Genomic DNA, 55,750 nt, shown 5'->3' with positions numbered 1-55,750 from the left:
ATTGATCACGAGTGTTGTTGACACCGGCCGGGCTTGATCATGGCGAAACCTCCGGTGTGGTGGAGCTGTCCAGGAACACACCACACGGAGGTCTTCGTGTCCCACCGTGATGCCCGGCTGACCGTTCACAGCAGGCGACTACTGGTCAAGAGTGCCTGCTGGGCCTCCATCGCGGCCGCCCATCTCGGCAGCGACATGGGCGACCGGATGCCCTCGGTCTCGTGCATCAGGTCGCCGGCACCTCACCTCGTCCGTCAGTCGACGGCCGTGTGTCGCAGCCAGCGCTCCAGGGCTTCCCGGGTGTCCTGCGGCGTCTCGGGCGACGCGGCCATGCGGGTGCCGAGTTCCCGCATCGCCGGGAGGCGGTGCGGGTCTTTCAGAAGGACGCAGTCCGTCCACTCCCGTCCTTCCACTCCTCGTACGACGACGGTGCCGTCGAGGGAGAGCATCGCGAAGTCGATGTGGCCCGCTCCGCGCCCCGTCGCCCGCGCCTCGGCACCGGCGCCCGCGATGTCGGTGTGCCCGGTCAGAGCCACCCTTGCCCACCTCAAGGGTTCGCCGGGCACCGCTTCCGTGTCACCGACGGCGATCAGGAACTCCGGGCTGTCCATCGGGAAAAGTCCTTGGTCGGCACTGAGCAAGTACCATCCGTGATCCACCTTTTCCAGCAGGTCAGGCTCGTCGGATTCCACGCTCACAGCCCATTCCTGGCCGTCGGTTTCCACGGAATCCGCGAGGAAGGCGAGGCAGGGAGGCATCAGCGGGGCGGAGGCGTCCACCATTCCCAGATAGCGCAGGCCGGCCTCGGCCAGTGAATTCGCCAGTTCTTCGTCCCGCACGCCATTCCCTAGAGTGTGTTTCTCGATGTGTGCTTCTTGCAGAGTGAGCGAGGCCGGGGTCTTGTCTATCCGGATCGCGGCTGGGCCTTCGCCCAAGGGTACGGCAAGACCTGGTCGTAGTTGTGTGAGCCGTCCTTGCGTCTGCCGAAATAGGCGATGTTGCCGTCTCGGTCCACCACGACTCGCGCCTGGCTGAACGGATCTCCGTTGTCATAAATGGGCTGGCCCTTCCACCGCTGCCCGGCACGTGAATTCCCGCCGCGATAGAAGTCGGCCACACGCTTGCCCGCCGGTCCGGTGTAACGCTGTTCCTTATTGGGGTTTTTGACGATATCGTCCACCAGTTTATGGATGTCATCCGGGGTCGCGAGCCATTTCTTGCGATCATCGTTGCCCGCGATGCGACGTGCGATGTCCTCCGGCGAGTAGTTCTCGTCCGGCACCCAATTGCTAGGCGGGACATCGGCGTCGCCGCACTCCGGTGCGAGACCGAGCGGGTCCGACCAGGTGCACGGATTGTGCGGGTACGTGAAGGCGTTGTCCGCGGGACGCAGTCCCAGGGGGTCCGGGGAGTGGTAGCGGCCCGTGCTCGGGTCGTAGTACCGGAAGTAGTTGTAGTGCAGGCCCGTTTCCGGATCGAAGTACTGGCCCGGGAAGCGCAGCGGCGTGTACGCGGCACTGTCGGCGGCCCACGTCGTGGTGCCCCAGAGGGTGGAGCGCGTGCGCCACGCGATGTCCCCGCTCTCATCGACCAGTTCCGTCGGGGTGCCGACGAGGTCGGTGACGATGGCGTAGAAACGTTCGTCCACCCGTTCCTGCGACAGCCCCGCGATGCGTTCTGTCTGGGCCAGCGGACGCACCCCGTCGTGATCCCACGTCTGCGTGACGGGAGAAGGGAAGTTCCCACCCGTCGTGGTCTGTTCGCACAGCGTCGTGCCGTCCCAGGTGAAGTCGACACGCTCCGCGACCTGCTCCCCGTCACCGGCGAGCCGTTCCTTGGCGATACGCCGCCCGAGTGGGTCATAGGTATACCGCCATCGAGTCCCGTCCGGAGTGATGACCGACGTGAGCCGGTCCTCCGCGTCCCAGACGTACCGCCACGTGTCCGGTTTGCGCGACAGGCGGGTCTTCTGACGCAGCACGACGCGGCCCGCGGCGTCGTACTCGTACCGGATGCCTCCAGCCCTCAGGAGCGTGGTTCCGGCGTACTCGCGCTGCCCCTGTGCCTCTTGGAGCGGCTGCGTGGCGGGCCAGGAGGCGTGCGTCTGGTTGCCTCCCGCGTCGTACGCGTACGTCTCGCGCCACCCCTGGGCGCTGACACCCGTCACCCGGCCGACCGCATCGAGCTCGAAGTCGCGGGGTCCGCTCACCGGCTCCTCGATACCTGTCAGGTGGCCGTCCCTGCGGTATCGATAGGTACGCGACTGGATCCCGCGTCCGTCCGTGCCCTCGACAGACCGGGCGCGCAGGCGGCCCGTCTCGTCGAAGGTGTGGGTGAACGTGAGACTGTCGCCGATGCGCCTGGTGACCTCGCGGCCCGTCTCATCGTGCTCGAAGCGCAGACGGCGCCCGCCCGTTGTCAGCTCGGTGCGGTTGCCGACCGCGTCGTACGTCCATGTGCTCACCGCTCCGGACGGCGTCCTGCGGTGTGTGCGGCGGCCGAGTTCGTCGTAGGCGTAGCTCAGTTCCCTGCCGGCGACCGTCTCCGCGCCCAGCAGTCCCTTCTCGTCCCAGCTCCATTCGACGACCGCGCCCGGCGACGCCGCGCGCAGTATGCGGCCCCCGACGTCGTATGTGAAGTCGGTGATCCTCCCGGCGGCGTCCTTCCGCGTCACCTGTCCGGACGCGTCGCGCCGGTAGCGGATCACTTCGCCCAGCGGGGTCGTCCGGTGGATCAGTTGGCCTGCCGCATCATGTGTGTAGCGTTGCCGACGTCCGTCGAAGTCCGACTCGGCGACGAGGCGGCCTGCGGCGTCGTACTCGTAGTCCCACGTCAGTCCCTGTGGGTTGGTGACTGTGGTGAGCCGCAGTTCGCTGTCGTAGGTGAAGGAGTGGCGCGCCCCGTCGACACTCGTGCGCGCCGCAAGGAGGTCGAAGCAGATGTGCTCGAAGCGGGCGACACCGCCGTTCGCGTCTGTGTGGCGCGTGCAGTTGCCCTCACCGTCGTAGAGCCACGTCTCCTGTGCGCCGTCGGCGGTGATGCGCCGGGCAGGTCTGCCCTCGACGGTCCACTCCAAGCGGGTTCGCGCGCCGAGCGGGTCGATCAGGGTGATGAGGCGTCCGAACGGGTCCCTCTCATAGGTGTTGACCGCCCCCAGCTCGTTCGTCACCGCGAGCGGCAGCCCCGCGCCGTCACAGCGGACCCAGACCGTGTGCCCAAGCGTGTCCGTGACCGTCGCGAGGCCGCCCACCGAGTCATAGGCGAAGCGTGTGGTGCGGCCCGCGGGATCGGTGACGGCCACCGGGTTGCCGATGCTGTCGTACTCCCGAGTCCAGCGGGAGCCGTCCGGTTCAATCGTGAGTACCGGGTGGCCCGACTCATCGAACTCGACGGAAGTGTCCATGCCGTCCGGCCGCATCACACGGTTCAGGTGCCCGTTCCGGTCGTACGCGTAGCGGGTTGTCCGGCCCAACTCGTCGGTGGTGGCTACCAGTCGAAGGTCCCCATCCCACTCCTGCTCCGTCACATGCCCCAACGGATCCGTCTCCCGGATCAGGCGGAACGCGTCGTTGTGTTCGTAGACGCGGACGTGGCCCAGTGAGTCCGTCACGCGTGTGGTGCGTGTGGCGGTCTCGTAGGTGAGGGTGGAGGCGAGGGCGTTGCCCGTGCCGCCGGTGGCAGTCACTCGGCCGTGGGTGTCGTACTCGTACCAGTACGTCGTGTCGTTGCGGTCGGTCCAGGAGGTGATGCGGCCCTCGGAGTCGTAGGTGTAACGCATCGGCAGGCCCGAGGAGTTGGTCTCCTCGGTCAGGTGGCCGGACTCGTCGTACCCGAAGGTGAGGAGGGTCGTGCCGGGGGCGGACGGATCCGCGGGGTCGAGGAGGCGCAGGGACGTGATGCGGGAGTCGTTCTCGTCGCGGTCGAGGGCGATGCGGTAGCCGCCGGAGTGGGACACCGCCGCGGGGATGTCGCCCTCGTCGTACTCGATGGTGATCCGGTTGCCGTTGCGGTCCTGTACGTACTGGAGCGGGACGTCGACCGCTTCGCCCGCGGCGGCGGGGACCGGGCTGTGGAAGACCTGGGCGAGGCCGCTCTCGGGATCGGTGACGCATATCGCGCCGTCGAATCCGTCGACCCAGGACAAGGTCAGGCGTGATCCCGGCGTCTCGGGGCGGACCGTCTCGCCGGTGTCGGCGTCCGGCACGGGGAAACAGAGCCGGGCGCCGTCGGCGGCGGCGTAGATGAAACCGTCTTCGTCGGCCTGGACCCGCTGGTCCAGGGTGGAGGCCCAGGACGGGCCGAACCAGCCGCCGAAGCGGTAGGAGGAGACGTGGGTGCGCTCCAAGAGGAGGGGGAGGACACCGGGCAGCCGGACGTCGGTGCGAGTCAGCGCCATGTCGCCGGTCGCCACGTCGATCGGGTCGCGGACGAACCTCTTGAGCGCGTTACGCACCGAGGCGGGCAGCTTGTCGAAGCCGGGTCGCAGGGAAAGCCGTTCGAAGGAGGCGCAGTTGAGCTTCATGGCGCCGCGCAGCTTCGCCAGGTCCTTGGGTCTGAGTTTGCCGAGGCCCTTGCCGAGCAGCGTGCCGAGGCTGCCCAGGCCGACGCCGAGTGCCGCGCCCAGCGCGAGGGTCTCCGCCAGTTTCCCGGGGTCCTTGAAGGTGGAGGGATCCTGCAGCAGCGTGTCGAGCGCGGCGAACTTCGCGCCCTCGCCCGCCATCTTGCCGATCCGCGCGATCGTCTTGATCTCCTTGAGGGCCTTCAGTGCCCGGCGCAGGCCACGGATGACCTCGAGGACCGCGCGGATGGTGCGGGCCATCGCGGTGCCGGCGTGTTCGATGCGGCCGATGAGGGCCATGACCCTCGCGAAGCGCGCGCCCGCCGCGAGGCTCCCGACGACCGCGGAGGCGCCACCGGTGAGGACGGAAAGGGCCAGGCCGGCCATCTCCACTTCGATGATCTCGACGATGATGACGTTGAGTTCGGTGAGCAGTTCGTTCGCTTCGTCGGCGTATTTGTCCAGGGCGTCGGCGCCGTCGCGCAGCGAGTCCGCCATGCTCGTCGCCTGAGAACGGGTCTTCTTGGCCCGCTTGTTGAAGGCGGTGGCGGTCTTGCCCTCCCAGGTCACGTCCCGCAGCGCGGCTTCCGCGTCCTTGACGGAGGCGTCCACAGCCTTGGCCAGGGAGCGCCACTTCTTGGCGATCTCCCGGACCCCGTCCGGGTCCACGGCCGGGTCGGAGATCCCGAGGAACTCCATCATGCTGGCCATGTTGTCGCCGGCCATGTGGTTGAACTTGTTGATGTAGTGGAGAGGGTTGAGGTCGACCACGGGCTCAGCCCTGCTTCTTGCCGCGTGCGGCGGCTTCGAGCAGCACGTCGAGAACGTCGAACGCCTCGGAGAGGTCAGTCATCAGCTTCGCCTCGCCGTGCCATTCGTCGACGAGGTCCTCCGCGACCTCGGCGAGCGTCTCCATGCCCTCGCGCACGTCGTCGGTCGCACTCATGAGCGCGCCGAGCGCGCCCAGCGCCGACAGGTCGTGCGAGGCCGCCTTGAAATCATGCAGCGGCTTTGCGAGGTGGTGCGGCGCCTTGCGCAGTAGAGGCGCCGCCTTCGCTATCGACTCCGAGTCCTTGCCCAGGTCTCCCACAGCCGCGTGCCCCCCGATACTGCGCGTTGCAATGTGCATAAGCCAACGGCAGACAGTAGCCGTCGCAGGTAAGCGGAATCTATTCACTCAGCCATGGGGAGGCAAAGCCCAGCGCGCGGCCGTATCAGCACCGACCTCCAGGAAGTCGGTGCTGATGCCGACTGGTTCCTCTCAACGCCGTGCCATCCCAGACCGTGGACAGGGCCGATCCGTTCCGGTCCCAGCTTGCGGGACTGGCGCAGGTCACAGACGCGGGCCTCCATCGCGGCCGCGTTGCGGTGCGGTGTCGGCAACTCCTGCTGGAGCGGTCGTCCAGACCCGGCTCGCCCTAGGCTCGCCAACGCCGGACCCATTTATGAGCGGTCGCCCGCGAGATGCCCATCTCGGCAGCGCCCCGGGCGACCGGACGGCCGGAGCAGACACGCTTGACCAGCAGCCGCGGACCGGATCGGCCGGCATCAACGGCTTGCTCCGGTCCCACATGGCATCAGTGATCACTAATCGGACGGACGCACCCGCAGCCGCGGCACCAACCTCTCCGAACAACAGACCTAGCAGGCGCCGGGGTCAGTCGGCCGACCAGTGGGCGGGGCGGTCGAGGGTGTCGGACAGCTTGGTGCGGTCGTCGCCCCGGGCCGCGTTCACCTGTGACTGGGTGAGGAAGAGCGCGTCGGTGAGGTCGGCGCCGCGCAGGTCCGCGTCGCGGAAGTCCACGCCGATCAGGTCGGCTCCCCGCAGGTCCGCGTCGCGCAGGTCGGCGCCGATGAGGTAGGCGCCGCGCAGGTCCGCGCCCCTGAGGTCGGCGCCGGTGAGGCGGGCGCCGATGAGGTCGGCGCCTCTGCGGTTCTTCTTCGCGCCCTTGCCGTTGCGGGTGCGGGTGCGGTTGTGGTTGTCCTTGGTCTTGGCTTGGCTCAGGTGCTCGGCCCGGACGAATTCACTGGCGCGCAGGAGGAGTTGATTGACCTCGTCGCGGTGGGCCGCCACGTCCGTCACGACGACGGCCTCCGGGGTGCCCCGGGTCAGCCGCTCCGTCGCGGCGAGGGCACGCTTCAGATCGGCGTGGATCGGGCGGGTCTGCGGGCGGGCTAGCGCGTCGGTCACGTACCAGAGCAGTTCGTGGAGCTGCCGCATGATCGGGAGCGCCGCGAACATCTGGCGTGCCGTGGCCGGGTCCTGGCGCCAGTCGCGGCCCTCGAAGGTGACCTGCGAGACGTGCTGGCCCGCCCCGAAGCAGTCGTACACCGTGCAGCCCCGGTAGCCCTGGTCCCGCAGGTCGCGGTGGATGCCGCAGCGGAAGTCCGCCTGGAGGTTGGTGCAAGGCTTGCCCGCGTCCTTGTCCACGGGGAAGTCCGAGGACTTGGCGAAGGTGAGGGCCACGCAGCACAGGCCGAAGCAGTTGGCGCAGTCGGCGCGGAGTGCGGTGCGGTCGTCGTCGAGAAGGGGCAGGTCGACGCGTTCGCGCTCCGGTGTCATCGTGCGGGCTCCTTCGCGATGTCTGCGCCTGGGGTTCGGTGGTGAGTGCGGGGCCGCGGGGGCGTGGCGTCTGCGCCTTGGGTTCGGTTCTTGGGTGCGGGGCCGCGGGGGTATGTGCGTACTCGCCATCCACTGTTCGCCACGCCTCGCGGACAAGTTTGCTACAGCGCGCTCGGTGCTCCGTGCACACATACCCCCACGTCCCCTCCCGTCTCGTACGCGGGTGCGGGGGCGTGGGGGCTCGCGTGGCTCACGCCGTGGGTGCCGGCGGTCAGGCTGCGGAGCGGCGGCCGCCCTGGGAGCCGCCGCCGGCTCGGTTGCGGCGGCGGCCGTTGCCGTTGCCGGTGGCGCCGGCATTGGCTCCGGTGGAACCGGTCCTCGTCTGGCCCTGGCGGGGGACCGTGCGCTGGCCCCCCTGGCTTCCCGCGGTGGCCGCTCCGGCGCCGCGAGGGCGGCGGCGGCGCTGCGCGCCGCTCCGTGCGGCGGGCTGCTGCTGCGGCTGCGGCACCTCGATGACCACGGGGATGCCCGAGGGCTCCCGCGCCCCGGTGATCCGGGTCAGCTCCTCGTCCGAGGAGGAGACGCGTGCCGTGTTCGGGCGGATCTCCGCGTCGGACATCAGCCGCGTCATGTCGCGCTTCTCGTCGGGGAGTACGAGGGTGACCACGCTGCCGGACTCGCCGGCGCGGGCGGTGCGGCCGCCGCGGTGCAGGTAGTCCTTGTGGTCGCTCGGCGGGTCGACGTTGACGACCAGGTCGAGGTCGTCGACGTGGATGCCGCGCGCCGCCACGTTCGTCGCGATCAACGCGGTGACCTGGCCGGTCTTGAACTGGTCCAGCGTGCGGTTGCGCTGCGGCTGCGAGCGGCCGCCGTGCAGGCCGGAGGCCCGTACACCGTTGGCGAGCAGCCGCTTGGTGAAGCGGTCCACCGCCCGCTTGGTGTCCAGGAACATGATGACGCGGCCCTCGCGGGCGGCGATCCGCATGGCGACGGCCTTCTTGTCCGTCTCGTCGGCGACGTAGAGGACGTGGTGCTCCATCGTCGTGACCGCGCCCGCGGAGGGGTCGACGGAGTGTACGACGGGGTCGGTCAGGAACATCCGGACCAGGCGGTCGATGTTCTTGTCGAGCGTCGCCGAGAACAGCATGGTCTGGCCGCCCTGCTCGACCTGCTTGAGCAGCGCCGTGACCTGCGGCATGAAGCCCATGTCGGCCATCTGGTCGGCCTCGTCGAGGACGGTGACGCGCACCCGGGAGAGGTCGCAGTCGCCGCGCTCGATGAGGTCCTTGAGGCGGCCGGGGGTGGCGACCAGGACCTCGGCGCCGCGGCGCAGCGTCCCGGACTGCCGGGTGATCGACATGCCGCCGACGACCGTGGCCATGCGGAGGTTCACCGAGGTCGCGTACGGGGTGAGCGCGTCCGTCACCTGCTGGGCGAGCTCGCGCGTGGGGACCAGGACCATGGCGAGCGGCGACTTCGGCTCGGCGCGGTGTCCTGCCGTACGGGCAAGCAGGGCGAGGCCGAAGGCGAGGGTCTTGCCGGAGCCGGTGCGTCCACGGCCGAGGATGTCGCGCCCGGCGAGGGAGTTGGGGAGGGTGGCCGCCTGGATCGGGAAGGGCTCGGTCACGCCCTGGGCGGCCAGCGTCTTCAGGAGGGCCTCGGGCATGTCCAGGTCACCGAAGGCCTCGACCGACGGCAGGGCGGGCGTGCTGCTCTCGGGCAGTGCGAACTCGCCGCCCTGGACCGGCTTCGGCTTGCGGCCGCCGGACTTCTTCGCGGAATGCGAAGAATGCGCGGAACCCTTCGCCTGACCGTTGGGCCGGCCCTTTCCACCTGCGGTGGCGGGGCGCTTGCGGGCGGGGCGCGCCGGACGTTCGGGGCGGTTCATTCAGTGATGCCTTCCTGGTCGCTGGACTTCCGGACCTCTGAGCCGGAACGGCTCTGGGCCCGGTCGGGCCCGATGACAGCGCAAGCCGAGGCCCGCACCTTCCGGTGCGGGCCTCGGCTGTGAGGTACGCGCGCTGCGGCGATCAGGCAGGAACGATGTTCTCGGCCTGCAGGCCCTTCTGGCCCTGGGTGACCTCGAAGGAGACCTTCTGGCCCTCCAGGAGCTCACGGAAGCCGGAGGACGCGATGTTCGAGTAGTGGGCGAAGACGTCGGGGCCGCCGCCGTCCTGCTCGATGAAGCCGAAGCCCTTTTCCGAGTTGAACCACTTAACGGTGCCGGTTGCCATGTCAATCTCCTCAACAGGGGCAGTGAATGGAGAAACACCGAATTGCGAATCTCCAGCGCTGCAATGACCCCCATATACCGGAGAGAACCGGAAAAACAATTTTGCGCCCTCGGAGCATTCCCGTCAGACGCACATAAAGTTCATGGGTACCAAAACTGCAACGCATAACCTTAACACGCCCGCGGACCGCCTTGTTCCCGGGCCCTGCCCCGGCCCCGTTCCCAGGCTCGCCAGCGCCCGCCCAGCCCGGCGGCGCCGGGCGAGCACCGCACTCAGGCCCACCCTCCGCTCTACATTACTGACTTTTCGTCAGCTTCTCGTGCGCGGCCCTTCCTCCCGTACGGGCGCCTCGCTACCTTCTACCAAACAATCGCTTGGTTGGTCCGATGAAAGGCGAACCGATGCGCATCTCTCGTCCCTGCCCTCGCTCCCGTACGCGCCCCCGTACCCGTACCGCCACCGGACTCGTGGTCTCCGCTCTCGTCCTGGGCACCCTGCCCCTCTGGGCCGGGCCCGCAGGGGCCGCCGTGCCCGGTGAGGGCGTCGCGCCCGCCGGAGCCGCCGCGCGGGTCGCGTCGCGCGTCGCCGGGACCGTTCACCAGATTCCGCTCCAGGGCGCGGTCAACGCGCGTGACGTGGGCGGGTACCGGACGTACGACGGGGAGCGGGTCGCCTACGGGCGGGTCTTCCGTGCCGATGCCCTCAACAAGCTCACCGACGCCGACCTCGGCACGGTCGCCGGGCTCGGGGTGAAGACGGTCGTCGACTTCCGGGTGCCCGCCGAGGTGCAGTACGACGGGGCGGACCGGCTGCCCGCCGGGGTCGCCGCGGTCTCCCGGCCGGTCACGGACAACGGCCTGTTCGCCCAGCTCCTCACCGCCATCGGCTCCAAGGACCCGGTCAAGCAGGAGGAGATGCTGGGCAACGGCAAGGCGGCCGCGTTCATGCGGGAGGTCTACCGCACCTTCGTCACCGACTCCGCCAACCGCGCCCAGTTCGCGGCCACCCTGCGCTCCGTCGCGAACAGCCGCACGCCGCTGCTCTACCACTGCACCGCGGGCAAGGACCGCACCGGCTGGACGACGTATCTGCTGCTGCGGCTCGTCGGCGTGCCGGAGCGGACGGCCGTCGACGACTACCTGGCGTCCAACACCTACCGGGCCGCGTACGACGCGCAGCTGCGGGCGGCGCTCAAGCAGGGTGGGCTGATGGAGAACCCGGACCTGATCATCCCGCTGCAGGAGGTCCGCACCGACTACCTCGGCACGGCGCTCGACGAGGCGACGCGGCGGTACGGCGGCTTCACGGGCTATCTGTCCAAGGGGCTCGGCCTCGACGCGGGCACCATCGTGAAGCTGCGCCAGCGCATGGTCGATTAGGGCCCCTATTCCACTCGGGGCACGATCCCGCCCGCCCGCGCCGCCGCGAGCCACGCCGGGAACTCCCCCACGAGCCGGTCGTAGAGCTGGTCGTCCGGCAGCGCCAGCGGGTCGTGCCCGGCGTGGAAGAAGCCCGCGTTGTCGACCGGGCGCTTGGCGGGGACGGCGAGTTCGTCGAGCTTGCGGAGGTAGTCGAACTGCTTGCTCCTCGGGTCGCCGAACCCGATGAACTGCCAGAACAGCGGCAGCTTGGCCGCCTTGCACAGATAGCGCTCGGCGGCGAGCTTGTTGATGGGGCCGCCGTCGGTCTGGAAGACGACGAGGGCGGGCGCGCGGGAGCCGCTGTCCACGTAGTGGTCGATGACCGCGTCCATCGCCAGGTGGTAGCTGGTCTTGCCCATGTGTCCGAGCCCGGCCACGATCGCGTCGATCCGGCCGCGGTGGTTGTCCAGCGCGATGTCCGTCACCGCGTCGATGTCCGTGGAGAAGAAGACGGTGGGCACGACCCCGTCGTCGTCCAGGTGCGCGGAGAGCCCGAGCACCCGGTCGGCGAGGGCCTGGACGCTGCCGTCCTTGTAGTACTCCCGCATGGAACCGGAGTAGTCGACGACGAGGTAGACCGCCGCCCGCGCCCCTTCGAGACCGTGTTTGCGCAGGGAGACCCCGGCGCTCTTGTAGAGGTCGACCAGCGCGGGCGCCGAGTCCTCCACCTTGCGCAGACTGATCGCAGGTCCCATCGCTTCGTCCCGCCCCTTCCGGCTTGCCCATATGGCTGCTAGACACATGCCGATTCGGCATGCATGGAGGGTGACATGGATTCCGGGGACACGCGAAGGATCTCCTACGGTCTGGACGGCCGAACCGTCCTCATCACGGGTGCGGGACGCGGCCAAGGCGCGGCGGAGGCGCGGCTGTTCGCGGCCGCGGGGGCCCGGGTCGTGGTCACGGACGTACGCGAGGAGGAGGGCCGGGAGGTCGCCGGATCCCTGGGCGGCCAGGGGGTGTTCGTACGCCATGACGTCACCGACGCGCGGAGCTGGGCCTCGGCCGTGGCGGGCGCGCTCGACGCCTTCGGCCGGCTGGACGCCCTGGTCAACAATGCCGCGCTGTGGCGCACGGCGTCCGTGGAGGACGAGACGTACGAGAACTTCGAGGCGCTGGTCCGGGTCAATCTGCTCGGACCGTTCCTGGGCATCCAGGCGGTGCTGCCCGCGTTCAAGGAGGCGGGCGGCGGCTCGATCGTGAACGTGTCGTCGACGGCGGGCCTCGTCGGCATCCCGGGCCACGCGGCGTACGGCTCGACGAAGTTCGGGCTGCGCGGCCTGACCCGCTCCGCCGCGCTCGACCTGGCGCGGTACCGGGTGCGGGTCAACTCCGTGCATCCGGGGGCGATCGACACCCCGATGATCTCCGCGGCCTCCGCCGGGCGGGACTGGTCGCACCTGCCGCTCGGCAGGATGGGCCGCCCGGAGGAGGTCGGCGAGCTGGTGCTGTTCCTCGCGTCGGACGCCTCGTCGTACGTGACGGGCGCGGAGTTCACCGTGGACGGCGGGTCGACGACGGGGTGACCGGCCCGCGGGGGCCCACCGGTCAGGGACGAGCCACTGACGCCCCGCCCTCGCCCCCACCCCCCTGCTCCTGGAAGGCCGGCAGCGCGAAGATCCGCGTCTTCGCGTCGTCGTCCATCAACTCGACCAGCGGCATGACCAGTTCCCACAGGTCCTGCTTGTCGACCTCCCGGGCGAGCGCGTCCAGGTCGGCCTCCGGCAGCGCCCCCGCCGCGCCGGCGACGACCGTGCGGGACTGTGGCGGCAACACCTCGACCAGCGGCAGGAACTCCGCCCACAGCCCGGTGACCACCACCGCGCGCACGATCCCGGCGAGCACGTCCGCGTCCCGCAGCGAGGGCAGTTCGGCCACCGCGCGGCGCTCCTCCTCGTCGAGCAGCGCGACCAGGGGCAGCAGGGACTCCCACAGGTCCTGCTCCGCGACCGTGGCGACCAGGGAGTCGAGCCGGTGCTGCGGCTGTCCGGCGGCGAGCGAGGCGATGCGGCCGCGCTGCTCCCCCGTCACCATGCCGGCGACGGCCAGCGCCTCGGGCCACAGGCCGTCCGCGGCCGCCGAGCCGATGACCGCCGCGAGCCGGTCGGGGCCCATCAGGTCGATGAGGTGGCCGAGCCGTTCGGGCCGGTCGATGGCGAAGCCCGTCTTCAGGACGGCGGCGTCGTCGACCGAGGGCAGGATGCGGCGCAGCGCGGCGTCGGGCAGATGGCCGACGAAGCGGCCCATCGTGAGGTGGTCGCCGCGTTCGGCGAGGGTCACGGCGATGCGGACGACCAGGTCCTCGTCGAGGCGGCCGACGATGCCCTCGATGCGGCGCGGGTCGAGGTGGCCGCAGGACTCGGCGGTGAAGGAGACCGGCAGTTTCTCGATGATGTCGGCGGCGCGGGCGGGTTCGAGCCGTCCCGCGACGGCGGCGGCCAGGCGCGGGCCGAGCGCCTTCTGCGAGATGGCGGCCGCGACGCCGGCCGGCACGAGCTTGGTGGCGGCCGCGATCCGGTCGAGCATGTCGGGCGCCCGGTCGAAGAGCGCGGCGACGCTCTGGGTGCGGAAGCGGCGTACGTCCTCGACGGGCAGGCCCTGAAGGAAGGCGAGCGTGTCCGGTTCGACGTCGAGCAGGTGGGCGATCTTCAGGCTCTCGGCCCTGCCGCGCAGCTTGTCCATGCTGACTCCTCGCTCCACTCGGCTATCGGAAGAGAATCCGGCGGACGGGGCCGCGGGCCAGGGCGGGCACGAGTTTGAGTGCCTCCTCGGCGGCCCCGTTCAGTCCCGCGGCGCGGCTCTCGCGCTGCCGCTCCAGCGCGTCGGCCAGCGTCGCGAGCTGATCGGGCGTCAACTGCCCGAAGGATTCCGGTGGTTGGTCGCGCAGCTCCGCGGCGAGTCGCTCGCGTCGCTGCCGTGTCTCGGTGTCCACGTCGCCTCCCTGGGCCGGCCGCACGACCGGGTCCGGGACCAGAGACTGGCGCCGAATTGACTTTTAGTCAATAGAGTGGGGCCCGCAGGCCGTCGCCGGGTGGGAGCCACCGGGCGTCCCGCAGGTCGTGTCCACGTAATCTTGGCCGGATGAAACGCGCCGGTCTCCTCCTGCTCGCCGTAGTCCCGCTCGCCGCCACGGCCGCCTGCCTCGCGGGCGGCGCCCCGGACCGGAGCGACGCGCGGAACGGCGGGCGGGATCCCGGACTCGCCGCGCCCGCGAAGAAGGACCTCGCGCAGCAGCTGGTGTCGAGCGCGGAGAACTCGACGCTGGACTGGCGCGGCCAGTACGGCTACATCGAGGACATCGACGACGGCCGCGGCTACACGGCGGGGCTCATCGGCTTCTGCAGCGGCACGCACGACCTGCTGACCCTCGTCGAGCGGTACACCGAGGCCCATCCGCACAACGCCCTCGCGCGCTATCTGCCCGCCCTGCGTGAGGTGGACGGCAGCGACTCGCACAAGGGCCTGGGCGCCGGCTTCACCGCGGCCTGGAAGGCGGAGGCGGTGAAGCCCGCGTTCCGCAGGGCCCAGGAGCGGGCACGCGACCGCGGCTACTTCGACCCGGCGGTGCGCAGGGCCGAGCGCGACGGGCTCGGCTCGCTCGGCCAGTTCATCTACTACGACGCGATGGTCATGCACGGCCCCGGCCCCGGACCCCGCTCCTTCCAGGGCCTGCGCGAGGCGGCCGTGAAGCGGGCGGATCCGCCGTCCCGGGGCGGCGGCGAGAAGGCGTACCTCGACGCCTTCCTGGACGTCCGCCGCGCCGCGATGAAACGGGAGGCGGCGCACCGCGACACCTCCCGCGTGGACACGGCGCAGCGCAGGTTCCTCGACGACGGCAATCTGGCCCTGGACACGCCGCTGACCTGGAAGGTGTACGGGGAGACGTACAAAGTGCCGTGACCCCGCACACCCGCCGGCCGGCCGTCAGCCCTTGACCGCGCCCGCCGCGAGGCCCGAGCCGAGCTTCCGGTGCACGATCACGAAGAAGATCATCACCGGCACGGTGACCAGCGTGGAGCTGGCCATGACCGGGCCCCAGGCCGTCGAGTTCTCGCCGAAGAACTGGTAGATGCCCACGGCGGCCGTGTACTTGTCGCTGCCCTTCATGAAGGTGTACGCGAAGACGAACTCGTTCCACGCCGTGATGAAGGCGAAGATCGAGGTCGCCACGAGCCCCGGCGCGACCAGCGGGAGCAGCACCGACCAGAACATCCGCGGCCAGGACGCCCCGTCGATGTAGGCGGCCTCCTCGACCTCCTTGGGCACGGTCGCGACGAAGCCGCGCAGCGTCCAGATCGCGAAGGGCAGCGAGAGCGCGATGTAGACGATGCTCAGGCCAAGCAGCGAGTTGAGCAGGTCGTAGTCCCGCATCTGGATGAAGAGCGGGATGACCAGGGCTTCGAGCGGCACCATCTGCACGATCAGGATCATGATCAGCACGGAGGTGCGGAAGCGGAACTTGAACCGCGCCACCGCGATGGCCGCGAAGAGCGAGAGCAGCGCCGCCGCGACGATCGTGGCGAGGCCGACGAGCGCGGAGTTCAGCAGGTACGTGCCGAAGTTGCCCTTGTCGAAGACGAATTCGAAGTGTTCCAGGCTGAGACCGCTCGGCAGCAGGTCCGAGCCGCGAAGGGCGGCCTTCGGGTCGAGCGCCGTGGAGATCATCCAGTAGACGGGGAAGAGCGTGAAGAGCAGGAGTCCGGCGACCGCGGCCGGCAGTCCGATGCGCGAGGCGAGCGTGGTGCGGCGGGTCACAGGTCCTCCTCCCCCTGCCGGAACAGCGTGCGGATGTAGACGACGGTGATGATCAGGAGCAGCACGGTCAGCAGGACCGCGGCCGCGGCGCCCGTGCCGTAGTCGTTCTTGGCGAAGGCCTGGATGTAGGAGAAGACGCCGAGGTTGTAGACGTCCTCGTTGGAGCCGTCGCCGCCGGGTTGCAGATACACCTGGGTGAAGACCTTGAAGTCCCAGATGGTGGAGAGGATGGTCACCACGAGGAAGACCGGCTTGATCGTCGGCACGGTGATGTTCCAGAACCGCTGCCAGGCGCCCGCACCGTCCAACTCCCCCGCCTCGTACAGCTCCTTGGGGATCGTCATGAGTCCCGCGAGGACGGTGATGGCGACGAAGGGGAAGCCGTGGTGGACGACGTTGAGCGTGGCGATGGCGTAGAACGGGCCGCGCTCGGTGAACCAGTTGGTGGTCTCGGGGTCGATCAGGCCGATCGATCCCGCGATCTGGCTGGCCATGCCGTCCTGCGGCTGGAAGAGCCAGATCCAGACGTAGGTGCCGGTGACCGCCGGCATGGCCCACGCGGCGAGGATCGCGATGGAGCAGATCATCCGCCAGGTCGGGCCGAGGCGGTTGAGCAGCAGGGCCACCAGGGTGCCGAGGGCGACGGTGAGTCCGACGCAGGCAACGGCGAAGAAGACGGTGTTGGGCAGGACCGTCTTCCAGAGCAGACCGCTGGAGAGCAGGTCGCTGTAGTGGTCGAAGCCGGTGTACGTGCCGACACCGCCGCCGAACTTGACCTTGTAGTCCTGCAGGGAGAGCTTGCCGACCTGGATCAGCGGCCAGAGCAGCAGGCCCACGAGGACCACGAGGGCGGGGGCGAGGAGCAGCCAGGGGCGGGTGAGGGTGACGAGCTTCTTGCGGCGACGGGCCGCCTCGGCCGCGACGTCGGGCTGCCGGGGGCCGCGGGGAGCCGGGATCTTCGGCTCCCCGCTGACGAGCGTGTCTTTCACGGTAAGTCCTTCGAGTTGCGGAACTCGCCCTGTACTACTCGTCCTTGGCGAAGATGGCGTCCATGTCCTTGGCCGCCTTGTCCGCCGCTTCCTTCACGGACGACTTGCCGGTGAGGATCGACTGGATCATGCCGGGGATGACCTTCGAGGCCTGGATCTCGCCGTACGACTTGGTCTTGGGGACCGTCGCGCCGGCCTCCAGCATCTGTTTGGCGAACGGCTCGACCAGCGGGTCCTTCTTCGCCTCGATCTTCTTCAGCTCGGAGTTCTGACCGGGGAAGTAGTTGGTCTGCTCGGCCCACTTGGCGGCGAACTCGCCGGTGGTCAGCATCTTCACGAACTCCCAGGCGAGGTCCTTCTTGTCCGTGTCGAAGGTGGACAGGTAGGAGCCGCCGAGGAAGGACTTGCTCATGCCGCCGTTCTCACCCGGAATGGGGACGGCGCCGAGCTTGCCCTTGAGGTCGGGGTTGTTGTCGACGATGGCCTTCGGGGTCCAGTTGCCGCCGATGGCCATGGCGATCTCGCCCTTGTTCCAGGCGTCGCCGACCTCCTTCTCCGTCCAGGTGTTGACCTTGGCCGGGGAGACCTTGTCCTTGGTGGCGAGGCCCGTGTAGTACTCGATGCCCTTGATGGCCTCGGGCGAGTTGACGCCGGACTTCCACTTGCCGCCGGACTCGGTGGCGAGCTCACCGCCCGCGCCCCAGATGAAGGGGGTCGCGAACATCTCCGCGCCGCCCGCCACCGGGAAGGAGACCATCTTCGGCTCCTTCGCCTTGAGCGCCTTGGCGGTCGCCTGGAGCTCCTTCCAGGTGGTCGGGGGCTTGAGGTCGTGCTTCTCGAAGATGTCCTTGCGGTAGACGATCGAGCGGACGCCCGCGTACCAGGGCATGCCGTACTGCTTGCCGTCGAGCGTGCCGGCGTCCTTGAGTCCCTCGACCAGGTCGTTGCCGAGGCCGGACTCCTTGACCTTGTCGGTGACGTCGACGAGCGCGTCGGTCTCGGCGAACTGGGGCACCCAGGTGGTGCCGACCTCGGCCACGTCGGGCACCTGGTCCGCGCCGCCCTCGATGGCGGTGGTGAACTTCTTCTGGGCGGTGGCCCACTGCTGGTACTCGACGTGGATCTTCGCGCCGGTCTTCTTCTCGAAGGCCTTCCCGGCCTCCTTGAAGAACGGGCGCGCGTCGGGGTTGGTCCCCTCCATGATCCATACGGTGAGGGTCTTGCCCTTGCCGTCGGTGGCCTGACCGCCGTCGTCGCCGTCATCCCCACCGCACGCCGTGGCGGTCAGTCCGAGACTCATGGCGATACAACCAGCGGCGATGACACGTCGATTCATGCCGGCCCCCTCCAGGTTCCGATTGGTGGGAGCGATTGTGGTCACACCTGGCCGAGGCGGTCTAGACCCATTGGTATAAGCGGCCGAACCGTAATGAGGGTTGCGGGTGACGCAACATACGCTCATAGCATTGCGCCCCATGCAACGCAGTGGCCCCATCATGCATCGGGTCCGGACGCGACGACGCCCGCCCAGGTCCGGTCGGGGACGAGGCGGGCGTCGCTCAGTTCCGTACGCCGTTGTACGGGACGTATGAGGGGTCGTACGGCCAAAACCGTACGGGTCGGACCTTGCGGGTCAGACCTTACGGGTCAGACCGTCAGGGAGCGGTCCGTGGGGCGGATCGGGGCCGGAAGGTCACTCGCACCGGTGAGGAAGTTGTCCACGCCGCGCGCCGCCGAACGGCCCTCGGCGATCGCCCAGACGATGAGCGACTGGCCGCGCCCGGCGTCGCCGGCGACGAAGACTCCGGGGACGTTCGTCTGGAATTCGCCGTCGCGCGCGACGTTGCCGCGCTCGTCGAGCTCCAGGGCGAACTGGTCCACCAGGCCGTTCTCCCGGTCGGTGCCGGTGAAGCCCATCGCGAGGGTGACGAGCTGGGCGGGGATCTTCCGCTCGGTGCCCGGCTTCGGGGTCAGCTTGCCCTCGATGAACTCGACCTCGACGAGGTGCAGGAACTGGACGTTGCCGTCCTCGTCGCCCTCGAAGTGGGTGGTGTTGACGGCGTAGACCCGCTCGCCGCCCTCCTCGTGCGCGGAGGTGACCTTGTACAGCATCGGGAAGGTCGGCCACGGCTGGTGCGGCGCGCGCTCCTCGCCCGGCTTCGGCATGATCTCCAGCTGGGTCACGGAGGCCGCGCCCTGGCGGTGGGCGGTGCCCACGCAGTCCGCGCCGGTGTCGCCGCCGCCGATCACGACGACGTGCTTGCCCTCGGCGGAGACGGGCGTGGTGACGTAGTCGCCCTCCTGGACCTTGTTGGCCAGCGGGAGGTACTCCATCGCCTGGTAGATGCCCTTGAGCTCACGGCCGGGGACGGGCAGGTCGCGGGCGGTGGTGGCGCCGGCCGCGATGACCACCGCGTCGTACCGCCTGCGCAGCTTCGCCGCGTCGATGTCGCGGCCGATCTCCACGCCGGTGCGGAACTTGGTGCCCTCCGCGCGCATCTGCTCGATGCGGCGGTTGATGTGCCGCTTCTCCATCTTGAACTCGGGGATGCCGTAGCGCAGCAGGCCGCCGATGCGGTCGGCGCGCTCGTACACGGCGACCGTGTGGCCGGCCCGGGTCAGCTGCTGGGCGGCGGCGAGTCCGGCCGGGCCGGAGCCGATGACCGCGACGGTCTTGCCGGAGAGGCGTTCCGGGGCCTGGGGTGCGACGTCGCCGCGGTCCCACGCCTGGTCGATGATCGAGACCTCGACGTTCTTGATGGTGACGGGCGGCTGGTTGATGCCGAGCACGCACGCCGACTCGCACGGGGCCGGGCAGAGCCGGCCGGTGAACTCCGGGAAGTTGTTGGTGGCGTGCAGGCGCTCCTGCGCCGCCGACCAGTCCTCGCGGTAGGCGTAGTCGTTCCACTCCGGGATCAGGTTCCCGAGCGGACAGCCGTTGTGGCAGAACGGGATGCCGCAGTCCATGCAGCGCGAGGCCTGCTTGGAGATGATCGGGAGGAGCGAGCCGGGAACGTAGACCTCGTTCCAGTCCTGGACGCGCTCGCCGACCGGGCGGGTCTGCGCGACCTCGCGGCCGTGGTTGAGAAAGCCCTTGGGATCAGCCATTGGTCGCCGCCTCCATCATCTTCTCGGTGATCTCGGTCTCGGAGAGACCGGCTCGCTCGGCGGCGTCCTTGGCGGCGAGCACTGCCTTGTACGTACTGGGGATGATCCTGCTGAAGCGCTCCACGGCGGTGTCCCACTCGGCGAGCAGCTTCCCGGCGACGGTCGAGCCCGTCTCCTCCTGGTGGCGGCGCACGACGTCGTGCAGCCACTGCTTGTCGGTGTCGTCCAGCGGTTCGACGGCGGCGAGGTTGCCGGCGTTGACGTTGTCGCGGTCGAGGTCGATCACGTACGCGATGCCGCCGGACATGCCGGCCGCGAAGTTGCGGCCCGTCTCGCCGAGGACCACCGCGTGACCGCCGGTCATGTACTCGCAGCCGTGGTCGCCCACGCCCTCGGAGACCACCGTGGCACCGGAGTTGCGGACGCAGAAGCGCTCGCCGGTGCGGCCGCGCAGGAACAGCTCGCCGCCGGTCGCGCCGTACGCGATGGTGTTGCCGGCGATCGTGGAGTACTCGGCGAGGTGGTCGGCGCCGCGGTCCGGGCGGACGATGATGCGGCCGCCGGAGAGGCCCTTGCCGACGTAGTCGTTGGCGTCGCCCTCCAGGCGCAGCGTCACGCCGCGCGGCACGAAGGCGCCGAAGGACTGGCCGGCCGAGCCGGTGAAGGTGATGTCGATGGTGTCGTCGGGCAGACCGGCGCCGCCGAACTTCTTCGTCACCTCGTGGCCGAGCATGGTGCCGACCGTGCGGTTGATGTTGCGGATGGCGACCTGGGCGCGGACCGGGTGCGCGTCGGTCGCGCCGGCCGCGGCGAGCGCGTCGCCGGCGAGCCTGATCAGCTCGTTGTCGAGCGCCTTCTCCAGGCCGTGGTCCTGGACCGTGACCTGGTGCCGGACGGCGCCCGCGGGGAGGGCCGGTACGTGGAACAGCGGCTCCAGGTCCAGGCCCTGCGCCTTCCAGTGGCTGACGGCCTTCTCGGTGTCGAGGAGCTCGGCGTGGCCGACGGCCTCCTCGATGGAGCGGAAGCCGAGCTCGGCGAGGAGCTCGCGGACCTCTTCGGCGATGAACTCGAAGAAGTTGACGATGTACTCGGCCTTGCCGGAGAAGCGCTCGCGCAGCGCCGGGTTCTGCGTGGCGATGCCGACCGGGCAGGTGTCCAGGTGGCAGACGCGCATCATGACGCAGCCGGAGACGACGAGCGGCGCGGTCGCGAAACCGAACTCCTCGGCGCCGAGCAGCGCGGCGATGATGACGTCGCGGCCGGTCTTCAGCTGGCCGTCGGTCTGGACGACGATGCGGTCGCGCAGGCCGTTGAGCAGCAGCGTCTGCTGGGTCTCGGCGAGGCCGAGCTCCCAGGGGCCGCCCGCGTGCTTGAGCGAGGTCAGCGGCGAAGCACCCGTACCGCCGTCGTGGCCGGAGATGAGCACCACGTCCGCGTGCGCCTTGGACACACCCGCGGCGACCGTGCCGACACCGACCTCGGAGACCAGCTTCACGTGGATCCGCGCCTGCGGGTTCGCGTTCTTCAGGTCGTGGATCAGCTGGGCGAGGTCTTCGATGGAGTAGATGTCGTGGTGCGGCGGCGGCGAGATCAGGCCGACGCCGGGCGTCGAGTGACGCGTCTTGGCGACCCACGGGTAGACCTTGTGGCCGGGCAGCTGGCCGCCCTCGCCGGGCTTGGCGCCCTGCGCCATCTTGATCTGGATGTCGTCGGCGTTGACGAGGTACTCGCTGGTCACGCCGAAGCGGCCGGAGGCGACCTGCTTGATGGACGAGCGGCGCGCCGGGTCGTACAGGCGGTCCGGGTCCTCGCCGCCCTCACCGGTGTTGGACTTGCCGCCCAGCTGGTTCATGGCGATGGCGAGGGTCTCGTGCGCCTCGCGGGAGATCGAGCCGTACGACATGGCGCCGGTGGAGAACCGCTTGACGATCTCGGAGGCGGGCTCGACCTCGTCGATGGAGATCGAGGGGCGGTCGCTCTTGAAGCCGAAGAGTCCGCGGAGCGTCATCAGGCGCTCGGACTGCTCGTTCACGCGGCCGGTGTACTGCTTGAAGATGTCGTAGCGGCGGCTGCGCGTGGAGTGCTGGAGGCGGAAGACCGTGTCGGGGTCGAACAGGTGCGGCTCGCCCTCGCGGCGCCACTGGTACTCGCCGCCGATGTCCAGGGCGCGGTGCGCGGAAGGGATGCCGGAGGCCGGGTAGGCCTTGGCGTGCCGGGCGGCGACCTCCTGCGCGATGACGTCGAGTCCGGCGCCGCCGATCTTCGTCGTCGTACCGCTGAAGTACCGGTCCACGAAGGCCGCTTCGAGGCCGACGGCCTCGAAGACCTGGGCGCCGCGGTAGGAGGCGACGGTGGAGATGCCCATCTTGGACATGACCTTCAGGACGCCCTTGCCCAACGCGTGGATCAGGTTGCGGATGGCCTGCTCGGCCCCGCCGTCGACGGCCTCCAGGAAGGTGCCCGCGCGGACGAGGTCCTCGACGGACTCCATCGCGAGGTAGGGGTTGACGGCCGCGGCGCCGTAGCCGATGAGGAGGGCCACGTGGTGGACCTCGCGCACGTCGCCCGCCTCGACGAGCAGGCCCACCTGGGTGCGCTGCTTGGTGCGGATGAGGTGGTGGTGGACGGCCGCGGTGAGCAGCAGCGAGGGGATCGGCGCGTGCTCGGCGTCGGAGTGCCGGTCGGAGAGCACGATCAGACGGGCGCCGGCCTCGATGGCGGCGTCGGCCTCGGCGCAGATCTCGTCGATGCGGGCGGCGAGCGCGGCGCCGCCGTCGCCGACCCGGTAGAGGCCGGAGAGCGTCGCGGCCTTCATGCCGGGCATGTCGCCGTCGGCGTTGATGTGGATGAGCTTGGCCAGCTCGTCGTTGTCGATCACCGGGAAGGGCAGGGTGACGCTGCGACAGGACGCGGCGGTCGGCTCCAGGAGGTTGCCCTGCGGGCCGAGCGAGCTGTGCAGCGAGGTGACGAGCTCTTCCCGGATGGCGTCCAGCGGCGGGTTGGTGACCTGCGCGAACAGCTGCGTGAAGTAGTCGAAGATCAGCCGGGGGCGCTCGGAGAGGGCGGCGATCGGGGTGTCCGTGCCCATGGAGCCGAGCGGCTCGCCGCCGGTCTTGGCCATCGGCGCGAGGATGATGCGCAGCTCTTCCTCGGTGTAGCCGAAGGTCTGCTGGCGGCGCGTGACGGAGGCGTGCGTGTGCACGATGTGCTCGCGCTCGGGCAGGTCGGACAGCTCGATCTCGCCGGCTTCCAGCCACTCCTGGTACGGCTTCTCGGCGGCGAGGCCCGCCTTGATCTCTTCGTCCTCGACGATGCGGTGCTCGGCGGTGTCCACGAGGAACATCCGGCCGGGCTGCAGGCGGCCCTTGCGGACGACCTTGGCGGGGTCGATGTCGAGGACGCCGACCTCGGAGCCGAGGACGACGAGGCCGTCGTCGGTGACCCAGTAGCGGCCGGGGCGCAGACCGTTGCGGTCGAGGACCGCGCCGACCTGGGTGCCGTCGGTGAAGGTGACGCAGGCCGGGCCGTCCCAGGGCTCCATCATCGTGGAGTGGTACTGGTAGAAGGCGCGCCGGGCCGGATCCATGGAGGCGTGGTTCTCCCAGGCCTCCGGGATCATCATCAGGACGGAGTGCGGCAGCGAACGCCCGCCGAGGTGCAGGAGCTCCAGGACCTCGTCGAAGGAGGCGGAGTCGGAGGCGTCCGGGGTGCAGATCGGGAAGACCCGGTCGAGCTTCTCCGGGCCGAACAGGTCGGAGGCGAGCTGCGACTCGCGGGCGCGCATCCAGTTGCGGTTGCCCTTGACCGTGTTGATCTCGCCGTTGTGCGCGACGAAGCGGTACGGGTGCGCGAGCGGCCAGCTCGGGAACGTGTTCGTCGAGAAACGGGAGTGGACGAGCGCGACGGCCGTGGCGAAGCGGCGGTCGGACAGGTCGGGGAAGAAGGGCTCCAGCTGGCCGGTGGTCAGCATGCCCTTGTAGACGATGGTGCGCGAGGAGAGCGAGGGGAAGTATGTCCCGGCCTCGCGCTCGGCGCGCTTGCGCAGCAGGAAGGCCTTGCGGTCGAGCGCCAGGCCCTCGGTGTCGCCGTCGGCGACGAAGATCTGCCGGAAGACGGGCATGGTCGAGCGGGCGGTCGCGCCGAGCAGCTCGGGGGCGACGGGCACGTCGCGCCAGCCGAGGACCGTCAGGCCCTCCTCGGAGGCGATCGTCTCGATCTGTGAGACGGCGCCGTCCGTGGTGCCGGCGGTGTCGACCGGCAGGAAGGCGATGCCGACGGCGTAGGCACCGGCGGCGGGGAGTTCGAACCCGGCCACCTCGCGCAGGAAGGCGTCGGGGACCTGGAGCAGGATGCCCGCACCGTCGCCCGAGTCCGGCTCGGAGCCGGTGGCGCCGCGGTGCTCGAGGTTGCGCAGTACGGTCAGCGCCTGTTCGACCAGTTCATGGCTGGCCACACCGGTGAGGGTGGCCACGAACCCGACACCGCAGGCGTCGTGTTCGTTGCGGGGGTCGTACATCCCCTGGGGGGCGGGGCGACCGTCCATGGGCGACCAGGCGTGGGTACGCATCGGCACTCCCGTCGTCGTCGAGGCAAGAACAAAAAGCAAGGGACGACGTTGGCCCTGGCGAAATTTCGTGCAGGTTACATGATGGAACGCTTCTCGAAAAGCGGATAGTTCATTCCACCATGTGGACACCGCTCGCTGAGGTGGGGAGCGGTTCGGAGAGGGCCCTTGCGGACAGATCCGTGGCCGTGGGCCCAGAGCGGCGAAGCGACACGGGCCTCATTGCCCGCAGCGCTTACGGCTCATGCCCCGTGATCACGGGTTCGAAACCGCCAGGTAACGGCTACTTATGCAAGGTCTCGCATATGCCTGCAGCGGCTCATCCTACGGCCGTACCGAACAGAGTGCCCAGGGCGTACGTCACACCGGCCGCCGCACCACCGAGCGCGAGCTGCCGCAGACCGCTGAACCACCAGGAGCGCGCGGTCACCTTCGCCACCACCGCGCCGCAGGCGAAGAGGCCGATCAGCGCGAGCAGCAGGGCGGGCCACAGCACGGTGGCGCCCAGCAGGTACGGCAGGAGGGGCAGCAGGGCGCCGAGCGCGAAGGAGCCGAAGGACGAGACGGCGGCGACGGTCGGCGAGGGCAGGTCGCCCGGGTCGATGCCGAGCTCCTCGCGGGCGTGGATCTCCAGGGCCTGCTCGGGGTCCTTGGAGAGCTGCCGGGCGACCTCGCGGGCCAGCTCGGGCTCGACGCCGCGCGACGCGTACAGCTCGGCGAGCTCGCGCTCCTCGTCCGCGGGGTGCTTGCGCAACTCGCGGCGCTCGACGTCCAGTTCCGCCTCGACGAGCTCGCGCTGGGAGGCCACGGAGGTGTACTCGCCGGCCGCCATGGAGAAGGCGCCGGCGGCGAGGCCCGCCAGGCCGGTGATGACGATGGTCTCGCGCGAGACGGCGCCGCCCGCCACACCGGTCATCAGGGCCAGGTTGGAGACCAGGCCGTCCATCGCCCCGAAGACCGCGGGGCGCAGCCAGCCGCCGTTCACGTCGCGGTGCGTGTGGTTGTCGCGGTGCGCCTCGTGCAGCGTCGCTTCGGTCTCGATGATCGCCATGGTGAGCCCCCTCGTGCGTGGTTGGACGATCTCGAAAGTACGCGCGAAAAAAATCTCCCGCCAGCAAGGAAGGCCGTACTTACCTGCGCAAACGCGCCGCACGGAGGGGGTCGTGGAGGTATCGGCCGACGGCTCGGAGGGCCCTCCGGGGCGAGCGAAGGGGTGATCTGAGCCCCGCCATGCTCTTCTGAGCGCCCCGCGTGGCAGGGATGCACCAAGCAACCGCATCCAGCGGTCCGCACACGTCCGCGCCCCACCGCGCACAAGGGAGGCACGGCATGGCGTCCATCGCATGCGTTCCCTCGGTCCCCGCCCCCGGCGACGCCGCCGGCCTCCGCGAGCGGGCGCGCGGCGCGCTCCTCGGCCTCGCGGTCGGCGACGCGCTCGGCGCCCCCGCCGAGAACATGAAACCGTCCGAGATCCGCCGCCGTTGGGGCCGCATCACGGGGTACGTGGCCGAGCACCCGGCCGGCACCGACGACACCGAGTACGCGATCTTCTCCGGACTGCTGCTCGCCCGGCACGGCTCCGCGCTGACGGTCGCGCACGTCGAGACGGCCTGGCACGAGTGGATCGCGGACCTCGACGAGGGCCCCTTCCGTGGCGCGGGCTTCAGCGAACGCGGCACCCTGGAGAACCTGCGCCGGGGTCTCGCCGCCCCCATCTCCGCCCAGCACCGGCACGCCTGGAGCGACGGCCTGGCGATGCGGGCCGCGCCGTTCGGCGTCTTCGCGGCGGGCCGCCCGGACGAGGCGGCCCGCCTCGTCGCCGTCGACGGCTCCGTCAGCCACGACGGCGAGGGCATCTACGGCGGCCAGGCGGTGGCGGCGGGTGTCGCCGCGGCGATGGCGGGGGCGCGGGTGGACGCCGTGGTGGCGGCGGCCCTCTCCGTCATCCCGGACGACTGCTGGACGGCCCGCTCCCTGCGGCGCGCGGTGGCGGTCGCGCACGACGGCGAACGGGCGGTCCGCTCCGCGGTGGTCATCGGCGGCTACCCGTGGACGGACCTCGCGCCGGAGGCGGTGGGCCTGGCGTTCGGCGCGTACGCGGTGGCGCGCGGGGACTTTCGCTGCGCGGTGCTCACGGCGGTGAACATGGGGCGGGACGCGGATACGACGGCGGCGGTGGCCGGGGCGCTCTCCGGCGCCACGTGTGGTGCCTCGGCGATTCCGCCGCCGTGGTCCTCGGTGATCGGGGTGGCACGGGGCAGTTGTCTGCCGTCGATGCGGGGGCACCACGTCCTTGACGTGGCCGACCTCCTGACCCCTGCGGGGTCTGCCACATGACCCCCGACGACGCGTCCCCCGGCCCTGCGGCTCCGCCCGGCGCCCCGGGCCCCGCCACCACGTCCAGCACCCCCAGTCCCGCCGCTTCGCGGCGGATCACTCCCACCCACCCACCCATTCACCCCGCACCGCCCAGCACCCCAAACCCCGCCGCTCCGCGGCGGACCATTCCCACCCACCCACCCGTTCACCCCGCACCGCCCAGCACCCCAGGCACCCCCGCCGCCGGCGTCCCCGTCGCCGGCGTCCCCGCTGTGGGCAGACCCCCAGCCCCGGCCACCCCCGGCGCCCCCGCTGTGGGCAGGCACCCGGCCCCGGTCGTCCCCGGCGTTCCCGCTGTGGGCAGGCGTTCCGCACGGCGGAACGGGTGGGCACAGCCCACGGTGCCGGGGGGTGAGAACGGTGGCACCAGTCAGAGCACACAGCCCACGGCGCCGGGCAACGCCAACCGTGGCGCCAGCCAGAGCGCACAGCCCCCGGTGCCGGGGGTCGAAAACGGGGGCGCCGGCCAAGGGACACAGCCCCCACCCCCCGCAGAAGGACTCCTCCTGGGCCTCGCCGCAGGCGATGCCGCCGGGTGGCCCGCCGCCCGGCACCGAGCCGCCCGCATGCCCGAGTGGACACGCCGCCTCACCCGCGAACTCGACACCTTCGCCGAGCAGAACGCCACCACCACCCTCCCCGTCCCCATTGCCCTGAACCAGCCCCCGGAACCCCTCCGCCTCGGCCCCTCCGACGACGCCGAATGGGCCGCGTTCACCGCCGAGTCCCTGCTCCGCGCAGCGGACGGCACCCTCGACCCGCACCTATCCGCGGACCGCCGCGTCCGCGCCGCCCTCGACCTCGCCTGGAACACCCTCGCCGCCGAGATCGCCGCCGCCGCGGCCCGCGCCCCCGAGGTCGAGTCCGCCGTCCTCCCCCTGCGCGCCCGCATCTCCGTACGCGCTGGCCTCGGCAACCTCGCCGCCGGCCTGCGCCCGCCCGCCACCGGCCACGACAACCCGCACTACTTCGACGACGCGGCCTGCGTACGCGCCTGCGTGCTCGCCCTCGTCCACCCGGGCGATCCCCAACTGGCCGCCGACCTCGCCGAGTTCGACGCCCGCTACACCCAGGACGGCGACGGCACGCACGGCGCCCGCGCGATGGCCGCGGCGATCGCCGTCGCCCTCGTCGACCCCGACGTCGACACCGCGGTGGACGCCGCCCTCGACCAGCTCCCCGGCCACACGGAGATCGGCAGGAACGCCCGGCACGCCGTGAAGATGGCCCGCGCCCAGCCGGACGACGGCGCCTTCGCCCTCGTACCGCTCCTGGAGCACCAGATCGTCGACCACGTCTACAGCTACGGCATCGCCGCCGCCGAGACCGTCCCGGTCGCCCTCGCCCTGACCACCGCGGCCCGCGGCCGCATCGGCGAGGCGGTGCCGGCCGCCGCATGCCTCTCCCGCGTCGCCGACTCCGCGCCCGCGCTCGCCGGCGCCCTCACCGGCGTCCTCGGCACCGCGGCCGCGATCCCCGAGGCCTGGCGCGACGCCTGCCGCACCCTCTCCGGCTGCGCACTCCCCCGCCTCGCCGGCACCGACCTGGTGGAACTCGCCCGACACCTGGCGGACACGGACACGGAGCTCCCGGCCCGCACCGAAGGCGGACGCACCGAACGCGAACGCACCGAACCCACCGCACCGGAGGGACGACACCAGACATGACGACCACGGCACCCGGCACCCCGAACACGTCCACGACACACACCACACCCACGACACCCGACGCCCCGGCCGCTTCCCCCGCTGACCCGCCCCTTGCCGACCGCATCACCGGCAGTCTCGTCGGCGCCGCCGTCGGCGACGCGCTCGGCGGGCCCGTCGAGGGGTACGCGCCCGAGCAGATCGCCGAGCGCCACGGCGGCCGGGTCCACGGCATCGTCGGCCCCTGGAACGGCGACCGCTGGCGCACCGCCCGCCCCATCGCCCCGTACCACAAGGGCGACGGACACGTCACCGACGACACCTTGATGACGCACGCCCTCATCCGCGTGTACGCCACCGTCCGCGACCACCTCGACGCCTACGCCGTGGCCGACCACCTCGTCCCCGACCTGATGACGAACCCGCGCTGGATCCCGGAGCTGGAGGCCGAGTCGCTCCCCCTGCACCGGATCTTCCTGGCCGAGAAGTGGCTCGTGGCCCGCCTGCACTACGGCCACGTCGACCCGCGCGAGGCGGGCACCGGCAACATCGTCAACTGCGGCGCGGCGATGTACATGGCACCCGTCGGCCTGGTCAACGCGGCCCACCCACAGGGCGCGTACACCGAGGCCCTGGACATCGCGGGGGCCCACCAGTCCTCGTACGGGCGCGAGGCGGCCGCCGTCTTCGCCGCGGCGGTGGCGGCGGCCTGCACGCCCGGGGCGAGCCCCACCTCCGTGATCGACGCCTGCCTCGGCCTGGCGAAGGACGGCACCCGCGCCGCGATCGAGGCGGTGGCCGAAGTCGCCGCGCGCCACACCGACTTCGAGACGGCACTGGCTCCGATCCGGGCCGCCGTCGCCCCCTTCGACACGGTCGGCCCCGACTACCGCGCCCCCTCTCTGGGCGCCCGCCGCCCCTCCCGCCTGCACACCATCGAGGAACTGCCCGTCGCCCTGGGCATGTTGCTGGTGGGCGCGGCCGACTACCGCCGTACGGTGCTCGGTTCGGTCAACTACGGCCGTGACTGCGACTCCATCGCCACGATGAGCGGCGCGCTCGTGGGCGCCCTGCACGGCGCGGCGGCGGTGCCCGCCGAGTGGGCAGGGCAAGTCGCCGAGGCCTCCCGCCTCGATCTGTACGGCCCGGCGACGGTGCTCGCCTCGGTGGCCGAGGAGGTCTTCGCCCGTGACGTGCGCCGCCGCCGCGCCCACGAGTCCGCGTTCGCGTCGCTGACGGCCGCGCGATGATCCGGCTCACCTGGGTCCAGCCGGAGGACCTGATCGGCCACGAACTCCAGCAGACGGAGCTGGAGGGCCGCTGCGTCACGTCCGTGCGCGCCCGCTGGCTCGCGGCGGGCGGCCATCCGGCGCCGCCCACGGCGGGCGCGTCCCCGGGGCCCGTCCCGGCCCGACTGCGCGCCCTGGCCGAGCAGTTGCTCGACGAGCTGACGCCCCCGCCGGTCCCGCCGGGTGGGGTGGTGCGCGGCGATGCGGGGCCGCGCCGCCCGTACCGGGTGGCCGATCTGCGCGGCCGTCTGCACGCCGCCTGGCTGGGGCGGGCCGCGGGCTGTCTGCTGGGCAAGCCCGTCGAGAAGCTCCCGCTGGCGGGCATCCGCCGGCTCGCGGCGGCGACCGGCAACTGGCCACTGACCACGTGGTTCACCGAGCGCGGCGTCCCGCCCGAGCTCCGGGAGGCGTACCCCTGGAACCGGCGCTCCGCCGCCACCTCCCTCGCCGAGAACATCGACGGCATGCCCGAGGACGACGACCTCAACTACCCGCTCCTGAATCTGCTCCTGCTGCGGCGCCACGGAAAGTCCTTCACCACCGCGGACGTGGCGCGGCTCTGGCTCGACGAACTCCCCGCGGGCCGCACCTTCACCGCCGAACGCGTCGCCTACCGCAATCTCCTGCACGGCCTCGAACCCCCGCACACCGCCACCCACCACAACCCCTTCCGCGAGTGGATCGGCGCCCTCATCCGCGCCGACGTGCACGGCTGGACCAACCCGGGAGCGCCCGGCGCGGCCGCCGAACAGGCCCGCCGCGACGCCGCCCTCACCCATACGGACAACGGCGTGTACGGCGCGATGTTCGTGGCCGCCACGATCGCCGAGGCGGCGGCCGGAGACGCGGACGTCCACCGTTGTCTGCGCGCCGGACTCGCCGCCGTACCGCCGGACTGCCGGCTCGCCGGAGCCGTACGCCTCGGCATTCAACTGGCGGAGGACACAAGGGAGTTCGATGACGTCGTGGACCATCTCCACGCGACGTACGCCACCCACCACTGGGTGCACGTCGTGCCCAACGCCGCCCTCGTCGCCGCCGCCCTCACTCACGCCGACGGCGACTTCACGGGCTCCATCACGCGCGCCGTCTCCGGCGGCTGGGACACCGACTCCAACGGCGCGACGGCGGGCTCGGTCGCGGGCCTCCTCGCCGGCCATCCCGACCGGCTCCCCGAGCGCTGGACGGCACCGCTGAAGAACCGGCTCGCCACGTCCGTCGGCGACTTCAACGGCATCGGCTTCAACACGCTCGCGGAGATCACCACCGACCTGGCCACCACCGCCACCACCGCCACCACCCGGGAGGCGTACCGCCCATGACGGACACCACGACCCCACCCACGACGACCCCCACGAACCCCGCGAAGAACACCGGAACGGCCGCCCCCCTCACCGGCCTCCGCGTCCTCGACCTCGCCACGCTCTTCGCGGGCCCCCTCGCCGCCACGATGCTCGGCGACTTCGGCGCGGAGGTCATCAAGGTCGAACACCCCACGCGCCCCGACCCCTCCCGCGGCCACGGCCCGTCGAAGGACGGCGTCGGCCTGTGGTGGAAGCTGCTCGGCCGCAACAAGCGCACGATGACCTGCGACCTGTCGACCCCGGGCGGCCGCGACACGCTGCTGCGCCTGGCCGCCACCGCCGACGTGGTCGTGGAGAACTTCCGCCCCGGCACCCTGGAGAAGTGGGACCTCGGCTGGCCGGAGCTGAGCGCGGTCAACCCCCGTCTGGTGCTGGCCCGCGTCACCGGCTTCGGCCAGTTCGGACCGTACTCCCGGCGCCCCGGATTCGGCACGCTCGCCGAGGCGATGAGCGGTTTCGCCGCGGTCACCGGCGAGCCGGACGGTCCCCCGACGCTGCCGCCGTTCGGTCTCGCCGATTCCATCGCGGGCCTGGCGACGGCGTACGCGGTGATGACGGCGCTCGCGGCCCGTGACCGCACGGGCGAGGGCCAGGTGGTGGACATGGCGATCATCGAGCCGATCCTCACGGTCCTCGGCCCCCAGCCGCTCTGGTACGACCAGCTGGGCCACGTCCAGCCGCGCACCGGCAACCGCTCCACCAACAACGCGCCCCGCAACACCTACCGCACGGCGGACGGCAGATGGGTCGCCGTCTCCACCTCCGCCCAGCCGATCGCGGAACGCGTGATGCACCTGGTGGGCCGCCCCGAACTGACCGCCGAGCCGTGGTTCGCGACCGGCGCGGACCGCGCGGCGCACGCGGACGTCCTCGACGGCGCGGTCGGCGCCTGGATCGCCCGGCACACCCGGGACGAGGTCGTCGAGGCCTTCGAGAAGGCGGAGGCCGCGGTCGCCCCCGTCCAGGATGTCACCGACGTCATGACCGACCCGCAGTACGCCGCCCTGAACACGCTCACCACGGTCGACGACCCGGAACTCGGCCCGCTGCGCATGCAGAACGTCCTCTTCCGGCTCTCCGCGACCCCGGGCGCGATCCACTGGGCGGGCCGCCCGCACGGCGCCGACACCGACGCCGTCCTCACCGAACTCGGCCTGACCGAACGGGAGATCACCACCCTGCGCGAGGAGGGCGCCCTGTGACCGCTCACGCTCCCCTGACCTGGCTGTACGTCCCCGGGGACCGGCCCGACGTGGTCGCCAAGGCCCTCCACGCGGGCGCCGACGCGGTGATCGTCGACCTGGAGGACGCGGTCGCCCCCGACCGCAAGGAGTACGCGCGGGCCGCGACGGCGGAGCTGCTCACCGACCCCCAGCCGCTCCCCGTCCACGTCCGCGTGAACGCCCTGGACGGCCCGCTCGCCGAGGCCGACCTGCGGGCCGTCGCCGCGCTGGAGGGCGTGGCGGGCCTGCGCCTGCCCAAGGTCACCTCGCGCGCGGAGATCGTCCGCGTCGCCGACCGCGCGGCCCCTTCCGGCGGCGGCGCCCCCGCCCTGCACGCCCTCCTGGAGTCGGCGCTCGGCCTGGAGCACGCCTTCGCCATCGCCACCGCGCACCCCGCCCTGCACGGCATCTCCCTCGGCGAGGCCGACCTCCGGGCCGACCTCGGGGTGCGCGAGGACACGGGCCTGGACTGGGCACGCTCGCGCGTGGTGGTCGCTGCGCGCGCGGCGGGCCTCGCCCCGCCCGCCCAGTCAGTCCACCCGGACATCCGCGACTTGGACGGCCTCGCCGCCTCCTGCGCCCGGGGCCGCGCCCTCGGTTTCCTCGGCCGCGCGGCGATCCACCCGCGCCAGCTACCGGTGATCGAGCGGGCCTATCTGCCCACCGCACAGGAGATCGAGACGGCGGAGGAGATCACCAAGGCGGCCGCGACGGACGAGGGCGCGCTGGCCCTGCCGGACGGCCGCTTCGTGGACGCGGCGGTGGTGGAGGGCGCGCGACGGATCCTCGCGCTGGCCCGCAGGAGGTGACGGCACCCGCCGTACGCACACCCGCCGTACGCACGAGGGGCCCCGGATCACAGGATCCGGGGCCCCTCGACGTACGACCGGCGTCTCAGCGCTGTCGAGCTCAGCTCTTGTCGGCTCAGCTCTTGTCGGCGGACTTGGCCTCGCTCTTGCCCGCGCTCTTCGCCTCGCCGTCGGCGCCGACCTTCGCGCCGTCCTCGGCGTCCTTGGCTTCCGCTTTGGTGTCGGCCACGGTGCCGGACTCGGCCTTCACCGGCTCCGCGGCGGCACTGTCGCCGTCACCCTCGCCGGAGGCGCCCGCGCCCGCGCCGGCGCCGGGCTCCACGATCTCCTCGCGGCCGGGGCGAGTCTTCGCGGACAGCACCAGGTAGGCGACCGCGAGGAGGAACACCACGATGGCGGTCCACACGTTCAGCCGCAGGCCGAGCACGTGGTGCGCGTCGTCGACCCGCATGTACTCGATCCAGCCGCGCCCGGCGCAGTACGAGGCGACGTACAGGGCGAACGCCCGGCCGTGGCCCAGCTTGAAGCGGCGGTCGGCCCAGATGACCAGGACGGCGACGCCGATGCACCACAGCGACTCGTACAGGAACGTGGGGTGGTAGGTGCCGGGGACCCGGCCGTCCTCCGCCGACGTGATCTTCAGCGCCCAGGGCAGATCCGTGGGCTTGCCGTACAGCTCCTGGTTGAACCAGTTGCCCCAGCGGCCGATGGCCTGGGCGAGGGCGATGCCCGGGGCCAGCGCGTCGGCCCAGGCGGGCAGCGGGATGCCGCGGCGGCGGCAGCCGATCCACGCGCCGACCGCGCCGAGCGCGATCGCTCCCCAGATGCCGAGGCCGCCCTCCCAGATCTTGAAGGCGTCCACCCAGTCACGGCCGTCGCTGAAGTACAGCTGGTAGTCCGTGATCACGTGGTAGAGACGCCCGCCGACGAGGCCGAACGGCACGGCCCACACGGCGATGTCGGCCACGGTGCCTGCGCGGCCCCCGCGGTCGATCCACCGCTTGTTGCCGAGCCAGACGGCCACGAAGACGCCGATGATGATGCAGAACGCATAGCCGCGCAACGGGATGGGTCCGAGTTCGACCACACCGCGCGACGGACTGGGAATGAAGGCAAGGTCCATGACGCGTCCGACGCTACCGTGCCGGGCCTCGGGGGCGGCAACCGGTCCGGCTACGTATCCATAACAGGAACGCCGTCTTCGGCCACGGAGATGCCGCCCCCACCACCCCGCCGGGGCGTCAGCTCCGGTTCGCCTCTTCCACCATCTTCTTCAGCTTCTGGGGCGTCAGCGGGTTGCTCTGGTCGCCGAAGATGTCCTTGCCGTCGAGGCGCACGGTGGGCGTGCCCTGCAGCTTGGCGTCCTGGAACGCCTGGTTGGACTTCTGCACCCAGCTGTCGTGCTTGCCGTCCTCGACGCACTTCTTGAAGGCGGCGGTGTCGAGGCCGTCGACCTGTCCGGCGAGCTCGATCAGCTTGTCGTTCTTTCCGTACGCGTCGTCGGTCTCCGCGGGCTGGTTCTTGTAGAGCACGTCGTGGAACGGCGGGAACTTGCCGGCGTCCTGGGCGCAGCCCGCGGCGTTCGCCGCGCGCAGCGAGCCGCTGCCGCCGAGGTTCCTGTCGATGAGGGTGGCCAGGTGATACTCCACCTTGAGCTGTCCCTTGTCGGTGAGCTCGTGGACCGTCGAGCGGAAGCCGTCCTCGAACCCCTTGCAGGCCGGGCAGCGGAAGTCCTCCCACACGGTGAGGGTCGACTTGGCGTCGTCCTTGCCGGCCGGCAACGCAAGGCGGTCCTTGCCGGTCGCCCCCTTCGGGACGGACAGCGGGCCCGCCGAGTCGCTCTTGTCGTCGCCCGAGCCCGCGGCGAGCAGCCCCACCACGGCGGCCAGGCCCAGGACCCCGACCACGGCGGCCCCGACGATCAGCGCACGGCGCCTCTTGTCGCGGGCCTTCTGCCGCTCTCGCTCTTCCGCCAGCCGCACGCGGGCCGATCGCTTTTCCTCACGGTTCTTCTCGCTCACACCCCGCCAACGAACCGGGGAGGCACGAGCGTGCCTCCCCGGTCCCATATCCACCCGTACGGGTTACGACGTCCCGCGTACGCCGTTCGAGAGGTCACCGGCGAGGGCGCGCACGGCGGCCAGGCCCGCGGCCTCGTCCGGCGCGTCGAGCATCCGCTGCACGAACGCGGAGCCGACGATCACACCGTCGGCGAAGCCCGCGACCTCGGCGGCCTGGCGGGCGTTGGAGACGCCGAGGCCGACGCAGACCGGCAGGTCGGTGGTGGCCTTGGTGCGCCGCACCAGGTCCTGGGCCTGCTCCCCGACGGACTCGCGGGTGCCCGTGACGCCCATCAGCGACGCCGCGTAGACGAAGCCGGAGCCCGCCGCGGTGATGGTGGCGAGCCGCTCGTCCTTGCTGCTCGGCGCGACCACGAAGATCGTCGCCAGGTCGTGCTTGCCGGCGTGCTCCCTCCAGAGCGCGGACTCCTGGACCGGCAGGTCGGGCAGGATGCAGCCCGCGCCGCCCGCCTCGGCGAGCTCGGCGGTGAACCGCTCCACGCCGTAGCGGTCGATCGGGTTCCAGTACGTCATCACGAGCACTGGCTTGCCGGTCGCCTCGTAGGCCTCGCGGACCGTGCGCAGCACGTCGGCGATCTTGAGGCCGGCCTTGAGCGCGATGTCGTCGGCGGTCTGGATGACCGGGCCGTCGAGGACCGGATCGGAGTGCGGCAGGCCGACCTCGACCACGTCCGCGCCGCCGTCGAAGACCGCCTTGACGGCCGCGATGCCGCCGTCGACGGTCGGGAAGCCGGCGGGCAGGTAGGCGATGAGGGCGGCGCGGCCCTCGGCCCTTGCGCCGGCGAGGGTCTCGTCCAACAGCCTGATGTTGCCGCTCACTTGGCGTCCCCCTCGATCTCCGCGGTGGCCGCGGCGTCCGCCTCGACGGCGGCGTCGGTGTCGTACAGGCCGAAGTAGCGCGCGGCCGTGTCCATGTCCTTGTCGCCGCGCCCGGAGAGGTTGACGACGATCAGGCCGTCCTTGCCGAGCTCCTTGCCGACGTCGAGCGCGCCGGCGAGGGCGTGGGCGCTCTCGATGGCCGGGATGATGCCCTCGGTGCGCGACAGCAGGCGCAGGGCCTGCATCGCGGCGTCATCGGTGACCGCGCGGTACTCGCCGCGGCCACTGTCCTTGAGGTAGGCGTGCTCGGGGCCGATGCCGGGGTAGTCGAGCCCCGCGGAGATCGAGTAGGGCTCGGTGATCTGGCCCTCCTCGTCCTGCAGGACGTACGACCGGGAGCCGTGCAGGATGCCGGGCTCGCCCGCGGTCAGCGTGGCCGCGTGCTCGCCGGTCTCCACGCCGTGTCCGGCGGGCTCGCAGCCGATGAGGCGGACGTCCGCGTCCGGGATGAAGGCGTGGAAGAGGCCGATGGCGTTGGAGCCGCCGCCCACACAGGCCACGGCGGCGTCGGGAAGACGTCCCGCGCGCTCCAGGATCTGCCGCCGGGCCTCGACGCCGATGACCCGGTGGAAGTCGCGGACCATGGCGGGGAAGGGGTGCGGGCCCGCGACGGTGCCGAAGAGGTAGTGCGTGCGGTCCACGTTGGCGACCCAGTCGCGGAACGCCTCGTTGATGGCGTCCTTCAGGGTGCGGCTGCCGGACTTCACGGCGATGACCTCGGCGCCGAGCATCCGCATCCGGGCCACGTTCAGGGCCTGGCGCTCGGTGTCGATCTCGCCCATGTAGATGGTGCATTCGAGGCCGAAGAGGGCGCACGCGGTGGCGGTGGCGACGCCGTGCTGGCCCGCGCCGGTCTCCGCGATGACGCGGGTCTTGCCCATCCGCTTGGTGAGCAGGGCCTGGCCGAGCACGTTGTTGATCTTGTGCGAGCCGGTGTGGTTCAGGTCCTCGCGCTTGAGGAACACCCGGGCGCCGCCCGCGTGTTCGGCGAAGCGGGGCACCTCGGTGAGGCTGCTGGGGCGGCCGGTGTAGTGGACCAGGAGGTCGTCGAGTTCGCGGGCGAACTCGGGGTCGTTCTTGGCCTTGTCGTACTCGACGGCGACCTCGTCCACGGCGGCGACGAGGGCCTCCGGGATGAACTTGCCGCCGAACGCGCCGAAGTACCCTTCGGCGCTGGGGATTTGACCCTCCGGGTCGGGGATGAAGTACGCGCTGGGCATGCGGAATCCTCGTGTTGGCATTGACGTCTGGCTCGAGCACGCCGTGTCGCCGTGGCTGGTCACTGCTCCATCGCGAGTGCGGCCCGTCCCGGGCTTGTCGCGCAGTTCCCCGCGCCCCTGAAGGGGCGCGCCTCAGCTCGGTCGGCGCTCAGGGCGCCGTTGCCATCGCATGCCGGGGATCTGGCCCGGCTCCGCACCGATGTGGTACCGCACCCGCCGGCCCCGCACCCGCCGCGCGGGCGCCCGGCAGCCGCGGGGGCGGCAGCCGGGTGCGAGGCGGGCGAAGGCGGTCATCGGGGAGGGTCAGCTCCGTCCGTGCCGCAGGGCGGGGTGCGTGCCCGCGGCGACCAGGTCGGAGACCGCGGCCTTCGGGTTGCCGCCGGTGACCAGGGACTCCCCGACGAGCACCGCGTCGGCGCCCTCGTTGGCGTACGCGATCAGGTCGTGCGGGCCGCGCACACCGGACTCGGCGATCTTCACGACGCTGTCGGGCAGCTCGGGCGCGATGCGCGCGAAGGTGGAGCGGTCGACCTTGAGGGTCTTCAGGTCGCGGGCGTTCACACCGATCACCCGGGCGCCCGCGTCCACGGCCCGCTCGGCCTCGTCCTCGTCGTGCACCTCGACGATCGGCGTGAGGCCGATCGACTCGGCGCGCTCGATGAGCGACTCCAGGGCGGGCTGGTCCAGGGCGGCCACGATCAGCAGCGCGAGGTCGGCGCCGTACGCCCTGGCCTCCCACAGCTGGTACGAGGTGACGATGAAGTCCTTGCGGAGCACCGGGATGTCGACCTTGGCCCGGACGGCCTCCAGGTCGGCGAGCGAGCCGCCGAAGCGGCGCTCCTCGGTGAGCACGGAGATGACGGCGGCGCCGCCCGCCTCGTAGTCGGCGGCGAGTCCCGCCGGGTCGGCGATCGCGGCGAGCGCGCCCTTGGAGGGGCTGGAGCGCTTCACCTCGCAGATGACCTTGACGCCGTCGCCGCGCAGGGCCGCCGCGCCGTCCTTGGCGGCGGGGGCCTTGGCCGCGCGCTCCTTGAGCTCGTCGAGGCTGACGCGCGCCTGCCGCTCCGCGAGGTCGGCACGGACTCCGTCGATGATCTCGTCGAGCACACTCACGCGAGCGGCCCCCTTCCTGACGGTTGAGCTGACGTTCAAGCTGGTCACTGCGATGGTATCCGCACGAGGGCGAAGGCTTCGCATCCGGTTGACGCCCGTCCCACGACCTGGACAGCCGTCACCCGTGCGGCCTGCGGTTTCAGGGATGCAGCCATGACCCGAACGGCAGATTGCGTACGAGGGTGAAGAGCGTCACCAGGGCGCCGAAACCCCACAGCGTCACCGGCCCCAACTCGATCCGCACGGGCCGTCCGCGGACCTCCCTGACCACCCATACGGCCCACACCACGGCGAAGAGCGCGTACCCGGCGACGGCGAGCGCGTTGGCGCCGAGGGCCGCCGCGAGGTCGCCGTGCACCACGGCGTGGGCGCTGCGCAGGCCGCCGCAGCCGGGGCAGTAGACGCCGGTGAGGCGCAGCAGCGGGCAGGCGGGGTAGTGGCCGGGTTCGTTCGGGTCGACGGCACCGACGTAGGCGAAGGCGGCGGCGACCGCGGCGAGCAGGCCGGCCGGTACGAGCAGGCGGGTCAGGACGGCGGGTGCGGCGCTCCCGGGTTCGGCGGTCACCCGTGCATTGTGCCGCGCGCCCGGGCGGGTCGCCCGGCGGCCGGGCCGGGAGCCGCGAGGGCGCCGGACACACGAAAGAGGCGGCCCCGGCACCGGCCGGTCCGCCTCTTGTCGTACGTCGGGGTCAGCTCTCGGAGCTCACGGCCCGGCGCGGCGTGCGCTTCTCCGCGCCCAGGCCCGCCAGGCGCATGGCACCGCCCACGAGGCCGCCGATGGCGATGAGCGCCATGCCGGCCCAGAAGCCCGGCACGTTCGCCATCACCATGAAGGCACCGGCGACGCAGAAACCGATGAAGGCGATGATGGAACCGGTCCAAGCGGCCGGGGTGTGTCCGTGGCTGCCCGCCATTGATGTGCTCCTCGTTGCTCTGTGCGTGGCGGTGGGTGGGAAGCCCGCCACGTGTCCGACGCTCGGTCACATTGTCCCGTACCCGCACGGGTGCCACGAGCGCGGGGGGTCATGTTCCGCGCGTCGGGTCCTCGCCGCGGTCGAGGGCCTTCCACAGCTCCTCGGGGCGCTCGGGGTCGACGGCGCGGCGGGCCTTGCGGGGGCTCGGTGTGCCGTCGCGTTCGTACCGTCCCGACATGGCGGGCCAGGAGCGGCCGTAGGTGAGCGCGAGAAGTCCGGCGAGCAGGAGCATCGCGCCGGCGGCGGCGGCCGCGTACGGCCAGCCGGTGTGGCTGAGGCCGTGGATGGTGGCGGCGGCGTCACCGGCGGCCGTGGCGGCCTTCTCGTCGAGCGCGGAGCTGTCCCGCGCGCCGAGCAGCGCGGCGGCCACGATGCCGCCGCCGCTGAGCGTGAGGAGCAGTGAGACCAGGACGCGGCCGGTGCGGCGGACCGCGAAGACGGCGACGAGGGCGGCGAGGCCGACTATGGCGAGGGCCGCGGGCACGCCGGTGACGTCGCCGCCCGTGGCGGTCAGCGGCAGGTCACCGCCGGCCACCGACGCGGTGCCGTGGGCCCAGTCCTGGCGGGAGGCGAGCAGCGCGAGGGCGGCGCCGAGGGCGCCGAGCAGCAGCGCGGCGGCGATGCTGCGCCGGCTGCTGCGCTGGGCCGGGCTCTCGGCATCGGCCTCGATACGGGGCGGAGGAACGGCAGAAGTCACCCGTCCACTATCCCTCACGGCCCGAACCGTCGTGCAGCCGGTTCGCGGTGTGGATGGCGCGCAGCACCGCGGCGGCCTTGTTCCGGCACTCGGTGTCCTCGGCGACGGGGTCGGAGTCGGCGACGACCCCGGCCCCGGCCTGTACGTACGCCGTGCCGTCGCGGAGCAGGGCGGTGCGGATGGCGATGGCGGTGTCGGAGTCGCCCGCGAAGTCGAGGTAGCCGACGCAGCCGCCGTACAGGCCGCGCCGGGACGGCTCCAGCTCGTCGATGATCTGCATGGCGCGCGGCTTGGGGGCGCCGGAGAGGGTGCCGGCCGGGAAGCAGGCGGTGAGCACGTCGAAGGCGGTGCGGCCCTCGGCGACCCGGCCGGTGACCGTCGACACGATGTGCATGACGTGCGAGTACTTCTCGATCGACATGAAGTCGACGACCTCGACGGAGCCGGGCTCGCAGACCCGGCCCAGGTCGTTGCGGCCCAGGTCGACGAGCATGAGGTGCTCGGCGCGCTCCTTGGGGTCGGCGAGCAGCTCGTCGGCGAGCGCCTGGTCCTCCTGCGGGGTGGCGCCGCGGTGCCGGGTCCCGGCGATGGGGTGGACCATGGCCCGCCCGTCCTCGACCTTGACGAGCGCCTCGGGCGAGGAGCCGACCACGTCGAACCCGTCGAGGCGGAACAGGTACATGTACGGCGAGGGGTTGGTGGCCCGCAGCACGCGGTAGACGTCGAGGGCGCTGGCCGTGCACGGGGTCTCGAAGCGCTGCGAGGGCACGACCTGGAAGGCCTCGCCGGCCCGGATGCGCTCCTTGATGTCCTCGACGGCGTCCTGGTACTGGGGGCCGCCCCACAGGGCGGTGTACTCGGGGAGCTCGGAGGGCGGCAGGGCGGCGGGGGGCTGGGAGAGCGGCCGGGAGAGGTCGGCCTCCATGGCGTCGAGGCGGGCGACGGCGTCGGCGTGGGCCTCGTCGACGCCGGTCTCCAGGTCGTTGTGGTTGATCGCGTTGGCGATCAGCAGGACCGAGCCGTCCCAGTGGTCGAGGACGGCGAGGTCGCTGGTGAGGAGCATGGTCAGCTCGGGCAGCCGCAGGTCGTCCCGTTCGCCGGGGCCGATCTTCTCCAGGCGGCGCACGATGTCGTAGCCGAGGTAGCCGACCATGCCGCCGGTGAAGGGCGGCAGCTGGTCGGTGCTGACCAGGTCGCGGGGGGTGTGCAGTATGCCGACGGTGGCGCGCAGCGCGGCGAGCGGGTCGCCGGAGGTGGGCACGCCGACCGGCGGGGTGCCGAGCCAGTGGGCCTCGCCGTCGCGGACCGTGAGGGTGGCGGCGCTGCGGACGCCGACGAAGGAGTAGCGGGACCAGGACCGGCCGTTCTCCGCGGACTCCAGGAGGAAGGTGCCGGGGCGCTCGGCGGCGAGCTTGCGGTAGAGGCCCACGGGGGTGTCGCCGTCCGCGAGGAGCTTGCGGCTGACGGGGATCACGCGGCGGTCGGCCGCCAGCTTGCGGAAGGTCTCGAGGTCCATGGCAGCAGACCCTACTGACCGGGCGCGGGTCCGCCGGGCACGGGCAGCACGGGGAGCACGTCGGTGTCGAAGCAGGTGCGGGTGCCGGTGTGGCAGGCGGGGCCGACCTGGTCGACCTGGACGAGGACGGTGTCCGCGTCGCAGTCGAGCGCCACCTCCTTGACGTACTGGAAGTGGCCGGAGGTGTCGCCCTTGACCCAGTACTCCTGGCGGCTGCGCGACCAGTAGGTGCAGCGGCCCGTGGTGAGGGTGCGGTGCAGCGCCTCGTCGTCCATCCAGCCGAGCATCAGCACCTCACCGGTGTCGTACTGCTGGGCGATGGCGGGTACGAGGCCGTCGGCGCTGCGCTTGAGACGCGCGGCGATGTCCGGGGCGAGGTTGCTGCTGGGCGGCGGAACGCTGGTCATGGGCCCATTGTGCCGCCCTGCCGGGGCCCTTCCGCCGGGCGTCCACTGTGCGGACCGCCCGCGCGGTCGTAGGCTGGCGGACATGTCGACCCATGCGAAGCGTGAACGACTCCTCCTCGCCGATCTGTTGGAGGCGGAGGGCCCTGAGGCGCCGACTCTGTGCGAGGGCTGGAAGACGCGGGATCTGGCCGCGCACGTGGTGGTGCGCGAGCGCCGCGCGGACGCGGCGGGCGGTCTGCTGATCAAGCAGCTGGCGGGGCGCCTGGAGCGGGTGCAGGACGAGTTCGCCGCGAAGCCGTACGAGGAGCTGATCCAGCTCATCAGGACCGGGCCGCCGCGCTTCTCGCCCTTCTCGCTCAAGCAGATCGACGAGGCGGCGAACGCCGTGGAGTTCTACATCCACACCGAGGACGTGCGCCGGGCGCGGCCCGGCTGGACGCCGCGCGTGCTCGACCCGGTCTTCTCGGACGCCCTGTGGTCCCGTCTGGAGCGTTCGGCCCGCCTGGTGGGCCGCAAGTCGCCGGTGGGCCTGGTGCTGCGCCGCCCGGACGGCCGGACGGCGGTGGCGCACCGGGGCGTGCCGGTGGTGACGGTCACGGGTGAGCCCGCGGAGCTGCTGCTGTTCGCGTACGGCAGGCAGGATGTCGCCGACGTCGAGCTGGACGGCGACAAGAGCGCGATCGCGACGCTGCACGAGACGAAGCAGCTGGGGCTGTAAGGCCTCCGTCGGACGGTGCGACTGCCCCGACCCGTGCGGCTCTTCGGCCTGTGCGGCTGCCCCGCTCAGCGGGGCAGTTCGGCGCGGCGCAGGGGGCCCGAGCAGAGGCCGATGACGCCGCCGGCCGCGCTCAGCGCCGCGCAGGCCGTGTACACCGGCTCCAGGCCCCACACCCCGATGGCCGCGCCGACGACCGGGTAGCAGAGCGGCGCGACGCCCATGGTGAAGAGGGTGAACACGGAGGTCACGCGCCCCAGGTAGGCGGGGTCGGTGAAGGTCTGCGTGAGCGCCGCGATCAGGGCGCCGCCGAGCCCGGTGCACAGCCCCACGCACAGCCCGGCCGCCGTGGCCACCGCGGCCGAGGGCGCGAAGCCGATGCCGGCGAGGGCTGCCGCGCCGACGACGATGCCCGCCGCCTGCACCGCCCCGGCCCGGGGTATCCGTCCGCGCACGGCGAGCAGCAGGGCCGCGAGCCCCGCGCCGGTGCCGAAGCCCGCGATGATCCACCCCATCCCCGATGCGCCCCAGCCGCGCTCGTCGGCGAGGAGCACCAGGCCGATGTTGGCGGGCCCCGCGAAGCCGAGCTCCGTCACCGCCGCCACCAGCGTCAGCGGGGCGAGGACGCGGTGGCCGCGGATGTAGCGCAGCCCGTCGGCGAGTTCGCGCAGGGCCGAGCCGCCGCGTACCGCCCGGTCGTCGGCGGGCAGTGGGCGCAGCCGTACGGCGACCAGCAGCACGAGGGAGAGGGCGAACAGGACGCCGGCGGCGCCGAACGCGGCGGCGGGACCGCCGAACGCCACCGCGAGGCCGCCCAGCGGCGCGGCGACCACCGTGGCGATCCGCTGCGCGAGCCCCCGCATGCCCTGGACGCGGCCCAGCTGGCCGGGCGCCGTGAGGCGCGGCGGCAGCGCGCCCACGCTCGGCAGGAAGAGCGCGTCGACGGCGCCGAAGACCAGGGCGAGGACGGCGAGCAGCCAGATCCCGGGCGAGGCGGCGAACAGCAGCGCGGCGGCCGTGAGGATCACCGCGCAGCGGACCGCGTCGCTGCCGATGACGACGCGGCGCGGCCCGAACCGGTCGGCGACGACTCCCCCGCCGAGCATGAGGGCGGCGCGGGGGAAGGCGCCGACGGCGAGGACCAGGCCCGCCTGGCCGGGGCTGCCGCCGCGGGCCGCGGCCCAGGAGAGGGCGACGAAGTAGATGCCGTCGCCGACCATCGACGTGGTGTAGGCGCCGAGCCAGCGCAGGACGTTGGCGTCGCGGTGGGCGGGACGGTCCGTTGCCACGGGGGCGGTCGTGGTGGTCATGGCGCCCCTCTACAGCGACCGGAAGGGGAAGGCGTTCATGTACAGCAGCACGTTCTCGCGGCCCTTCGTGTCGCCGGCTTCCTCGGCGGCCTTGGCGCGCTGCTCGTGCGCACGGATCACAGCGTGCAGTTCCTCGGAGAGCGCCTTCAGTTCGTCCGCGGTGTAGCGGGCGAGGAAGTCGGAGCTGTCGGCTGCCGTGCGCCACTCGGGGCTCCAGGCCGGGCGGTGCTCGTTCCAAGCCTGAAAAAGATTGGCGTGCTGCTCGTTGAGGGTGCGTGTCGTGGCGGTGAGCGCGGCGGCCCCCTCCGGGGTGTCTTCGAAGTCGTTGCTGGAGAAGGAGAGCGTCTCCTGTGCCGGTGTCCACCAGCGTTCCCGTCCGTCACCGCGCTGCGCCGCGGGCGCCTCTTCGATGAGCCCGTGCTCGGCGAGCTTGCGCAAGTGGTAGCTGACCAGAGAGACGGCTTCGTCGACCTCGTCGGCCAACTGCGACGCGGTGGCCGTGCGTCGGATCTTCAGGGTTCCGTACAGCTTGAGGCGCAAGGGGTGACCGAAGGCCTTGAGGGTTCCCACATCGGTCACTCTGCGGCGTTCCTGTCTGCTCATACCCCCTACCGTAGGTACGAAAGAAAAGTTGCACAACAATTATTGCGCAACTTTCCCTTCGCATCTGAGGCAAGGAAAGTCCCGGCCACCCGCCGGGTGACCGGGACCAGAGAGAAGGAACCGCTACCGCACCGCGTGCCCCGCCCCCCGCAACGTCTCCTTGACCTCGCCGATCCGCAGATCGCCGAAGTGGAAGACCGACGCGGCGAGCACCGCGTCCGCGCCCGCCGCGACGGCCGGCGGGAAGTGCTCCAGGCGGCCCGCGCCACCGGAGGCGATGACCGGCACCGAGACGTGCTTGCGGACCGCCTCGATCATCTCGATGTCGTAGCCGTCCTTCGTGCCGTCCGCGTCCATCGAGTTGAGCAGGATCTCGCCCGCGCCGAGCTCGGCCGCGCGGTGCGCCCATTCCACCGCATCGATCCCGGCGGACCTGCGCCCGCCGTGGGTCGTCACCTCGAAGCCACCCGTCGGGGTGCGCCGCGCGTCCACGGAGAGCACGAGCACCTGGCGCCCGAACCGCTCCGCGATGTCGCGGATCAGCTCGGGGCGCGCGATGGCGGCGGTGTTCACGCCGACCTTGTCCGCGCCCGCGCGCAGCAGCTTGTCGACGTCCTCGGCGGTGCGCACGCCGCCGCCCACCGTGAGCGGGATGAAGACCTGCTCTGCGGTGCGGCGGACCACGTCGTACGTGGTCTCGCGGTCGCCGGAGGACGCGGTGATGTCCAGGAAGGTCAGCTCGTCGGCGCCCTCCGCGTCGTACACCTTGGCCATCTCGACGGGGTCGCCCGCGTCGCGCAGGTTCTGGAAGTTGACCCCCTTGACGACGCGGCCGTTGTCCACGTCGAGGCAGGGGATCACGCGTACCGCGAGCGTCATGCGGGGGCTCCTCGGAAGGCTTCCAGTTCCACTTCGACCAGGATGCGCGAGTCGACGAAGCCGGAGACGACCGCCATCGTCATGACCGGCCGCACCGCTCCGAAGACCTCCTGGTGGGCGCGGCCCACCGCGTCGACGTCCCGCGCGTGGGTCAGCAGGAGCCGGGTGCGGATCACGGAGTCGGCGCCGAGACCGAGCTCGCCGATCGCCTCCAGCGCGTTGGCCATGGCGACCCGCGCCTGCTCGTACGGGTCGCCCTCGCCGTACAGGACGTCGCCCTTGAAGGAGGTGGTGCCGCCGACGACGACCCGGTCGCCCGCCTCGACGGCGCGGGCGAAGCCGAAGGCCTCTTCCCAGGGGCTCCCGCTCTGTACTCGTCGCAGCTCGCTCATCGCGCCACGGCCTCCAGCGCTTCCTCCAGCGTGAACGCCTTCGCGTACAGCGCCTTGCCCACGATGGAGCCCTCGACGCCGAGCGGCACGAGCTCGGCGATGGCGCGCAGGTCGTCCAGGGACGAGACGCCGCCGGAGGCCACCACGGGGCGGTCCGTCGCCGCGCAGACGTTCTTCAGGAGCTCCAGGTTGGGGCCCTGCAGCGTGCCGTCCTTGGCGATGTCGGTGACCACGTAGCGGGCGCAGCCCTCGGTGTCCAGGCGCGCCAGGGTCTCGTAGAGGTCGCCGCCGTCGCGGGTCCAGCCGCGGCCGCGCAGCGTGGTGCCGCGCACGTCGAGGCCGACGGCGATCTTGTCGCCGTGCTCGGCGATGACCTTGGCGACCCACTCGGGGGTCTCCAGGGCGGCGGTGCCGAGGTTGACGCGGGTGCAGCCGGTGGCGAGGGCGGCGGCCAGCGAGGCGTCGTCGCGGATGCCGCCGGAGAGTTCCACCTTGATGTCCATGGCGCCCGCGACCTGGGCGATCAGCTCGCGGTTGTCCCCGGTGCCGAACGCGGCGTCCAGGTCGACCAGGTGCAGCCACTCGGCGCCCGACCGCTGCCAGGCGAGGGCGGCCTCCAGCGGGGAGCCGTAGGAGGTCTCCGAGCCGGACTCGCCGTGGACGAGGCGTACGGCCTGGCCGTCGCGCACGTCGACGGCGGGAAGGAGTTCGAGGGTGCTCACAGGGTTCCGATCCAGTTGGTGAGGAGCTGGGCGCCGGCGTCGCCGGACTTCTCGGGGTGGAACTGGGTGGCGCTCAGCGCGCCGTTCTCGACGGCCGCCACGAAGGGCTCGCCGTGCGTGGACCAGTGCACGTACGGGGCGCGCATCGCCGGGTTCGCCACTTCGAGGGACCACTCGTGCACGGCATAGGAGTGCACGAAGTAGAAGCGCGCGTCGTCGTCCAGGCCCTTGAAGAGCGGGGACCCCGCGGAGGCCTGGACGGTGTTCCAGCCCATGTGCGGGACGATCTCGGCCTTCAGCGGGCCGACCGTGCCGGGCCACTCGTCGAGGCCGTCGGTCTCCACGCCGTGCTCGATGCCGCGCGCGAAGAGGATCTGCATGCCGACGCAGATGCCCATGACGGGCCGCCCGCCGGCCAGCCTGCGCCCGACGATCCAGTCGCCGCGCGCCTCCTTGAGCCCCTGCATGCAGGCGGCGAAGGCGCCGACGCCGGGCACGAGCAGGCCGTCGGCGTTCATGGCCGTGTCGTAGTCGCGGGTGATCTCGACGTCGGCGCCCGCGCGCGCGAGGGCGCGCTCGGCGGAGCGGACGTTGCCGAAGCCGTAGTCGAAGACGACCACTTTCTTGCGAGGAGTACTCATGTCGGTGACGCCTCCCGTCAGTTCCAGTAGTCGAGCCGCAGGATGCCCGCGGCCAGACACATGGCGGCGCCGATGGAGAGCAGCGTGATCAGGCTCTTCGGCATGCCCTGCTTGACGAAGGAGATGATGCCGCCGAGCAGGAAGAGCCCGACGACGATCAGGATGGTGTTCAGACCGGTCATGGGTTACAGCGCGCCCTTCGTGGAGGGAAGGATGCCGGCCGCACGCGGGTCGCGCTCCGACGCGTACCGCAGCGCGCGGGCCAGCGCCTTGAACTGGCACTCCACGATGTGGTGGGCGTTGCGGCCGTAGGGCACGTGCACGTGCAGGGCGATCTGCGCCTGGGCGACGAAGGACTCCAGGATGTGCCGGGTCATCGTCGTGTCGTACGTGCCGATCATCGGCGCCATGGTCTCGGGCTCGGTGTGCACGAGGTACGGGCGGCCGCTCAGGTCGACCGTCACCTGGGCGAGCGACTCGTCGAGCGGGACGGTGCAGTTGCCGAAGCGGTAGATGCCCACCTTGTCGCCGAGTGCCTGCTTGAAGGCGGCGCCGAGGGCCAGCGCGGTGTCCTCGATGGTGTGGTGGGTGTCGATGTGCAGGTCGCCGTCGGTCTTGACCGTGAGGTCGAAGAGGCCGTGGCGGCCGAGCTGGTCGAGCATGTGGTCGTAGAAGCCGACGCCGGTCGACACGTCGACCTTGCCGGTGCCGTCGAGGTCGATCTCGACGACGACGGACGTCTCCTTGGTGGTGCGTTCGACTCTGCCGACGCGGCCTTCGCGGGTCATGCGCTCTGCTCCTTCTTCAGTTCGCGTACCGCATCGAGGAACGCGTCGTTTTCGTCGGGGGTTCCGGTGGACACGCGCAGCCAGCCCGGCACGCCGTTGTCCCGTACCAGGACACCCCGGTCGAGGATCCGCTGCCACACCGTGTGCGCGCCGCCCTCGCCGTCGAACCGCCCGAACTGCACGAAGTTGGCGTCGGAGTCGGTCACTTCGTAGTCCAGCGCGCGCAGCTCGGTGACCAGGCGGTCGCGCTCGGACTTGAGCTGCTCCACGTACTTCAGGAGCGTGTCGGTGTGCTCCAGGGCGGCGAGCGCGGTGGCCTGGGTGACGGCCGAGAGGTGGTACGGCAGGCGCACCAGCTGCACCGCGTCCACGACCGCCGGGTCCGCGGCGAGATAGCCGAGCCGCAGCCCCGCCGCGCCGAACGCCTTCGACATGGTGCGCGAGACGACGAGGTTCGGCCGCCCCTCGATCAGCGGCAGCAGCGAGTCGCCGTGGCTGAACTCCACGTACGCCTCGTCGATGACCACCAGCGACGGCTTGGCGGCCTGCGCGGCCTCGTACAGGTCGAGGACCGTCGCGGCCGGGACGGCGTTGCCCGTGGGGTTGTTGGGCGTGGTGATGAAGACGACGTCGGGGCGGTGCTCGGCGATGGCCCGCCGGGCGGCCTGCGCGTCGATGGTGAAGTCGGCGTGGCGCGGCCCTGAGATCCAGCCCGTGCCGGTGCCGCGCGCGATGAGGCCGTGCATCGAGTACGAGGGCTCGAAGCCGATGGCCGTGCGGCCGGGTCCGCCGAAGGTCTGCAGGAGCTGCTGGATGACCTCGTTGGAGCCGTTGGCCGCCCAGACGTTGGCGAGGGTGACCTCGTGGCCGCCGGTACGGGTGAGGTAGCGGGCGAGCTCGGTGCGCAGCTCGACCGCGTCCCGGTCGGGGTAGCGGTTGAGGTCGCGGGCGGCCGCGCGGACCCGCTCGGCGATGCGCTCGACCAGCGGCTCGGGCAGCGGGTAGGGGTTCTCGTTGGTGTTCAGGCGTACGGGGACGTCGAGCTGGGGCGCGCCGTAGGGGGACTTGCCGCGCAGCTCGTCGCGGACGGGCAGGTCGTCGATGGTGGTCACTTGCTCACCGGCACCTTCCACCCGAAGCGGGCCTTGACCGCCGCGCCGTGCGCCGGCAGGTCCTCGGCCTCGGCGAGCGTCACCACGTGGTGCGCCACGTCGGCGAGGGCCTCGCGGGAGTAGTCCACGATGTGGATGCCGCGCAGGAACGACTGGACGCTGAGCCCCGAGGAGTGGCAGGCGCAGCCGCCGGTCGGCAGGACGTGGTTGGAGCCCGCGCAGTAGTCGCCGAGCGAGACCGGCGCCCAGGGGCCGACGAAGATCGCGCCGGCGTTCTTGACGCGGTCGGCGACGGCGGTGGCGTCCGCGGTCTGGATCTCCAAGTGCTCGGCGCCGTACGCGTCGACCACCCTGAGGCCCTCCTCCAGGCCGTCGACCAGGACGATCGCGGACTGGCGGCCCGCGAGGGCGGGCGCGATCCGGTCCTCGACGTGCTTGGTGGCGGCGACCTGCGGCTCCAGCTCCTTGACGACCGCGTCGGCGAGCGCGAGGGAGTCGGTGACCAGGACCGCGGCCGCGAGCGGGTCGTGCTCGGCCTGGCTGATCAGGTCGGACGCCACGTGCGCCGCGTCGGCGGTGTCGTCGGCGAGGACCGCGATCTCGGTCGGGCCCGCCTCGGTGTCGATGCCGATGCGCCCGGTGAAGTAGCGCTTGGCCGCGGCGACCCAGATGTTGCCGGGGCCCGTGACCATGTTGGCCGGGGCGCAGCTCTCGGTGCCGTACGCGAACATCGCGACGGCCTGGGCGCCGCCGACCGCGTACACCTCGTCGATGCCGAGCAGCGCGCAGGCCGCCAGGATCGTCGGGTGCGGCAGACCGCCGAAGTCGGCCTGCGGCGGGGACGCGAGCGCCATCGACGCGACGCCCGCCTCCTGCGCCGGGACCGCGTTCATGATCACGGACGAGGGGTAGACGGAGCGGCCGCCGGGGGCGTACAGACCGACGCGCTCGACGGGCACCCACTTCTCGGTGACCGAGCCGCCCGGCACGACCTGCGTGGTGTGCGGGGGCCGGCGCTGCGCGCGGTGGACGGCGCGGGCACGCCGGATCGACTCCTCCAGGGCCTCGCGCACGGCCGGGTCGAGGCCGGCCAGGGCCTCGGTCAGCGCGGCGGCGGGAACGCGGACCTGGTCGAGACGGACACCGTCGAACTTCTCCGCGTACTCGATCAGCGCCGCGTCGCCCCGATGATGCACGTCCTCGCAGATGGGCCGCACCTTCTCCAGGGCGGCCGCGACGTCGAAGTCGGCACGGGGCAGCAGGGAGCGCAGAGCGGGGCCCTCGGGGAGGGCGTCGCCGCGCAGATCGATTCGAGAGATCACGGGATCAATTCTCTCAGACCTTCTTTCGGCACCGGACGCCCGTATCACTGGCTGATATGAACCCCGGAAGAGGGCGTTCACCACTAGCGTTCAGCCGGTCACACAGCGGGCATGAAACAGGTGTGCGAGCAACGCGCGCCTGAAAAGGGAGGGCACGAGCAGTGGTCGACGACGCCACCGGGGACCCGCCGGACGGGCTGACCGCCGCGGAGATCGGCATGTGGCAGGCCTTCCGCAACGGCAGCGTCTACGACCTCAGGTCCGGCGATCCCGCCGTCGACGACCCGCACGGCGGGCACCCCTGGGGCCCCGAGCGCAGCGTGCGCGCGCGGATCGTCTGCTGGCTGCTTCTGGACGGGCCGCCCGCGCTGGCGGGCCGGGTCTCCTCGCTGAAGCTGGCGGGCGTGCAGATCACCGACGTGCTGGACCTCGCGGGCGGCACGGTCGGCCCGTACACCGAGATGAAGCACTGCCGGTTCGAGAAGGAGGTGCTGCTCCCCGAGGCCCGCTTCGCCACCCTGCGCCTGGTCGACTGCTCGATCCCGCGCGTCGAGGCCGCCCGGCTGCACACCGAGGGCGATCTGCACCTGCCGCGCTGCCGGGTGCACAACGGCATCCGCCTCACCGACGCGCACATCGGCACCGACCTGCTCCTGAACCAGGCCGTGGTCTACCGCGACCGGCGCAGCCGCTCCATCACCGGCGACGGCCTCACCGTCGGCCAGGACCTGCAGGCCGAGATGATGGAGTCGCACGGCGAGCTGAGCCTGCGCGGCGCGAAGATCGGCGTCTCGCTCAGCCTGCGCGGCAGCAAGCTCATCAACCAGTACGGCCGGCACGCCCTGAACGCCCCGCAGCTGACCGTCGAGCGCACCCTGTACCTGACCCCGGCCGCCGTCGGCAATCCGCCGCAGACCAGCGGCACGACACCGGCCCGCGGCACCCGGGTGCAGCGCTTCGAGTGCGTGGGCGGCATCCGCCTCGACGACGGCCGCTTCGGCGACGCCATCGACTTCGCGCAGGCCCGCTTCACCCTCCAGAACGATCAGGAGCTGTCGCTGCGCCGCGTCCAGACGCCCGAGCTGCGCTTCCTCGGCGAGACGCCGCAGCGCGGCAAGGTCGTGCTGTCCGGCGTCAAGGTGGTCAACCTCATCGACCGGGCGACGAGCTGGCCCGGTCCCGGCGGGCTGCAGATGGGCGGGTTCAGCTACGAGAACCTGGTGCCCGTCGGCAGCTTCCCGCTGGCCCGGCGGCTGAGCTGGGTGGCGGCCGCAACCGCCGAGTACAACCCCGAGCCGTACGAGAAGCTCGCCGCAGTCCTGCGCAACGGCGGCGAGGACGCCGACGCCCGCGAGGTCCTCCTCGCCAAGCAGCGCAGGCGCCGCGAGACGCTGCCGCTGGCGGCGAAGCTGTGGGGGTACGCGCAGGACTGGACCGTCGCCTACGGCTACCGACCGGGCCGGGCGGCGGTCTGGATGGCGGTGCTCTGGGCGGTCAGCGCGGTGATCTTCTCGCGCGCCGACCCGCCCGCGATCAAGGCGGACGAGCATCCGGACTGGGACCCCGCCCTGTTCTCCCTGGACCTGCTGCTGCCCGTCATCAACCTCGGCCAGGACACCTACTGGCAGCTGCACGGCGGCTGGCAGTGGTTCTCGACCGCGCTGATCCTGCTCGGCTGGATCCTGGCCACGACGGTGGCCGCGGGCGCGACCCGCCTCCTGCGCCGCAACTGAGGGGGCCGGACCGGGCCCGGCGGTCACCCGGCCACCCAGCCAACCGGCTCACCCGGCCACCCGGCCGGAAAAGACGGCCTCGCGTGGCCGGATCCGGCCGTCACGGGCCGAACCGTTACGCGACCGCAGGCAACCTTCCCCGCCCCTCGGCCGTCATCCCAGCGACCGGCAAACGAGCAACCACGAGGTGACCGGCGAGCCCGCGCGAGCGGCTCCGGTTGAGGCGTAAAGGAGGGCACGGTGCTGCGTGCCTTCATCCGTACCGCCCGCATGGTCCGGCACACCCCGCGGCTCGCCGCCGGGCTGCCGCCGGACGACGAGGTGCTCCTCGACGTGCCCGACGAGCGGCTCGCCCCCGCCCTGGTCGCCGCCGGGCGCGGTGAGTACGGCCCGGCCGCCAAGGTCCTCGCCACCACCCGCGAGGCCGCCGAGTGGGAGAACCGCGACCGCTACGCCACCCGGCTCGCGGCCTTCGCCCGCTCCCGCCCCGAGTGGTTCGACGACTGGCTGAACGCCAGCCCGCACGACCCCGACGCGCTGCTCGTCAAGGCCGAACTCGCCGTCGTCCGCGGCTGGGAGTCGCCGGCCCGCGCCGAGCTGCTCCGCGACTCGGGCCCGCTGCTCACCGCCGCCGCCGAGGCCGACCCGCGCGACCCGGTGCCCTGGCGGATCGCCCTCGACCACGCCCGCGGCACGCACGCCTCGCACACCGTGTTCGAGCACCTGTGGGAGGAGGCGGTGCGCCGCTCCTCGTACCACTACGGCTGCCACGCCTCCGCCCTGCAGTACCTGTCGGCCGCCTGGTACGGCTCGCACCGCGAGTGCTTCGACTTCGCCGAGCGGGCCGCGGCCGACGCGCTGCCCGGCTCGCTGATACAGGTCCTCCCCGCGCGGGCCGCCTTCGCGTATCTGACCAGCCCCTCGGGCAAGGTGCCGCGCGCACGGCTCGACGCGGCGGCGGACCTCGCGATCGGGCTGTCCCGGCAGTACGCGGCCGGGGACCCGTGGCCCGCCGAGGTCCGCAACCTCCTCACCTACGTCCTGGTCCGCCTGGAGCGCTGGGACGAGGCCCTGGAGCAGCTGCGCCTGATCGGCCCGTACGCGACGTCCTTCCCCTGGGACCGGATGGCCGACGATCCGCTCGGCCAGTTCCTGGAGCTGCGCGACGGCGTACGCATCGAAGTGGCGTCGATGACGCCGTTGCGCCCTCCGCGCGGACCGAGCCGCTCCGGCGACCATTAGGCTTGCCGGTCGTGACCACCCGGCTTCCGCTCTTTCCGCTCAACTCGGTGCTGTTCCCCGGCCTCGTGCTGCCCCTGAACGTCTTCGAGGAGCGATATCGCGCCATGATGCGCGAGCTGCTCAAGACGTCCGAGGAGGACCAGCGCCGGTTCGCGGTCGTCGCGATCCGCGACGGCCTGGAGGTGGCGCCGAGCGCGCCCGGCCTCCCCGACCCGACGGCGCTGCCCGAGCACGGTCCCGCCGCCGGCTTCGGCGACGATCCGCTCAAGGCCTTCCACACCGTGGGCTGCATCGCGGACGCGGCGACGATCAGGGAGCGCGCCGACGGCGGCTTCGAGGTCCTCGCGACCGGCACCACCCGGGTGCGGATCCACTCCGTCGACGCCTCCGGCGCCTTCCTCACCGCCGAGGTCGAGGAGGTGCCCGAGGAGCCCGGCGACGGCGCGGGCACCCTGGCCGAAGGGGTGCTGCGGGCCTTCCGCTCCTACCAGAAGCGGCTGGCCGGGGCGCGGGAGCGCTCGCTGTCGACGGGGGCCGAGCTGCCCGACGACCCGTCCGTCGTGTCGTTCCTGGTGGCCGCGGCGGCCGTCCTGGACACCGCCACCAAGCAGCGGCTCCTGGAGGCGCCGGACACCGCGTCGCGGCTGCGGGACGAGCTGAAGCTGCTGCGCTCCGAGACCGCGATCATCCGCAATCTGCCGTCGCTGCCCGCGACGGAGCTGACGCGCGGGACGACGAGCCTCAACTGACGTCCTCAACTGACGTAAGGCGCGAGCACCTTGGCGAAGAAACAGAAGAAGCAGCAGGCGGGAGGCACGCCCGCGACGGTCGCCCTCACCGCCGCCGGCACCTCCTTCACCGTCCACTCCTACGAGCACGACCCGGCCCACCCCTCGTACGGGGAGGAGGCCGCCGAGGCCATGGGCGTCTCCCCCGACCGGGTCTTCAAGACCCTGGTCGCCGAGGTCGACGGGGAGCTGACCGTGGCGGTCGTCCCGGTCGCGGGTTCGCTCGACCTGAAGGCGCTGGCCGCCGCGGTCTCCGGCAAGCGCGCCGTGATGGCCGACCCGGCCGCCGCCGAGCGCACCACGGGCTATGTGCGGGGCGGCATCTCCCCGCTCGGCCAGCGCAAGCGGCTGCGCACGGTCCTGGACGACTCGGCGTCGGCACACGCCACGATCTGCGTCTCGGCGGGCCGCAGGGGCCTGGAGGTAGAGCTGGCACCGGCCGACCTCGCGCAGCTCACGGCCGCGGTGCTCGCACCGATCGGCCGGGCCTGAGGCGGGCCCGTGCGCCCTTTCACGTCGTCCGCGGGGACGACGTGAAAGCGCCCTCGACACCGGTCCCGTACGGGACTAGTACCGAGGGCATGTCGAAGAAGACGCGCATGCGGAAATGGCGAACGAAAAAGCGCAAGGCCAACCACGGGAGACGCCCGGCCTGACCCGGCGGGGACGGGCGGCTGTTCGTTCGGCGTTGCCGGCGCAGGGCCACAGGTAGGCCCATCCGTCCGGGAGGAAGGCCGTTCATGGCAGCCGAATGGGACTGGACGCATGGCGCAGGCCTGCTGGGCGTCGACGACCCCGCCGCGGTGGATGCGGCATTCGAGCGCGGAGAGCCGCATATCGGAACAGCCGTGATCGGGCTGGCATTCCAGTGCCCGCTGGAGGAGGCGTCGCCGCGCATCATCAAGGCGATGGGGCTGAGCGACCGGAACGAGCGGGGATTCGCCTTCACCGCGGCCGGGACCGCGGCCCGGCTCCACGGCCGACTGACCCCGGAGCTCTACGCGGCCCTGCGGGCGGAAGGCCCGGGCGGTTTCGCCGAGCACGCCATCAGGGACACGCTGACGTTCGTTCCGTTCCGTGAGCTCCCGCCGTGGTTCAAGCGCCGGAAGGTCGTCACGAGGGTGCGCAACAAGCTGGAGAGCTGGTGGCTGCGCTCCACGGAGCCGCTCAGCGACGCCTGGTCGGCCTTGCGTCGGCGCCGCTTCTGAGGTAAGGGGGCGTCGGCGTGAGACCTGACGCCGCGCGGCCTAGGCGTTCGGGTGCATTCCGTCAGGGCGCACGTCGTCCTGGGGTCCCGCGTACGGCATCGGTGCCGGATAGGGCTCGGGGTCCCGCGGGCCGAACAAGGCCGTGAGGCCGAGGTGTACGGCCAGCGCGGCCAGCGGCCACGCGAGGACCGTGCCCTTGGCCTTGAGTTCCAGCGGCGCGTCGAAGACGACGCCCTTGCCGACGGCCTTGGCGTGCGCCACCACGTCCGTCTCGGGCCCCAGCCAGATGCCGGCCTTCCAGCCGAGCAGCGCGCCGAGCAGGCTGCCGACCCCGAGCCCGACCACCAGCGGAATGCCGCCGCGCCTGCTCAGCAGGAAGACGACGACCCCGCAGACGAGGCCGAAGCCGAGCGCGAGGAGGGTGAACGTTCCGTCCACGCCCATCGCCTGCTCGCCCTCGGTGTCCTTGAGATACACCGCCTTGCCGTCGGAGATCAGCGGCACCC

General features: G+C 71.7%; 52 protein-coding genes and 1 pseudogene (1 of these 53 only partly in view). 15 read left to right on the top strand and 38 right to left on the bottom strand.

Translation table 11 applies throughout. The features are described 5' to 3' along the window. Nucleotides 1–254: 254 nt before the first annotated feature. The 7 genes and pseudogenes from ACZ6CV_RS03575 to ACZ6CV_RS03545 form a co-directional block, all read right to left on the bottom strand. Nucleotides 255–935: a hypothetical protein gene (locus ACZ6CV_RS03575; RefSeq protein WP_469249281.1), complete on the bottom strand. Its 681-nt coding sequence runs from the start codon at nucleotides 933–935 to the stop codon at nucleotides 255–257. Next, complete coding sequence (locus tag ACZ6CV_RS03570) at nucleotides 905–5,329, bottom strand: DUF6531 domain-containing protein (protein ID WP_469249280.1); 4,425 nt, start codon at nucleotides 5,327–5,329, stop codon at nucleotides 905–907. Before ACZ6CV_RS03570 ends, ACZ6CV_RS03575 begins: the two co-directional genes overlap by 31 nt. Nucleotides 5,330–5,333: 4 nt before the next feature. Then, nucleotides 5,334–5,648: a hypothetical protein gene (locus ACZ6CV_RS03565; RefSeq protein WP_469249279.1), complete on the bottom strand. Its 315-nt coding sequence runs from the start codon at nucleotides 5,646–5,648 to the stop codon at nucleotides 5,334–5,336. A 167-nt stretch (nucleotides 5,649–5,815) separates the two neighbouring features. Then, nucleotides 5,816–6,129, bottom strand: a pseudogene (locus ACZ6CV_RS03560) (helix-turn-helix domain-containing protein); the annotation flags it as partial. Nucleotides 6,130–6,215: 86 nt separating this feature from the next. Then, nucleotides 6,216–7,121 carry a pentapeptide repeat-containing protein gene (locus ACZ6CV_RS03555; protein WP_469249278.1) on the bottom strand — a complete coding sequence of 302 codons (906 nt, stop codon included), beginning with the start codon at nucleotides 7,119–7,121 and terminating at the stop codon, nucleotides 6,216–6,218. Nucleotides 7,122–7,392: 271 nt separating this feature from the next. After that, nucleotides 7,393–9,009 (bottom strand): DEAD/DEAH box helicase, encoded by a 1,617-nt coding sequence (locus ACZ6CV_RS03550; protein WP_469249277.1) that lies wholly within the window; start codon nucleotides 9,007–9,009, stop codon nucleotides 7,393–7,395. 142 nt (nucleotides 9,010–9,151) lie between these two features. Beyond that, complete coding sequence (locus tag ACZ6CV_RS03545) at nucleotides 9,152–9,355, bottom strand: cold-shock protein (RefSeq protein WP_030362889.1); 204 nt, start codon at nucleotides 9,353–9,355, stop codon at nucleotides 9,152–9,154. A gap of 401 nt (nucleotides 9,356–9,756) precedes the next feature. Here ACZ6CV_RS03545 and ACZ6CV_RS03540 point away from each other — a divergent pair, with 401 nt between their 5' ends. Then, nucleotides 9,757–10,734 (top strand): tyrosine-protein phosphatase, encoded by a 978-nt coding sequence (locus tag ACZ6CV_RS03540; protein ID WP_469249276.1) that lies wholly within the window; start codon nucleotides 9,757–9,759, stop codon nucleotides 10,732–10,734. A gap of 5 nt (nucleotides 10,735–10,739) precedes the next feature. On the opposite strand, the gene ACZ6CV_RS03535 is transcribed toward ACZ6CV_RS03540, so the two are convergent. Continuing rightward, complete coding sequence (locus ACZ6CV_RS03535; protein ID WP_362377085.1) at nucleotides 10,740–11,471, bottom strand: VWA domain-containing protein; 732 nt, start codon at nucleotides 11,469–11,471, stop codon at nucleotides 10,740–10,742. Between the two features lie 75 nt (nucleotides 11,472–11,546). Here ACZ6CV_RS03535 and ACZ6CV_RS03530 point away from each other — a divergent pair, with 75 nt between their 5' ends. After that, the gene (locus ACZ6CV_RS03530; RefSeq protein ID WP_469249275.1) at nucleotides 11,547–12,302 is read left to right on the top strand and encodes an SDR family NAD(P)-dependent oxidoreductase; all 756 of its coding nucleotides are present in this window, start codon (nucleotides 11,547–11,549) and stop codon (nucleotides 12,300–12,302) included. A 22-nt stretch (nucleotides 12,303–12,324) separates the two neighbouring features. Here the strand turns inward: ACZ6CV_RS03530 and ACZ6CV_RS03525 are convergent, their stop codons facing one another. Both ACZ6CV_RS03525 and ACZ6CV_RS03520 read right to left on the bottom strand, forming a co-directional pair. Then, entirely contained in the window at nucleotides 12,325–13,458 is a 1,134-nt protein-coding gene (locus ACZ6CV_RS03525) for a hypothetical protein (protein WP_469249274.1), read from the bottom strand. A 22-nt stretch (nucleotides 13,459–13,480) separates the two neighbouring features. Continuing rightward, nucleotides 13,481–13,708 (bottom strand): hypothetical protein, encoded by a 228-nt coding sequence (locus tag ACZ6CV_RS03520; protein ID WP_469249273.1) that lies wholly within the window; start codon nucleotides 13,706–13,708, stop codon nucleotides 13,481–13,483. 149 nt (nucleotides 13,709–13,857) lie between these two features. On the opposite strand from ACZ6CV_RS03520, the gene ACZ6CV_RS03515 reads away from it, so the two are divergent. Then, nucleotides 13,858–14,676 carry a chitosanase gene (locus tag ACZ6CV_RS03515; protein ID WP_469249272.1) on the top strand — a complete coding sequence of 273 codons (819 nt, stop codon included), beginning with the start codon at nucleotides 13,858–13,860 and terminating at the stop codon, nucleotides 14,674–14,676. 24 nt (nucleotides 14,677–14,700) lie between these two features. Here ACZ6CV_RS03515 and ACZ6CV_RS03510 read toward each other — a convergent pair whose 3' ends face one another. The 6 genes from ACZ6CV_RS03510 to ACZ6CV_RS03485 form a co-directional block, all read right to left on the bottom strand. After that, complete coding sequence (locus tag ACZ6CV_RS03510) at nucleotides 14,701–15,531, bottom strand: carbohydrate ABC transporter permease (RefSeq protein ID WP_362377079.1); 831 nt, start codon at nucleotides 15,529–15,531, stop codon at nucleotides 14,701–14,703. Further along, complete coding sequence (locus ACZ6CV_RS03505) at nucleotides 15,528–16,487, bottom strand: carbohydrate ABC transporter permease (protein WP_469249611.1); 960 nt, start codon at nucleotides 16,485–16,487, stop codon at nucleotides 15,528–15,530. The genes ACZ6CV_RS03510 and ACZ6CV_RS03505 overlap by 4 nt, the downstream gene beginning before the upstream one ends. A 67-nt stretch (nucleotides 16,488–16,554) precedes the next feature. After that, nucleotides 16,555–17,820 (bottom strand): sugar ABC transporter substrate-binding protein, encoded by a 1,266-nt coding sequence (locus tag ACZ6CV_RS03500; protein WP_469249271.1) that lies wholly within the window; start codon nucleotides 17,818–17,820, stop codon nucleotides 16,555–16,557. Nucleotides 17,821–18,167: 347 nt separating this feature from the next. Then, nucleotides 18,168–19,628 (bottom strand): glutamate synthase subunit beta, encoded by a 1,461-nt coding sequence (locus ACZ6CV_RS03495; protein ID WP_362377076.1) that lies wholly within the window; start codon nucleotides 19,626–19,628, stop codon nucleotides 18,168–18,170. Beyond that, a complete protein-coding gene (gene gltB, locus ACZ6CV_RS03490) occupies nucleotides 19,621–24,195 on the bottom strand; it encodes a glutamate synthase large subunit (protein ID WP_469249270.1) in 4,575 nt (1,524 codons plus the stop codon). The genes ACZ6CV_RS03495 and gltB overlap by 8 nt, the downstream gene beginning before the upstream one ends. A 316-nt stretch (nucleotides 24,196–24,511) precedes the next feature. Further along, nucleotides 24,512–25,243, bottom strand: a complete 732-nt coding sequence (locus ACZ6CV_RS03485; RefSeq protein ID WP_358710725.1) for a VIT1/CCC1 transporter family protein — start codon at nucleotides 25,241–25,243, stop codon at nucleotides 24,512–24,514. A gap of 278 nt (nucleotides 25,244–25,521) precedes the next feature. Between ACZ6CV_RS03485 and ACZ6CV_RS03480 the strand changes: the two genes are divergently transcribed. From ACZ6CV_RS03480 to ACZ6CV_RS03455, 6 genes are all read left to right on the top strand, one after another. Then, nucleotides 25,522–26,529, top strand: a complete 1,008-nt coding sequence (locus ACZ6CV_RS03480) for an ADP-ribosylglycohydrolase family protein (RefSeq protein ID WP_469249267.1) — start codon at nucleotides 25,522–25,524, stop codon at nucleotides 26,527–26,529. Between the two features lie 383 nt (nucleotides 26,530–26,912). Next, nucleotides 26,913–28,238, top strand: a complete 1,326-nt coding sequence (locus ACZ6CV_RS03475; RefSeq protein ID WP_469249266.1) for an ADP-ribosylglycohydrolase family protein — start codon at nucleotides 26,913–26,915, stop codon at nucleotides 28,236–28,238. Continuing rightward, the gene (locus tag ACZ6CV_RS03470) at nucleotides 28,235–29,467 is read left to right on the top strand and encodes an ADP-ribosylglycohydrolase family protein (protein WP_469249264.1); all 1,233 of its coding nucleotides are present in this window, start codon (nucleotides 28,235–28,237) and stop codon (nucleotides 29,465–29,467) included. Before ACZ6CV_RS03475 ends, ACZ6CV_RS03470 begins: the two co-directional genes overlap by 4 nt. Continuing rightward, entirely contained in the window at nucleotides 29,464–30,828 is a 1,365-nt protein-coding gene (locus ACZ6CV_RS03465; protein WP_469249262.1) for an ADP-ribosylglycohydrolase family protein, read from the top strand. Before ACZ6CV_RS03470 ends, ACZ6CV_RS03465 begins: the two co-directional genes overlap by 4 nt. Continuing rightward, entirely contained in the window at nucleotides 30,825–32,072 is a 1,248-nt protein-coding gene (locus ACZ6CV_RS03460) for a CaiB/BaiF CoA transferase family protein (protein ID WP_469249260.1), read from the top strand. The genes ACZ6CV_RS03465 and ACZ6CV_RS03460 overlap by 4 nt, the downstream gene beginning before the upstream one ends. Next, nucleotides 32,069–32,902: an HpcH/HpaI aldolase/citrate lyase family protein gene (locus tag ACZ6CV_RS03455; RefSeq protein ID WP_469249258.1), complete on the top strand. Its 834-nt coding sequence runs from the start codon at nucleotides 32,069–32,071 to the stop codon at nucleotides 32,900–32,902. The genes ACZ6CV_RS03460 and ACZ6CV_RS03455 overlap by 4 nt, the downstream gene beginning before the upstream one ends. 115 nt (nucleotides 32,903–33,017) lie before the next feature. Here ACZ6CV_RS03455 and lgt read toward each other — a convergent pair whose 3' ends face one another. The 11 genes from lgt to hisI form a co-directional block, all read right to left on the bottom strand. Beyond that, nucleotides 33,018–34,025 (bottom strand): prolipoprotein diacylglyceryl transferase, encoded by a 1,008-nt coding sequence (gene lgt / locus ACZ6CV_RS03450; protein ID WP_469249256.1) that lies wholly within the window; start codon nucleotides 34,023–34,025, stop codon nucleotides 33,018–33,020. Between the two features lie 118 nt (nucleotides 34,026–34,143). Further along, nucleotides 34,144–34,923 carry a DsbA family protein gene (locus ACZ6CV_RS03445; RefSeq protein WP_469249254.1) on the bottom strand — a complete coding sequence of 260 codons (780 nt, stop codon included), beginning with the start codon at nucleotides 34,921–34,923 and terminating at the stop codon, nucleotides 34,144–34,146. A 63-nt stretch (nucleotides 34,924–34,986) separates the two neighbouring features. Further along, entirely contained in the window at nucleotides 34,987–35,802 is an 816-nt protein-coding gene (gene trpA / locus ACZ6CV_RS03440) for a tryptophan synthase subunit alpha (protein WP_469249252.1), read from the bottom strand. Beyond that, nucleotides 35,799–37,082 (bottom strand): tryptophan synthase subunit beta, encoded by a 1,284-nt coding sequence (gene trpB / locus ACZ6CV_RS03435; RefSeq protein ID WP_469249250.1) that lies wholly within the window; start codon nucleotides 37,080–37,082, stop codon nucleotides 35,799–35,801. Before trpB ends, trpA begins: the two co-directional genes overlap by 4 nt. Before the next feature lie 132 nt (nucleotides 37,083–37,214). Continuing rightward, a complete protein-coding gene (gene trpM / locus ACZ6CV_RS03430) occupies nucleotides 37,215–37,376 on the bottom strand; it encodes a tryptophan biosynthesis modulator TrpM (RefSeq protein ID WP_469249248.1) in 162 nt (53 codons plus the stop codon). A gap of 9 nt (nucleotides 37,377–37,385) precedes the next feature. After that, nucleotides 37,386–38,195 carry an indole-3-glycerol phosphate synthase TrpC gene (gene trpC, locus ACZ6CV_RS03425; RefSeq protein WP_355813446.1) on the bottom strand — a complete coding sequence of 270 codons (810 nt, stop codon included), beginning with the start codon at nucleotides 38,193–38,195 and terminating at the stop codon, nucleotides 37,386–37,388. A 139-nt stretch (nucleotides 38,196–38,334) separates the two neighbouring features. After that, nucleotides 38,335–38,760 carry a DUF2752 domain-containing protein gene (locus tag ACZ6CV_RS03420; protein WP_469249246.1) on the bottom strand — a complete coding sequence of 142 codons (426 nt, stop codon included), beginning with the start codon at nucleotides 38,758–38,760 and terminating at the stop codon, nucleotides 38,335–38,337. Nucleotides 38,761–38,884: 124 nt separating this feature from the next. Next, nucleotides 38,885–39,109: an HGxxPAAW family protein gene (locus tag ACZ6CV_RS03415; protein ID WP_362377061.1), complete on the bottom strand. Its 225-nt coding sequence runs from the start codon at nucleotides 39,107–39,109 to the stop codon at nucleotides 38,885–38,887. Nucleotides 39,110–39,218: 109 nt separating this feature from the next. Then, the gene (locus ACZ6CV_RS03410; protein WP_469249244.1) at nucleotides 39,219–39,866 is read right to left on the bottom strand and encodes a TIGR02234 family membrane protein; all 648 of its coding nucleotides are present in this window, start codon (nucleotides 39,864–39,866) and stop codon (nucleotides 39,219–39,221) included. 7 nt (nucleotides 39,867–39,873) lie between these two features. Beyond that, nucleotides 39,874–41,382 carry an anthranilate synthase component I gene (locus tag ACZ6CV_RS03405; protein WP_469249242.1) on the bottom strand — a complete coding sequence of 503 codons (1,509 nt, stop codon included), beginning with the start codon at nucleotides 41,380–41,382 and terminating at the stop codon, nucleotides 39,874–39,876. 11 nt (nucleotides 41,383–41,393) lie between these two features. Then, complete coding sequence (gene hisI, locus ACZ6CV_RS03400; RefSeq protein ID WP_362377058.1) at nucleotides 41,394–41,789, bottom strand: phosphoribosyl-AMP cyclohydrolase; 396 nt, start codon at nucleotides 41,787–41,789, stop codon at nucleotides 41,394–41,396. An 82-nt stretch (nucleotides 41,790–41,871) separates the two neighbouring features. Between hisI and ACZ6CV_RS03395 the strand changes: the two genes are divergently transcribed. After that, nucleotides 41,872–42,507, top strand: coding sequence for a TIGR03085 family metal-binding protein (locus ACZ6CV_RS03395; RefSeq protein WP_469249239.1), 636 nt, complete (start codon nucleotides 41,872–41,874; stop codon nucleotides 42,505–42,507). A 65-nt stretch (nucleotides 42,508–42,572) separates the two neighbouring features. Here the strand turns inward: ACZ6CV_RS03395 and ACZ6CV_RS03390 are convergent, their stop codons facing one another. The 10 genes from ACZ6CV_RS03390 to hisD form a co-directional block, all read right to left on the bottom strand. Then, nucleotides 42,573–43,814, bottom strand: coding sequence for an MFS transporter (locus ACZ6CV_RS03390; protein ID WP_469249238.1), 1,242 nt, complete (start codon nucleotides 43,812–43,814; stop codon nucleotides 42,573–42,575). Nucleotides 43,815–43,823: 9 nt separating this feature from the next. Next, nucleotides 43,824–44,417: an ArsR/SmtB family transcription factor gene (locus tag ACZ6CV_RS03385; protein ID WP_469249236.1), complete on the bottom strand. Its 594-nt coding sequence runs from the start codon at nucleotides 44,415–44,417 to the stop codon at nucleotides 43,824–43,826. A gap of 123 nt (nucleotides 44,418–44,540) precedes the next feature. Next, complete coding sequence (gene hisF, locus ACZ6CV_RS03380; RefSeq protein ID WP_469249234.1) at nucleotides 44,541–45,296, bottom strand: imidazole glycerol phosphate synthase subunit HisF; 756 nt, start codon at nucleotides 45,294–45,296, stop codon at nucleotides 44,541–44,543. Further along, entirely contained in the window at nucleotides 45,293–45,688 is a 396-nt protein-coding gene (locus ACZ6CV_RS03375) for a RidA family protein (protein ID WP_358704459.1), read from the bottom strand. Before ACZ6CV_RS03375 ends, hisF begins: the two co-directional genes overlap by 4 nt. After that, nucleotides 45,685–46,410 (bottom strand): bifunctional 1-(5-phosphoribosyl)-5-((5-phosphoribosylamino)methylideneamino)imidazole-4-carboxamide isomerase/phosphoribosylanthranilate isomerase PriA, encoded by a 726-nt coding sequence (gene priA, locus ACZ6CV_RS03370; RefSeq protein WP_362377053.1) that lies wholly within the window; start codon nucleotides 46,408–46,410, stop codon nucleotides 45,685–45,687. Before priA ends, ACZ6CV_RS03375 begins: the two co-directional genes overlap by 4 nt. Further along, on the bottom strand, nucleotides 46,407–47,051 hold the full coding sequence (gene hisH, locus ACZ6CV_RS03365) for an imidazole glycerol phosphate synthase subunit HisH (RefSeq protein WP_469249231.1): 645 nt from the start codon (nucleotides 47,049–47,051) through the stop codon (nucleotides 46,407–46,409). Before hisH ends, priA begins: the two co-directional genes overlap by 4 nt. Nucleotides 47,052–47,068: 17 nt before the next feature. Continuing rightward, entirely contained in the window at nucleotides 47,069–47,233 is a 165-nt protein-coding gene (locus ACZ6CV_RS03360; RefSeq protein WP_362377051.1) for a hypothetical protein, read from the bottom strand. A 3-nt stretch (nucleotides 47,234–47,236) separates the two neighbouring features. Next, a complete protein-coding gene (gene hisB / locus ACZ6CV_RS03355; RefSeq protein ID WP_355813483.1) occupies nucleotides 47,237–47,839 on the bottom strand; it encodes an imidazoleglycerol-phosphate dehydratase HisB in 603 nt (200 codons plus the stop codon). After that, nucleotides 47,836–48,951 carry a histidinol-phosphate transaminase gene (locus ACZ6CV_RS03350; RefSeq protein ID WP_469249228.1) on the bottom strand — a complete coding sequence of 372 codons (1,116 nt, stop codon included), beginning with the start codon at nucleotides 48,949–48,951 and terminating at the stop codon, nucleotides 47,836–47,838. Before ACZ6CV_RS03350 ends, hisB begins: the two co-directional genes overlap by 4 nt. Then, complete coding sequence (hisD, locus tag ACZ6CV_RS03345; RefSeq protein WP_469249226.1) at nucleotides 48,948–50,273, bottom strand: histidinol dehydrogenase; 1,326 nt, start codon at nucleotides 50,271–50,273, stop codon at nucleotides 48,948–48,950. The genes ACZ6CV_RS03350 and hisD overlap by 4 nt, the downstream gene beginning before the upstream one ends. Before the next feature lie 218 nt (nucleotides 50,274–50,491). Here hisD and ACZ6CV_RS03340 point away from each other — a divergent pair, with 218 nt between their 5' ends. The 5 genes from ACZ6CV_RS03340 (at nucleotide 50,492) to ACZ6CV_RS03320 (ending at nucleotide 55,244) form a co-directional block, all read left to right on the top strand. Beyond that, nucleotides 50,492–52,006 carry an oxidoreductase gene (locus ACZ6CV_RS03340; RefSeq protein ID WP_469249610.1) on the top strand — a complete coding sequence of 505 codons (1,515 nt, stop codon included), beginning with the start codon at nucleotides 50,492–50,494 and terminating at the stop codon, nucleotides 52,004–52,006. A gap of 270 nt (nucleotides 52,007–52,276) precedes the next feature. Next, nucleotides 52,277–53,248 (top strand): hypothetical protein, encoded by a 972-nt coding sequence (locus tag ACZ6CV_RS03335; RefSeq protein WP_469249609.1) that lies wholly within the window; start codon nucleotides 52,277–52,279, stop codon nucleotides 53,246–53,248. A 2-nt stretch (nucleotides 53,249–53,250) separates the two neighbouring features. Beyond that, on the top strand, nucleotides 53,251–53,997 hold the full coding sequence (locus ACZ6CV_RS03330) for an LON peptidase substrate-binding domain-containing protein (protein WP_362377047.1): 747 nt from the start codon (nucleotides 53,251–53,253) through the stop codon (nucleotides 53,995–53,997). Nucleotides 53,998–54,027: 30 nt separating this feature from the next. Then, complete coding sequence (gene ybaK / locus ACZ6CV_RS03325) at nucleotides 54,028–54,528, top strand: Cys-tRNA(Pro) deacylase (RefSeq protein ID WP_469249224.1); 501 nt, start codon at nucleotides 54,028–54,030, stop codon at nucleotides 54,526–54,528. Nucleotides 54,529–54,776: 248 nt separating this feature from the next. Beyond that, nucleotides 54,777–55,244, top strand: coding sequence for a hypothetical protein (locus ACZ6CV_RS03320; protein WP_469249222.1), 468 nt, complete (start codon nucleotides 54,777–54,779; stop codon nucleotides 55,242–55,244). A 39-nt stretch (nucleotides 55,245–55,283) separates the two neighbouring features. Here ACZ6CV_RS03320 and ACZ6CV_RS03315 read toward each other — a convergent pair whose 3' ends face one another. Further along, nucleotides 55,284–55,750 carry the 3' portion of a DUF2567 domain-containing protein gene (locus tag ACZ6CV_RS03315; RefSeq protein ID WP_469249220.1) on the bottom strand. 217 nt of this gene lie beyond the right edge of the window, so only the last 467 of its 684 coding nucleotides appear in the window; the start codon falls outside the window, past its right edge — the gene reads right to left on this strand; the stop codon is at nucleotides 55,284–55,286.

The sequence above is a fragment of the Streptomyces sp. NPDC041713 genome, from assembly GCF_055591085.1.
The sequence above is the reverse complement of the archived record's forward strand: the minus strand, read 5'-3'. Positions and strand labels throughout refer to the sequence as shown.

Excerpts from the sequence above, each read along its gene's own strand:
- ACZ6CV_RS03555 (WP_469249278.1), bottom strand. The coding sequence starts at position 7,121 with ATGACACCGGAGCGCGAACGCGTCGACCTGCCCCTTCTCGACGACGAC.
- ACZ6CV_RS03360 (WP_362377051.1), bottom strand. The coding sequence starts at position 47,233 with ATGACCGGTCTGAACACCATCCTGATCGTCGTCGGGCTCTTCCTGCTC.
- gltB (WP_469249270.1), bottom strand. The coding sequence starts at position 24,195 with ATGCGTACCCACGCCTGGTCGCCCATGGACGGTCGCCCCGCCCCCCAG.
- ACZ6CV_RS03540 (WP_469249276.1), top strand. The coding sequence starts at position 9,757 with ATGCGCATCTCTCGTCCCTGCCCTCGCTCCCGTACGCGCCCCCGTACC.
- ACZ6CV_RS03320 (WP_469249222.1), top strand. The coding sequence starts at position 54,777 with ATGGCAGCCGAATGGGACTGGACGCATGGCGCAGGCCTGCTGGGCGTC.
- ACZ6CV_RS03485 (WP_358710725.1), bottom strand. The coding sequence starts at position 25,243 with ATGGCGATCATCGAGACCGAAGCGACGCTGCACGAGGCGCACCGCGAC.
- ACZ6CV_RS03415 (WP_362377061.1), bottom strand. The coding sequence starts at position 39,109 with ATGGCGGGCAGCCACGGACACACCCCGGCCGCTTGGACCGGTTCCATC.
- ACZ6CV_RS03500 (WP_469249271.1), bottom strand. The coding sequence starts at position 17,820 with ATGAGTCTCGGACTGACCGCCACGGCGTGCGGTGGGGATGACGGCGAC.
- ACZ6CV_RS03480 (WP_469249267.1), top strand. The coding sequence starts at position 25,522 with ATGGCGTCCATCGCATGCGTTCCCTCGGTCCCCGCCCCCGGCGACGCC.
- ACZ6CV_RS03460 (WP_469249260.1), top strand. The coding sequence starts at position 30,825 with ATGACGGACACCACGACCCCACCCACGACGACCCCCACGAACCCCGCG.
- ACZ6CV_RS03390 (WP_469249238.1), bottom strand. The coding sequence starts at position 43,814 with ATGACCACCACGACCGCCCCCGTGGCAACGGACCGTCCCGCCCACCGC.
- ACZ6CV_RS03395 (WP_469249239.1), top strand. The coding sequence starts at position 41,872 with ATGTCGACCCATGCGAAGCGTGAACGACTCCTCCTCGCCGATCTGTTG.
- ACZ6CV_RS03375 (WP_358704459.1), bottom strand. The coding sequence starts at position 45,688 with ATGAGCGAGCTGCGACGAGTACAGAGCGGGAGCCCCTGGGAAGAGGCC.
- ACZ6CV_RS03525 (WP_469249274.1), bottom strand. The coding sequence starts at position 13,458 with ATGGACAAGCTGCGCGGCAGGGCCGAGAGCCTGAAGATCGCCCACCTG.
- hisH (WP_469249231.1), bottom strand. The coding sequence starts at position 47,051 with ATGAGTACTCCTCGCAAGAAAGTGGTCGTCTTCGACTACGGCTTCGGC.
- ACZ6CV_RS03550 (WP_469249277.1), bottom strand. The coding sequence starts at position 9,009 with ATGAACCGCCCCGAACGTCCGGCGCGCCCCGCCCGCAAGCGCCCCGCC.
- ACZ6CV_RS03495 (WP_362377076.1), bottom strand. The coding sequence starts at position 19,628 with ATGGCTGATCCCAAGGGCTTTCTCAACCACGGCCGCGAGGTCGCGCAG.
- ACZ6CV_RS03535 (WP_362377085.1), bottom strand. The coding sequence starts at position 11,471 with ATGGGACCTGCGATCAGTCTGCGCAAGGTGGAGGACTCGGCGCCCGCG.
- ACZ6CV_RS03515 (WP_469249272.1), top strand. The coding sequence starts at position 13,858 with ATGAAACGCGCCGGTCTCCTCCTGCTCGCCGTAGTCCCGCTCGCCGCC.
- lgt (WP_469249256.1), bottom strand. The coding sequence starts at position 34,025 with ATGGACCTTGCCTTCATTCCCAGTCCGTCGCGCGGTGTGGTCGAACTC.
- hisB (WP_355813483.1), bottom strand. The coding sequence starts at position 47,839 with ATGACCCGCGAAGGCCGCGTCGGCAGAGTCGAACGCACCACCAAGGAG.
- hisF (WP_469249234.1), bottom strand. The coding sequence starts at position 45,296 with ATGACGCTCGCGGTACGCGTGATCCCCTGCCTCGACGTGGACAACGGC.
- ACZ6CV_RS03335 (WP_469249609.1), top strand. The coding sequence starts at position 52,277 with ATGGTCCGGCACACCCCGCGGCTCGCCGCCGGGCTGCCGCCGGACGAC.
- trpB (WP_469249250.1), bottom strand. The coding sequence starts at position 37,082 with ATGCCCAGCGCGTACTTCATCCCCGACCCGGAGGGTCAAATCCCCAGC.
- ACZ6CV_RS03470 (WP_469249264.1), top strand. The coding sequence starts at position 28,235 with ATGACGACCACGGCACCCGGCACCCCGAACACGTCCACGACACACACC.
- ACZ6CV_RS03340 (WP_469249610.1), top strand. The coding sequence starts at position 50,492 with ATGTGGCAGGCCTTCCGCAACGGCAGCGTCTACGACCTCAGGTCCGGC.
- ACZ6CV_RS03385 (WP_469249236.1), bottom strand. The coding sequence starts at position 44,417 with ATGAGCAGACAGGAACGCCGCAGAGTGACCGATGTGGGAACCCTCAAG.
- ACZ6CV_RS03545 (WP_030362889.1), bottom strand. The coding sequence starts at position 9,355 with ATGGCAACCGGCACCGTTAAGTGGTTCAACTCGGAAAAGGGCTTCGGC.
- hisI (WP_362377058.1), bottom strand. The coding sequence starts at position 41,789 with ATGACCAGCGTTCCGCCGCCCAGCAGCAACCTCGCCCCGGACATCGCC.
- ACZ6CV_RS03465 (WP_469249262.1), top strand. The coding sequence starts at position 29,464 with ATGATCCGGCTCACCTGGGTCCAGCCGGAGGACCTGATCGGCCACGAA.
- ACZ6CV_RS03405 (WP_469249242.1), bottom strand. The coding sequence starts at position 41,382 with ATGGACCTCGAGACCTTCCGCAAGCTGGCGGCCGACCGCCGCGTGATC.
- ACZ6CV_RS03530 (WP_469249275.1), top strand. The coding sequence starts at position 11,547 with ATGGATTCCGGGGACACGCGAAGGATCTCCTACGGTCTGGACGGCCGA.
- trpM (WP_469249248.1), bottom strand. The coding sequence starts at position 37,376 with ATGACCGCCTTCGCCCGCCTCGCACCCGGCTGCCGCCCCCGCGGCTGC.